Origin of the sequence: Paracoccus wurundjeri, from assembly GCF_030678915.1 — a bacterium.
Taxonomy (GTDB): domain Bacteria; phylum Pseudomonadota; class Alphaproteobacteria; order Rhodobacterales; family Rhodobacteraceae; genus Paracoccus; species Paracoccus onubensis_A.
In genome coordinates, this window is sequence record NZ_JAUUTZ010000007.1 from 1 (window position 1) to 57,671 (window position 57,671).

Consider the following 57,671-nt stretch of genomic DNA (forward strand, 5'->3'; position numbering starts at 1 on the left):
CCCCCCCCCCCCCCCCCCCCCCCCCCCCCCCCCCCCCCCCCCCCCCCCCCCCCCCCCCCCCCCCCCCCCCCCCCCCCCCCCCCCCCCCCCCCCCCCCCGTCGCGGGACGCGCAGCATTGTATTTCCAGCCAGGCAGCACGCATTCCGATATCCGACACTCGCTCAGCGTGACAGCAACGCCCCGGTCGGATCGTAATCGTAAAGCCAGTCGAACCGGGACAGCATCAGCCCCGGGGTCAGCCGGTCCGCCACGCGCAATGCCAGATGCGCGGCAAACCGTTTCGCGCCTGTCAGGTGATAATTGCGGGCATTCTGGTTCGATGCCCCGACGATGCGCGTCACCCTTGGCCTGCGCAGCTGCTCGAATCCGGCCAGTGCCGCCGCCTGATCGGGATCGGCATCAAGGCAGGCCGCAAGAATCCAGGCATCCTCGATTGCCATCGCCGCGCCCTGCGCAATGAACGGCAATGTCGGATGAGCGGCATCGCCGATCAGCACCAGCCGACCATCATGCCAGACATGGGCAACCTCGTGACGGAACAATCCCCAGATATGGGTCCGCTCAACCGCGGCAAGCCAGTCCCGGACCGGAGCGGCGAAATCCGCAAATGCGGCCCTCAGGTGATCCGGGTCGTCCTGATGGGACCAGCCTTCCTCCTGCCAATCATACCGTTCCTGTACGGCAACGATATTCCGCAACCCGCCCGGAAGCGGATAACTGACAAGATGGCGATGCGCACCCATGTAAACCTGCGCCTCGGCCAATGCGGTTTCCGGCTGGGGAATGACGGCTCGCCATGCGGTCTGATGGGTGAAAAACGGTACCTCGCGGCCATTCAGAAACGCGCGGATATTGCTGTGCAGCCCATCCGCGCCAACGACCAGATCGCCCTCGGGCGGGTGTTTGACATCTTGTCCCAACTCGATTCTGACCCCGGCCCGACCGGCGGCATCCGCCAGGTATTCGATCAGGCTGGCGCGATGAATAAGGCGGAAATCCGCATCGGGCCGATGGCCGCGCAGATCAAGCTTTGCAACGCCTCGTCCCTGATCATCATGCAGGCGGACAGCTTCGTTGCGCAAAGAGATGCGCCGCAGCCCCTCTCCCAGCCCCAAAGCGTCGATAACGCGCATCGCATTCGGTGAAAGCTGTAACCCGGCCCCCAGTTCACGAATGGCCGGGGCACGTTCAAGGACGGTGACGCGGGCGCCTCTTCCGGCCAGAGCTAAGGCAGCGGTAAGCCCTGCAACCCCTGCGCCGACGATGGTTGCGGAGCGTTTCCGTAACCCGCCGCTCATCACAGATAATTTACATGAACGCATCGGCGGATCGATGCGGAATCAACAGCGGCCATCCGTTCCCTATGTGACGGAAGCGGCGGCATCGCTCAATCGTCGCGATGCACCCGCTCGCGCCGCTCATGACGTTCCTGCGCCTCCAGGGTCATGGTGGCGATCGGACGGGCATCAAGGCGCTTAAGGCTGATCGGCTCTCCGGTGACTTCGCAGTAACCGTATTCTCCGGTCTCGATCCGCCGCAGCGCGGAATCGATCTTGCTGACCAGTTTGCGCTGTCGGTCGCGGGTGCGCAGTTCCAATGCCCGATCGGTTTCTTCGCTGGCGCGGTCGGCAAGATCGGGTACGCTTCGGGCGCTATCCTGCAATCCTTCCAGCGTCTCGGCCGATTGTTCGAGTAATTCCTGCTTCCATGCTTCCAGTTTCCGGCGGAAATATTCAAGTTGCCGGTCATTCATGAACGGCTCATCTTCGGCGGGGCGATAATCCTGTGGAAGGAAGGTCTGCGCTTTCATAGGTCCTCCGGCGATGCAAGGTGAGATCGATTAACCCACACCTTCGGCGCCCCATTAACCGATGAAGCGAAGGTTGTCACTAGCCGAGTATTCGCTAATTGCATGAATGATCAAATCCTGACAAAGATTTCCCGGCCCCAATCCGGAAATTCCCAGATCATTCTCGAGCAAGGAGAACAAGGCATGAAATTCACCGGAACTGATCGCTATGTCGCTCCGCCCGAACTGGCCATTGCCGTCAATGCCGCCGTCACGCTTGAACGTCCACTGCTGGTCAAGGGCGAACCGGGCACCGGCAAAACCGAACTTGCCCGTCAGGTTGCCGGGAGTCTGGGACTGCCGATCATCGAATGGCATGTGAAATCGACCACCAAGGCACAGCAGGGGCTGTATGAATATGACGCCGTCAGCCGGTTGCGCGACAGCCAGCTTGGCGATGAGCGCGTGCATGATGTCGCCAATTACATTCGCAAGGGCAAATTATGGCAGGCATTCGAGGCGGAACAGAAAACCGTCCTGCTGATCGACGAGATCGACAAGGCGGATATCGAGTTTCCGAACGATCTGCTGCAGGAACTCGACCGGATGGAGTTTCACGTCTACGAGACCGCGCAGACCATAGAAGCGCGTCACCGTCCCGTGGTCATCATTACCTCGAACAATGAGAAGGAGCTGCCCGACGCGTTCCTGCGGCGCTGTTTCTTTCATTATATCCGCTTTCCGGATGCCGAAACGCTTCGCGCCATCGTGGATGTGCATTATCCGGGCATCAAACCGCGCCTGCTGGAAGAGGCCCTGACACAGTTCTTTGAACTGAGGGACGCGCCGGGCCTGAAGAAGAAACCGTCGACCAGCGAATTGCTTGATTGGCTCAAACTGATTCTCGCCGAGGATCTTTCGCCCGAGGATCTCAGGCGGGATTCGGGTGAGGCACTCCCGAAGCTGCATGGCGCATTGCTCAAGAACGAGCAGGATGTGACCTTGTTCGAAAAACTCGCCTTCATGGCCCGCAGACAGCGATAACCGGAAGGCGAGGCTTCCGGATTACTCCGTATCGGCCTTCATTGCCGCCTTGGAGTATCAGATGCGGGCCCCTAAAGGCCCGCATATATTGGCTTATCGACCTGACGATCGGGCTCAGTTCGTTTCGGACGATTCAGGAGCTGTATCGTCCGGCATCGTATCGTCTGGCATTTCGTTTTCCGGGGCCTCTTCGCCGGCCTGATCCGGATCGTCTGCCAAATCCGGACCGCAATCCTTGGATCCCTTGTCACCGATCAGGGCATATTCGACCTGCACCTGCGCGGAAAGCGAAAGCTCCCCGGCCTCGATCGGTGTCGCCGCACCCCGGGCGGCTTCGGCGCGCATCATCATCGGCTCGGGCCCGCCGACAGCCGGCATATCCCGCAGCGCAATTACCGGACCAAGGCGCATCCCTGCCGCTTCGGCCATGACTTCCGCCTTGCGGCGCGCATCCTCGACAGCGGATCGGAGCGCTTCGTCGCCGGTTTCTTCCGCGTCGTCGCGCTGGAAATTAATCCCCTGGATCTGATTGGCGCCCGCGGCCACGATGGAATCCAGAACTTCGCCCAGTATGGAAACATCCGTGACCCGGATCGTCACCATGTTCGAGGCCTCGTAACCGTTGATCGTCGGAGCGCCATTCTCGGGATATTCCATCCGCGGGTTCAGCCTAAGCCCAGATGTCTGAATATTCGCAGCCTCGATTCCCGCTTCTTTCAACGCGTCGATCACAGCACCCTGCTGTTCGGAATTCTGCTGCATCGCTTCAGCGGCGCTTTCCGCCTGCGAGGTGACGCCAAGCTGAATCTCCGCCAGATCGGGCGCAACCCGTGCCTCACCCTGCCCCGACACGACCAGCCGGGACATTTTTTTCCCGTGATGCATGCAGGCATGCGGGCCGCCTTTCATGTTCTTGCCGGGGTCGTTACGCGGCGATGCAAGCGCCGGGGCGGCGATCACCAGCGCGATGCCTGTGGTCAATGCCAACAATGTCCGGCCTGAGCCGCGAAAATACTGTGTCATCCGATTTTCCTTTTCTTCTGATGCACGATATCCGGGTAACGCATCTGTCGCGACCGGGTCCAACGAAAAGCGTTCACAGATCCGCCAGTTCCGCTTCCCTCATACTACAAATTGGGGTAGATATGGGAATGTGGCACCAGATCGCGGCAAAACTGCGGCATAAAAGATAATCGAGCAACGAAAAAATACTATGAACAAACACGCCGTCCCCATGTTCGCAATGAGTTTCACCCAGGAGGCGGTCTTTCTGGAACGACGAGAGGGGCAGGATTGGCAACCGCTGGGTCAGGCCGAATTCGCCCGTGGAAATATAGCGGGTCAACTTGGCGCCTTGCGCAGCGATCTGGCGCAGGATTCTTCCGAACCCGATACGGTTCTGGTGATCCCGGACGATCAGATCTTGTACACGACAATGACCGCCTCTCCCGGTTCGGACATCCCGGCAGCCATCGCGCGCGCGCTTGAGGGGATGACCCCCTACAAAGCCGATGATCTGGCCTTCGACTGGTGTCCGGATGCGGATGGCAGAATCGACAGTCTGCGCGTGGCCGCGGTAGCGCGGAAAACGCTGCAAGAGGCCGAAGAATTCGCAAGGCTTCAGGGCTTTCGTCCATCCGGTTTCGTCGCCCGCCCGGGCGATGACCGTTTTGAAGGTGATCCCGATTTCGGCGTCTCGGATCTTGCACGGCAGGAACATGACGCAATTCCGTTCAGCAAACCCGAACTCCGGAATGCAGGAATAACCTCTGACCGGATTGCAATCGCAGAGCCGGAAGAAACTCATCCCGTCATATCGGCGATCATACCGCATTACGCTCTTCCCGTATCGGCTCCGGTTCCGGCGGCCGAGCCGATTCCCGTACCGACATCCGCTTCGCCGGACGAGGTCGAAGCCGGGGAACCATCGGTTGACCCGGAACCCGCCCAGACTGCACCGAAGAAGGATCCGCCGCGCGTGGCGGCACCGGTCGTCATCCGGCATGGCGAAGGCCATGAAAAACCGCTTGCCGCAGGACTTTCGCCGCGTGCGCAGGCATTCCACGAAAAAGCCGCCGAAGCCCGTAGCAGCAGAGCAAAGACAGAGCCCGAAACCCCCGGAAAAGCGTTTGCGTTATTCACACGCCTGCAACGCGCCGCCCCCGGCAATCTGGCGATCATGTGCGGGTTTCTGTTCGTTCTTCTTGTCGCCGCATTGCTGATTTTCGGTGGCAACAGCCCCGAGCCGGATGAAATTGCCGGAACGCCGTCACAAACGGATCCGGCACAGGCGGATCCCGCATTGGCAGGATCCGATGAACCGACGGCACAGACGGCGACGAATACCGGCGAAACCGACCCGAGCGCAGATGAACCCGGGCTGAATGGTTCTGCGCAGCAGGGCCTTGCCGGCCAGAATACCGTCGATTCAGGTGAAGATATCCCAATTCGGGAAATCACCCCTGCCGATACCGCCCTGTCCGATTCAGAAACCGCGCCGGAATCTGCGGACCCGACCGCGACCTCTGACGATCCGCTGACCGCTGCGCTTGCCGAAGCGATGCAGGGTACCCCGGCTGCGGAATCGCTTTCTTCCGGAGCCGATTCCGGGACGCCGGAAACGCCATCTTCCGATCCCTCGAACTCTCGGGTTCTTCAGGGTGAAGCGGCGCAGATTGCTGCGGGACAGGCCGTCGACCGTGCGGTCTCGCCTTCGGAAGCGCCACCGGAGTCAACGGAAACCGCCAATCAGTCGCAGCCGACCGAACAGGAAGCGGCAGCCACTCAGGCACAGCAACAGCGGCTTGAACGCTCTGTCCGCCCGCCCCGTGTCTCGCCCCAACAGACGTCCCAGCCTGCCACCAGCGATACGCGCCCATCGGTTCCCGCGGATCCGCAACCCTATGAGCAGCGATCGGAACCAGAACCCGTCCGCGTGTCCGGGCAACGCCCTCCCAACCGTCCGGTCGCCGCCGCGCCTGCTCCGGCCCAACCCGAGGCAGCACCCGCAGCCACAACAGCACCGGCCGAATCCGAAGCGGCGCCCGCTACCAATGCGCAACCGGCTGCGAATACGGCCACCGGAAACTCGTCGCGCCCACCATCCCGGCCAGCGGATCTGACATTCCTGGAAGAAGGTAGCAGGTCCGAAGAAGGGGTACCTACAAGACTGACCAGATCCGACCGTCTGTTTCTTGAACAGCTTCTCCGCGATCTCAGAACCGCGCAAGCCGGCGCGCCAGCACTGTCCGAGGCCGAGCATGGGGCGGTCATACAGTTAGCACAGGCGCGACCACAGCGCAGGCCCGTCGAGATTTCCGGTCCATCACAGGATGCGGTCCGCGCCGCAGTCGAAGAGGCGATAAGCAGTTCCGAGCGACCGGTTTCGCGTTCGGATGCCGCGGGCAGCCCGGATGTAGCGAGTGCGGGCGGGAATGCAGCCAGCGCAGCCAATGCAAGTGACAGCCCACCGTCACGGGTGGCCACGGCCAGTCTTGGCAGTTCAGGCAGGCCGATGGCCCGTCCGGAAGCGTTTAGGGCGCAGAACGGCAATGATCCGGGATCCGGCGATCCAAGCCTGGCGCGCGATGCCGTCGAAGACGCCATCGCCGCAGCCGTCCAAAACAGTACAGCTTCACCGGGCGCCGTCGCTTTGACGGCGCTCACTTCGTCTGAGATCCCGCCACGTCGGAATGACGACGCCGCGCCGGCGGAGACACCGGCCGCAGCGCCGGCCGATACAGGACAAGAGGCGGCAATTGCCGAACAACGCAGGCGCGACGAGGAATTGCAGGCTCAGGCCGAAGCGCGCGCCCGCGAAAGAGCCGCAGCCGATGCCCAGGCCGAAGCGCAGGCCCGCGCTGCCGCCGAAGCCCGTGCCCGTGCACAGGCCGAGGCAGAGGCACGGGCCGCCGCCGCGCGCAATCAGCGTTACGTTCCGCCCGAAGCCGAAAATGAGCCCGAGGTCGCTCAACCCAGATCGGGCGGCAAAACCGCCGCTTCCGTCGCGGCTGCCGCAACGACGAAAGGGGGCATCCAGATCAATCGAACCCAGATCATCGGGACGGTCGGCGCAGGCAAGGCAAGCCGCGCATTGGTGCGGCTGTCCAACGGCAAGGTCATCACGCTTCGTCTGGGCGACAAGATCAACGGAGGTCAGATCGTCGAAATCGGTGACAGCCGTATCACCTATATGGAAGGAGGACGGTCCAAGCAACTTTCGGTGCTGGGCGGGCAGTAATGGAAAACTTCCTGCTGCTGGCGACGGTCTATCTGACATTGATGATCGTCGCCGTACCGCTTGCGGTGCGGCTGGGTCTGGGATCGGTTCTGGGATATCTCACCTGCGGAATCCTTCTTGGCCCGCTTGTGAACCTGACCGGCTCGGATCTGGACGCCCTGCAACATTTCGCCGAACTCGGCGTTGCCCTGATGCTGTTTCTCATAGGGCTGGAACTGGAGCCTCGCAGCCTGTGGCAAATGCGCCGCAAGCTGGTTGGTTTTGGCGCGGCGCAGATCGTGGGGACAACCCTGCTTCTGGCAGCAATTGCCATTCTGTTCGGGCTCAGTTGGCAGGCCGCCCTGGTCGTCGGTATGATCCTGTCGCTGAGTTCGACGGCTATCGTGCTTCAAACCCTGACCGAAAAGGGCCTGATGCGGACCAATGGCGGGCGTTCGGCATTTTCCGTACTTCTGACCCAGGACATCGCGGTCATTCTGATGATCGCGCTGATGCCTCTTCTTGCGCCCTTCCCGCATAGAAACGGAGCCAGCCAGCACGGCGATGAGTATATAGGCGAAGTCTTTATGGCAAAGCTGCCCGGCTGGGCCGGAACCCTGATCACGCTTGCAGCGGTCGGGAGTGTCATCCTTCTAGGGCAATTTGCCATCAGGCCGATCTTCCGCTTTGTCATTTCCGCGCGCTTGCGCGAGATGGAAACCGCCATGGCGCTGCTGATCGTCGTAGGGATCGCCTCGCTGATGATCCTTGTCGGTCTGTCTCCGGCGCTGGGCACATTTCTTGCCGGCGTCATGCTGGCGGGTTCGGAATTCCGACATGAACTCGAATCGCAGATCGAACCGTTCAAGGGACTGCTTCTCGGCCTGTTCTTCATTACGGTCGGCGCGGGCATGGATCTGCAGCTGCTGCTTGAAAAGCCGGTTCCGATCCTGGGCATCACCGCAGCGCTTATCGGAACCAAGGCACTGGTCGTCGGGATCATCGCGCGCATGACGAAAATGGGGCGCACGGATCGCTCTCTTTTTACCCTGTCGCTCGCACAGGCCGGGGAATTCGGTTTCGTGCTGATCGCTTATGCCGTCTCGCTTGCGATTTTGCCAAAGTCGCTTGCCGAGGGCTTTCTGCTTGTCATTGCCCTCTCAATGCTTGTCACGCCACTGCTGTTCATCATTCACGGCCAGATCAGGCGCCGGCTGAATGAGAAGGCCGGCAACGACACCCCCAGCGATGATATCGATGAACAGCAGCCGATCATCATCGCCGGAGTCGGTCGCTTTGGTCAGGCCGTCAACCGGCTGGTAACGATGTCGGGGTTCCAGACGACCGTTCTTGATCACGATCTCAAGGTGATTCAGGTGATGCGGCGCTTTGGTTTCAAGGGTTATTTCGGCGATCCGACACGCCCCGAGATACTTGCAGCCGCCGGGCTGGACACGGCCGGTATTCTGGTCGCGGCGCTTGACAATCCTGCCGCCAATCTGAAGCTGATCAGCTATGCGCGGGAACGCAGACCCGATCTGCATATCATCTGCCGCGCAAGGGACCGGGTTGATGTTTACCGGCTATACGCGGCCGGTGCGAATGATATTGTCCGCGAACTGTTCGATAGCTCCCTGCGCGCCGGCCGTTATGTGCTTGAGAATGCCGGTGTGTCCGAATACGAGGCCGCCGAGTTGGAGAAAATCTTCTACCGGCTGGACCGCGCGGCGCTGCGCGATCTGGCGGAATTGTGGAAGCCGGATGTCCCGCTTGAACAGAATACAGAATATGTGAAGCGCAGTCAGGAATTGAACAAGACATTGGAATCCGCACTGATCAACCGCTTTGCCGCTCCTACGGATGAATTTCCACCCGACGGGAAGGATGAACAAAAGCAACCGGAAACACAGCCGGAAAACAAACGATCCGGTGAAGGGTGACGAAGGATTCGCCGCCACACCGGCAATTCGCGTTTTCGCAGTTTATATAGAAACGCTGGAAGATTTGTCTGAAAATTGCTAGATATGGCGGTATGAATAATCATAACCCCAATATTCGCCCCATCATTCGTCAGCTTGACGAAGCTACGGCAAATCGCATCGCTGCGGGCGAAGTGGTCGAACGGCCTGCCTCTGCAGTCAAGGAACTGATCGAAAATGCATTGGATGCGGGGGCGGCCCGGATAGATATCGCGATCGGAGAGGGCGGCAAAAGCCTGATCCGGGTCAGCGATGATGGCTGCGGAATGACGGCAGAGGATCTTCCGCTTGCCCTGTCGCGCCACGCAACCAGCAAGATCGACGGCGACGATCTTCTGGCGATCAACAGTTTTGGGTTTCGCGGCGAAGCACTGCCGTCACTTGGCGCGGTCGGACGCCTGACGATCACCTCGCGCGTGGCGGGCGGTGACGGCGCCGGGATTTCGGTTGCAGGCGGCCGGATGACGGCAGTTCGCCCAGCCGCAGGAAATCCCGGCACGATCGTCGAATTGCGCGACCTGTTCTTTGCCACCCCTGCCCGGCTGAAATTCATGCGCAGCGAACGGGCCGAAGCACAGGCCGTCGCGGATACCGTGCGCCGGCTTGCCATGGCCGAACCTTATGTCGGTTTCACCCTAAGCTCTGATGGCAGGGAAATTTTCCGGGCGGATGCCGAACAGGGCGAATTGTTCGGCGCGTTGCAGACCCGCCTTGCCCGTATCATGGGGCGCGACTTCATAGATAACGCGATCCCCCTTGACGCTCAGCGGGACGGGCTGATCCTGACCGGCTTCGCCGCTTTGCCGACCTATTCGCGCGGTGCGGCGGTTGCCCAGCATATCTACGTCAATGGCCGCCCGGTGCGGGACAAGCTTCTGACGGGAGCATTGCGGGCGGGATACATGGATGTCATGACCACGGGCCGATATCCGGCAGCCGTGCTGTACCTGACCTGCGATCCGCAGCTTGTCGATGTGAATGTGCATCCCGCCAAGGCCGAGGTCCGGTTTCGCGATCCCTCCGCCGCGCGCGGACTGGTGGTCAGTGCCTTGCGTCATTGTCTGGCGAATGCCGGCCATCGCGCCTCGTCCACGGTGGGCGATGCGACATTGGCTGCCTTTCGGACGGAACCTGCCAGCGGGCTGAACGCCCCTCCGCCACGGAACTACCAGATGGACTACCGCCCCTCGGGGGGTGCGATCCGGGCAAGCCTTGATCTTCAGGCCCCCGCCCCCACGCAGCAGGCAGGGTTTGGCGACGCCCCTTCGGCTCGGTTCGAACATGTCGCGGATACCGGGGCAACCGAAGCTCCGCTTGGGGCCGCGCGCGCCCAGATTCACGAGAATTACATCATTGCACAGACCGAAGACGGGCTGGTCATTGTTGATCAGCATGCCGCGCATGAGCGGCTGGTCTATGAACGCCTCAAGGCACAGGCCGAAACGAATGGCATCGCCTCGCAGGCGCTGCTGATCCCCGAAATCGTGGAATTATCCGAAGCTGATGCTAACCGCGTCATGTCGATTGCGGGCGAGTTGGCTGAACTCGGCCTGGTGATCGAGGAATTCGGCGGCGGCGCCATCGCCGTGCGCGAGGCTCCGGCAATGCTGTCCAAACTGAACGCGCAGGCCCTGATCCGCGACATTCTTGACGATCTTGCCGATCAGGGCGCCTCCGACCGGCTTCGGGCGCGGATCGATGCGGTTCTGTCCTCCATGGCCTGTCACGGCTCCGTCCGGTCGGGTCGCCGCATGACCGCGGATGAGATGAATGCATTGTTGCGCGAAATGGAGATCACGCCGAAATCCGGACAATGCAATCACGGCCGCCCGACATGGGTCAAACTTCGCCTGGGCGATATCGAGCGGTTATTCGGGCGCAAGGACTGAATTTCCGTCCCGGCATTTCACGTCGCAATCGCGGAAAAGCAGCCGGTCCGACGCCTGCTTATCCCGCAGTGATCAAGGCCGAGAGCTGCGGCTAGATTTCACCCGAGTATTTTGGCAAGCGTCTTGCATCGACGTGATATTGCGGTCAGTCTGCGGCCAACCAACACCACCAAGGCATCGATATGACCCCTGACATCCAGTCCCAGAAAACCCGCGCATTGTGCCAGCTTGCCCCGGTCATCCCCGTCATCGTGATCAAGGATGCGTCGAAAGCGGCGGATCTGGCCCGCGCCCTGGTCAGCGGCGGGTTGCCTGTGCTTGAGGTGACATTGCGTTCGGATGCCGCGCTGGATGCGATCCGGGAAATGTCAGCCATCGAAGGCGGTCATGTCGGCGCGGGTACCGTGCTGACCCCGGATGACGCCAAGCGGGCAAAGGATGCGGGCGCGGAATTCGCGGTTTCTCCGGGGGCGACGGGAAAGCTTATTCTTGCCTGCGCGGAACTGGAGCTGCCGCTTCTGCCCGGCGCGGTGACCGCATCCGAGGTCATGCGCGCCGCCGATGCCGGTTTCGACATGCTGAAATTCTTCCCTGCCGAGGCATCGGGCGGCGCGCCCACTCTGAAATCCCTGGCCGGACCATTGCCAAATATCAGCTTCTGCCCCACCGGCGGCGTCTCGCCCAGCAACGCAAATGATTATCTCAGCCTGCCCAATGTGATCTGCGTCGGCGGAAGTTGGATCGTCAGCGATGCGGATATGGCGGCGGGTAACTGGCAGGCCATCACGGATCGCGCTAGATTGGCCGCGGATTTACCGCGCAGTTGATGACCCAGCCCCGGGACATGAAGCGTGCCTGGCGCAATGTGACCGTTCTGGTGGCTGCGCAGGCGCTGTTGGGTGCACAGATGCCGGTGCATTTCATTTTTGGCGGCCTGGCGGGACAAAGCCTTGCGCCGAATGCCTGTCTGGCGACCCTGCCCCTGTCGATGATTATCCTTGGTTCGGCCACATCGGCGCGTCCTCTGGCCCGCTTCATGCAAAGGCACGGGCGGCGCAGCGGGTTTCAGCTGTCCGTATTCGCGGGCGCCATCGGGGCTGCCATCTCGGCTCTTGCGCTTTGGTACGGAAATTTCTGGCTGCTTATGCTGGGCGGCCTGATGACCGGCATCTACATGTCGGCTCAGGGCTTCTATCGCTTCGCCGTCACAGATACCGCACCACCTGATTTCGAGGCGCGTGCGATCAGTTGGGTCATGGCGGGCGGATTGGCCGCGGCCATTATCGGCCCCGCTATCGCAAGCTTTACGGGCAATATCGGTGCCATCCCGTTTCTGGGCGCCTATGTCGCGATCATCGTGATTAACCTGCTTGGGTTTGTCCTGTTCCGGTTTCTGGACATCCCCAAACCCCCGCCTCCGCAACAGGGAGAGGATCCGGGACGCCCCATTTCCCGAATTTTACGCGAGCCGGTCATCATTGTGGCGATGATCTGCGCAATGGTCTCTTATGCCCTGATGAATCTGGTGATGACCTCGGCGCCGCTGGCGGTTGTCGGCTGCGGTTTCGAGCCAAGGAACGCCGCCTCTATCGTCAGTGCCCATGTTCTTGCCATGTATGCGCCCAGCTTCGTCACCGGGCATCTGATTAACCGTTTCGGCGCCACCCGGATTGTCGCCCTTGGGCTGTTACTACTGGCCTGCGCCGGCGGGGTTGCCCTGACCGGCGTGGAACTGACGAATTTCTTCGCCACGCTGATCCTGCTGGGAATAGGCTGGAATTTCGGTTTCATCGGCGCCACCGCAATGCTGACCCGCGCACATAGCCCGGCCGAGCGTGGCCGCGTTCAGGGGATGAACGATCTGATCGTGTTCACGGGAGTCTTTCTGGCGTCCCTGTCCTCGGGTGGATTGATGAACTGCCTTGGCGGCTCGCCGCAGGCAGGCTGGAACGCGGTAAATCTGGCCATGCTGCCGTTTCTGGCGCTTGCCGGATTGGCATTGTTATGGCTGTTCAGACACGACAGGGCCATGGCCCGGCAATAGATCGTTTCGAACTTGACAATGCAACACTACAGTCCGACGACCTCTCTCCATCTCGGATCTTGGTTCCGATACTCTAACAAGGCATAAGCTGGGTTTTAAGCAGGTTAAGGACTGACAGATTGGATATCGATACGACCCTGCTTGCAATCTCCTTCCTTGTCATCGCCCTGATCTATGCGGCGGTTGGGCAGGCCGGGGCATCAGGTTACATCGCCGCCATGGGACTGGCAGGTTTTGCGCCCCTCGCGATGAAGACGACCGCACTTTCCCTCAACCTCCTGGTCGCAGCTATTGGCACTGCCCTGTTTCTAAGGGGCGGGCGCCTTTCTTGGCGAAATGTCTGGCCTTTCGCTATTCTGGGTTTTCCCTTCTCGATGCTTGGCGGAGCGGTTCAATTACCGGAAAGCGTCTATTTTCCGCTTGTCGGGATCGTGCTGATCCTTTCCGCGCTTCAGATGGCGCGCACAGTGTTTCGCAACAGCTCAGCAACACCTGAAATGTCAGCCACACCCCCCTTCGCAGCGGCATTGGCGACCGGGGCAATCATCGGTTTTGTATCCGGGACGACCGGCACGGGTGGCGGCGTGTTTCTCGCTCCGATCATCCTGAGCATGAACTGGGGCACCGCGCGACAGACGGCCGCTACCACAGCAGTCTACAATCTGATGAACTCGGCCGCGGCGCTGGCCGGCGCCTATGCGGCATGGGATCATATCCCGGCCGCTCTGCCGATCTGGCTTGTCGCTGTTGCCGCCGGGGGTTCGGTTGGCGCCTATATCGGCAGCCGGTTCCTGTCTGATCGTTGGCTGCGCGGAATCCTTGCGCTCCTGCTGATGGCTTCGGGCATCAAGCTCGTCTGGTAGGGACCGTTCTGCCCTGCTCCGGCACCCTGGGCGTGCCGCTAATCATGCCCCGCATCCATCATTTGCGGGATCGGAATTCCGTGATTGCCCTCAAGGCAGACTCATCGTGCAATGCTCGGGCGCGGCATGATCAGCTTTTCTCGTTCAGATTTGCCGCTCGGGCATCTGTACGACAAGCCCGTCAAATTCATCGGTAACCTTCAACTGGCAGGTCAGCCGCGAGCGTTCAGGATCGGGTTCATAGGCGAAATCGAGCATATCCTCTTCCATCGGATCGCGCGGCGGCAAGCGGTCGATCCAATCCGGATCCACATAGACATGGCAGGTCGAGCAGGCACAGGCACCGCCGCAATCCGCATCGATTCCCGGAATACCGTTATCCCGTGCACCCTCCATCACGGTCATGCCGGGGGCGACGTCAACTTCATGGCGGGTTCCGTTATGTTCGATGTAGGTGATCTTGGCCATCTGCTCATTTCCTTTATCTGTCGCGGAGATAGGGCATCGGACTCGCAATGAAAAGGGGGCGGCACATTGTGGCCGCCCCTCTGACATTTTGTTGCCCTGTGAGACCGGCAACCGGCCTCTTGATTATTCGTCCACCGGAAGCGCCACGAAACGCGGCTCTCCTTCGCGGCGAATCAGAAGCAGAACGGATTTGCGCCCCGCCTCACGCGCTTCGTCGATCCGCGCTTGCAGATCAGCCACCGAGGCAATGGGTTGCTGGCCTGCGCCGGTAATGATGTCACCGGCACTGATGCCCTTGTCGGCAGCCGCACCTTCGGGATCCAGATCCTCGACAACCAGTCCCTGCATGCCGTTCGCCACCCCCAACTGCGATGCCATCTCGGGTGTCAGAACGCCAAGGGTCATGCCAAGCACCTGATCGTTGCTTTCCTCGGGGGGCGCGTTCCCGGTTTCGTTAGCGGCAGTGCCCTCGGCAATTTCCCGTCGGCCCAGCGTCACTTCAAGCGTTACGGGGTCTCCGTCACGCTGAACCAGCACCTCGACCGGTTCACCGACCGGAGCGTCCGCGACACGCTGAACCAGCTCACGGATATCATCGACCTTCTGGCCTCCGAATTCGGTGATGACGTCACCCGCCAGCATTCCGGCCTCTAATGCCGGGCCTTCGGGCACGTCGGTGACCATTGCACCGCCGTCGCTGCTTAGTCCCATCGCCTCGGCCATGTCAGGCGTCACATCCTGTATCTTGACGCCCAGCCAGCCCCGGCGGGTTTCACCAAATTGCTGCAATTGCGCGACGACCTTCTCGACGACATTCGATGTCATCGAGAAACCGATGCCGATCGAGCCGCCATTGGGCGACAGGATTGCAGTATTCACGCCGATAACCTCGCCCTTCATGTTGAACAGCGGGCCCCCGGAGTTGCCGCGATTGATGGCAGCGTCAGTCTGAAGATAATCGTCATAGGTGCCCGAAAGCTCGCGGTTGCGGGCGGAAACGATGCCCGAACTTGCAGAGAATCCCTGCCCCAGCGGGTTTCCAAGAGCCAGCACCCAGTCACCGACACGGGCAGAATCGGAATTGCCGAATTTCACGAACGGAATTGCGTCTTCGCTCTCGACTTTCAGCAATGCGACATCGGTCTTGGGATCGGTGCCGACGACTTTCGCCGGCAGGGTTTTTTCCGAATAGAATTCAATCTCGATTTCATCGGCGCCTTCGATCACGTGATTATTGGTGACGATATAACCATCCGCCGAAATCACGAAACCCGAGCCCAATGCGTTCGAACGCTGAGGAACGTTCTGCCCCGGAGCGCCCGGAAAGCCGAAATCCCTGAACAGATCCTCGAACGGACTTCCCTCGGGGAACATCGGCCCCTGCCCCTGTGTCGGCTGCGTCACGACCGAAGTCGTGGTGATGTTGACCACGGCAGGAGAGACCTGTTCGACCAGATCGGCAAAACTTTCCGGCATGACGCCGGATTCGGATTGCGTATCCGACGGCGCACTTAGCGGTTCGTTATTATTCGCCGCTTCCTGCGCCTGTTGGCTGACTTCGGGCGATACATCCTTATCTGGTTGCTGTGCATAAGCAAAACCAAGCCCGACGCCCACAGCCAGTACCGAAGCGGTGAGAAGATGCCGAGGAGATAGCGGTTTCATGCTGAATGTCCTCATGTTGTCATTGAAAGTCGGCCGAACTATCGCAGCCGGGACAGGATTGAAATGAAACGGATTTCGTTTCTCGTTGCAAATAAATCACGCTCGCAATGAGTGAACTGATCGTGACTTTTGTTGCAAAGCGGGCGGAACCTGTTGGCCCCGCCCACTTTGATTTCAATTCTGTTCAGGCGTTTCAGCCGGTGCGGGTTCGGCGGGGGCCGGTTCCGCCGGAACTGGCTCCTCGGGCGCTTCCTGATCCGGCGCGGCCTCCGGTTGATCCATCGGCACCACTTCACCATCCGGAGCAACCTCACCATCCGGCGCGGCTTCATCATCCGCATCGGTTTCAGGTGGAACCACAGCTGAAGGCTCTTCGGGCGGCGTGACCAGATTTTCCGGCACCGGCGTCAATTCGACACCAGCCGATTCTCCCAGAGGGCGGCCTTCGCGGTCTTTCACTTCCGGAGTCACCAGACCGCCTTCCTCTCCGGCTTCGGTCTGGTCTTCGATCTGCGACGCACGGGAACCGGGTGGAACCGGTTCAGAGGCAGGCCGTGCACGGTCAGAGCCGTCGTCAGACAGATACGAGAAGAATTCTCCATCCGGCTGGATGACCATCTGCGTATTTTCGCCTTTTAATGCGCCTTCATAAGAGGTCAGCGAACGGGTGAAATCAAAGAATTCGGGATCGCGACCGAACGCATCCGCATAGACGGCATTTCGTTTCGCATCGGCCTCACCCTTGATGATGCTTGCCCTCCTTTCCGCCTCGGAGATCAGTTCGACCACAGTACGATCGGCGGCCGCCTGAACGCGTTGCGCGGCCTCGTTACCCCGTGCGACTTCATCCGCGGCCTCCCGTTCACGCTCGGCCTTCATCCGGTCATAGGTCGCTTGCAGGTTCTGCTCGGGCAGATCGGTCCGGGTCAGGCGGACATCGATAATCTCGACCCCCAACCCTTCCGAATTCTTCCGCGCCTCATCCCGGATCTGGTTCATCAACGCGGTCCGGTCATCCGACAGCACATCGGTCGACGGAACCGAACCCAGCACCTCGCGGATGGAGGCATTCACGATGGGCTCCAGCCGGCCCAGAGCCGTGTCGATACCACCTGCGCCGACTGCTTGCCGGAACCGGACCGGCTCGGTGATCCGCCAGCGTGCAAAGGCATCGACGACAAGACGACGATCGTCCAGCGGGGTCACTTCCAGCGGTGACGTCGGCAGTCCAAGGATACGGTCATCATATTTCACGACATTGTCGATGAAGGGAATCTTGACGCCCAGACCGGGCGTTTCCTGAACGCCAACCACGCGACCGAACCGCAGGATCAGGGCTTTTTCCCGTTCATCCACGACGAACAGAGAGGACATGCCCACGACAATGATCGCGATAAATGCCGGCAACACCAGGGCCGATAGGGGGAATCTGCGTGCAGCCATCAGTTCGACCCTCCGCTTGGGGTGGAGGGTTTGGCGTCGGTGCTTCCGCTGGAGCGACGCAACTGATCAAGCGGCAGATAGGGCACGACATCGGTGCCGTTCTGACCCAGTATCACCTTGTCCACCTGACTCAGGACATTCCTCATGGCATCCAGATACATCCGGCGGCGCGTCACCTCGGGTGCTTTCACATATTCCTCATAGATCGAGTTGAAACGGGCCGCTTCACCTTCCGCGGCATTGACCACCTGGGCGCGATAGCCTTCGGCTTCCTCAAGGATTTCGGCGGCTTTACCGCGCGCGGCGGCCAATTCGCGGTTGGCATAGGCATCGGCTTGCTTTTCAAGCGTGTCGCGTTGCTGCTGTGCGGCCTGCACCTTGCGGAAATCGTCGATAACCGCTTCCGGCGGATCGGCTCGATCAAGGTTTACGCGGACCACGTTGATGCCGGACTGATAAGCATCCAGAGTCCGCTGCACCGCGTCGTCAAGGTCGTTCGCGATTGCACCGCGATCCCGGTTGAGGATGGGGGCGAGTTCACTGCGCGCCACGATATCTCGCATCGCAGATTCGCCCACGGCACGCACAGTGTCCCGGGGATCGGCAAGATTGAACAGATATTTCTCGGGATCGGAGATGTTCCAGACGATCTGATATTCCATATCCACGATATTCTGGTCACGGGTCAGCATCAGCCCGCTGTCCAGCGGCCCGGCGCGTCCAGTACCGATTTCGGTCACCTGTTCGTCGGTGACGGTCAGGACTTCGGCGGTCACGATTGGCCAGGGCGCGAAATTCAGACCTTCAGTGCCGACTGCAACCGCGCGGCCGAACAGGAATTCAACGCTGTTTTCGTTCGTTTCCACACGATAAAAGCTGACAAAACCCCAGGCAACGATACCCACCAATGCGGCGATCGCCACCGTGGTCTTGTTGAATCCCAAGCCAAAACCCGGCCCCGAGGGACCACCACTGCCGCCGCCGTTCCGACCGTTGCCGCCGCCACGGCCGCCCATCAGCACGCGAAGACGCTCCTGCCCCTTTTTCATCAGCTCTTCGATTTCGGGCATCTGTTCGCCCTGCTGACCGGGACGCTTCTGTCCCCCTTCCGGAGGCCGCTGTTCACCCCAAGGCCGGTTCGACGGACGTTTATCGCGATCATTGCCGCCATCGTCTCCGCCGCCTTTGCCACCACCGCCCCAGGGGCCCTGATTTGCCATATGCTTGACCTTCCTTCCCGTCTGTTTCACCTGTCGCAAACTGGGGTCAAAACCTCGAATGTTCAACCCTATGCACCGGTTTTTACCTATTCCGCAGGGTGCCGTCTCGTCACGCTGCGCATCGTCACAAGCTCTTCCGCAGCTGTCGGATGAACTGCCATCGCCGCATCGAAATCGGCCTTGGTCGCGCCCATGGTGACGGGGATTGCGGCAAGCTGGATCATCTCTCCGGCATCAGGGCCGAAGATGTGGCAGCCCAACACCTTGTCGCTGACCGGATCAACCAGCAGTTTCATCATCATCCGCGCATCCGAGCCGGCGAACATCGAACGCATGGGACGGAACACAGCCGCGTAGACATCGACCGGGCCGCGTTCCGCCGCCTGCTCTTCCGTCAGACCGATAGTGCCTAACTCATGCGGCCGCAGATAAACGGCGCTGGCGACGAGATCATGGTTTACCCGGCGCGGATTATCTCCGAATACCGTATCCACGAATGAATGTCCTTCACGGATCGCCACCGGCGTCAGATTCACGCGGTCGGTCACGTCACCCACGGCAAAGATCGAAGGGACGGAGGTCTGCGACCATTCATCCACCTGGATCGCGCCATTCTTCTTCAGCCTGACGCCAGTATTCTCCAGCCCCAGATTCCATGTATAGGGCGCGCGCCCTGTCGCAAAGAAAACCGCGTCGAATTCATCCCGACTACCGTCATCGAAACGCGCCGTGACACGATTACCGTTCTTTTCAAGCCCGGCGGGAGACAGGCCCAACCGCAGATCGATGCCGATATCCCTTAGCTGCGCACTCGCCATATCGCGCGCTTCCCGGTCAAAGCCGCGCAGGACCGCATCACCACGATAGGCCAGCACCGTATCGACTCCGAGCCCATTCAGGATCGTCGCGAATTCGCAGGCGATGAAGCCACCGCCGATCAGCAAGGCGCGTCCGGGCAATTCATCCAGCAGGAACAGATCATCCGAGATCAGCCCCAGTTCCGCCCCGGGGATATCCGGCCTGACCGGTCGGCCCCCTGTCGCGATCAGGATATGCTTGGCGGTCTTGCGGCTACCGTCGGCCAGTTCCACGATATGGTGATCGACAAGTTTGGCCCGCTGATGAAACAGCTCTACCCCCGCCTTGACCTGCCCCGAGGTATAGGCGGACTCCAGGCGATCTAGCTCGGCATCAAGCTTGCCGCGGAAAACCTGCCAGTCAAACCTGCCGCAATCGGCCCCTTGCCAGCCATATCCCTGCATCTCGGCGGCTTTCTGCGCGGCTTCCGAGGCGAAGATCATCAGCTTCTTGGGTACGCACCCCCGAATGACACAGGTCCCGCCCATGCGGCTTTCCTCGGCCAGACCGACCTTCGCGCCATGCTGTCCCGCCGCGATACGCGCGGCGCGAACCCCACCCGAGCCACCGCCGATCACGAACAGATCAAAATCGAAACTCATCGTCATACCTCCTCGGCCCCGCCGGCGCCCAGTGTGATCGTGCTGCCATCGGCCCGCCCGATGATCGCCGTGCTGCAGATGCCCAGAAACAACCCATGCTCCACCACGCCCGGAATGGCTGCCAGGGCACGGGCTAAAGCCGGAGCATCGGGGATCGCGTCAAGCGCCAGATCAAGGATATGATTCCCCTCGTCGGTCACGGCCAGATCACCACCGCGACGGCGTGGCTGTACCGGTTTCCCGCCCAGTCCCAGATCGTCAAGCGCGCGGCGCAGCAATTCCTGCGTTGCTTCGAAACCAAAAGCCAGAACTTCGACCGGCAGATGAAAGGCGCCAAGCTGCTGAACGACCTTACCCGGATCGGCGATCACCACCATCCGGTCGCTTGCCATAGCTACGATCTTCTCGCGCAGATGCGCACCGCCGCCACCCTTGATCAGGTTCAGATCGGGGTCGACCTCGTCCGCGCCGTCGATCGTCAGGTCCAGCCAGCCGATCTCGTCAAGCGTCTCGATCCGCAGCCCAAGACTTTCCGCCAGTTCCGCCGTCGCTTTCGAGGTTGCGGCGCAGCGCAGGCTCAGGCCCTCGACCTTTACCTTCGCGGCAAGTTCCCGGACCATGATGCTGGCGGTCGAGCCACTGCCCAACCCCAGCCGCATCCCGTCGCGGACCAGTTCGATTGCGGCCTTGGAAGCGGCCAGTTTTGCGGGGTCGATATCGGGCATCCGGTCTCTCCTGTCGTCGCGTTAATGGCTGTATAGGCGATGCGCGGCGCAAGGGCGATACCCCGCGATGCCGCAGCCGTCAGCCGCGCTGCAATGTCTCGGGGAGGATCACGGTGAAACTGCTGCCTTCGCCCTTTGTGCTGGTGATCCGCAGACGGCCGCGATGCCGGTTCACGATATGCTTGACGATGGCCAGTCCCAATCCCGTGCCGCCCTGTGCCCGCGACCGATGCGTATCCACGCGATAGAACCGTTCCGTCAGGCGCGGCAGATGCATTTCATCGATACCTTCGCCGAAATCCCTGATCTCGACCGCCCAGCCGGGGCCGCGCAGAAGCGGCTCGTGGCGGACATGCTTCAACGTGACCCTGACACGCTTGCCCGACACACCATATTTGATCGCATTCTCGATCAGGTTCTGAAATACCTGAACAAGCTGGTCAGGATCTCCGGGCAGGCGCAATTCCCTGTCCAGCCCTTCCGCCTCTAGTGTGACGCCGCTGTCCTCGGCGCTGTGATGCAGGGTCGCCAGCACCCCGCGCAGCAAACCCGGCAGATCAACCTTGGCCGAGGGTCTGCGGCGTTCCTCGGCCTGCACGCGGCTGAGCGACAGCAGGTCATGAACAAGCCGGTTCATCCGGTTCGCCTCACGCTCCATGATATCCAGGAACCGGTCGCGCGCAGCGGCATCGTTGCGTGCGGGGCCGCGCAGGGTTTCGATAAAGCCGATCATCGCCGTCAGCGGCGTGCGCAATTCGTGGCTGACATTGGCGACGAAATCACGGCGGGTCTGTTCGGCCTCCTCGGCGACGGAATTATCCATCACCGCAATCAGGGCGCCTTTGCCGATACTGGCGGGTAGCGGCGAAACCGTGACCTCGGCGCCGATTTCCCGCCCGTCCGCAACGATATTCGCCCGCAGCGTCGCAATCCCCTCGGGCGGGGTCGGCAAGGCCGGATCGGTCGGAGGCGCATCGCCCAGATCGGGTTGCAGCACCCATTCCACCGCCTGAACGACCGCCGGATGGCGAACGATGGTCACAAAGGGGCGATCAGCAAGGTCTTCGCCAAACAATGCCTCGGCCTGCCGGTTGGCGGCGATCAGCCGGGTCTGGCCATCCACGGCCATCATCGGAATGGGGATACCCTCCAGAAGCGCGGCAATCCGTCTGGCCAGATCGGTATTCATTCCACCCGCTTGAGCCCCGAACGGAACCGTGCTGCGTTCACACGGTATCTTGCCGCCGTTTCGCGCAGATCCTCCTGCGCTTTCTCGTCCAGCACCCGTACCACTTTACCCGGCGCTCCCATCACCAGAGCCCCGGCGGGGATCTCTTTGCCCTCGGTAACCAGCGCACCGGCGCCGATCAAGGCCCCGGGGCCGATCCGCGCCCCGTTCAGGATGACGGCACCCATGCCGATCAACGCACCGTCGCCGATCCGGCATCCATGCAGGATTGCGCGGTGACCGATGGTGCAGTCTTTCCCGATCACTAACGGGAATCCCGGATCGGTATGGCAAACGCAGAGATCCTGCACATTGCTGCCCTGCCCGACCCTGATCTCTTCATTATCTCCGCGCAGAACCGCGCCCCACCAGACCGAGGCTCCGGCTTCCAGAACCACGCCCCCCATAAGTTGCGCATCGGGCGCGACCCAGCTTTCATCGGCCAGTTCAGGAATTCGCCCGTCAAGTTCCCAGATCATGCGCGCTTCTCCTCCATCAGGGTTTTCACGAATGTGCCCAGCCAGACCTGGCGATCCCGGCGCAGGCGTTCCGCAGTCAGGATATCCCGCAACCTTGCCTCGGTTTCTTCCAGATCTTCATTGACCAGAACATAATCATATTCGGCCCAATGGCTGATCTCGTCCCGGCTTTTTTCCATCCGTCCGGCGATCACGGTATCGCTGTCCTGACCTCGTGTGCGTAACCGCCTTTCCAGTTCCGCCAGGGATGGCGGCAGAACAAAGATCGACACGACATGGCCGCCAAGCGCGGAAGCCCGGATCTGCTGCCCGCCCTGCCAGTCGACATCGAAAAGCGTGTCCTTGCCTTCGCGCATTGCGGTTTCGACCGGACCAAGGGGGCTGCCGTAGAAATTGCCGAAAACCTCGGCATGTTCCAGCATCTGGCCCGAATCCACCATGTCGCGGAACCTGTCGGGAGACATGAAATGATAATGCTTGCCATCCACTTCCCCGGGCCGCGCAGCCCGCGTCGTCGCCGAGACGGAAAAGCTGAGCGAGGCATCCCACGCCATCAAACGGCGCGCCAGAGTCGATTTTCCCGCTCCGGAGGGAGATGACAGGATGATCAGCACCCCTGTTCGATTCATCGGCGAATATCCTTGCTGTCAGTCGATGGATGGCATGAACCAGCCTCGGCAGAGGGTCAACCCCGATTGTCCTTTAACCAGTTCTTAGGAAAGGATTCGGAAGGCAAGGCGCATTCACATATTCTGGGATCAGGTTCAGCTTTGCCAAAGAAATGCGAATTCGCCTTTACTGCTTTTTGCTGGCGGTAACGACCGGAACGGCAGACAGGGAGGCATAGCGGACAGAAAGACGAGTTTGTTATTGATGTTTTAACAAGGAAGTGTCGTGATGGATGATTTCGACGCCAAACCCGACGAGACAATCCACCGTATCACGCCGACCGGCAAGCTTCTGTATGTGGTCCCTTCATGTGAAGACAACGCTTTATCCGACACTGCTTGCCTCGTTCAGGACATGCGTCATTATTGGCAGGGTCTGCGCCGGAATGCTTCGGTTCCATTTCGCGCACAGGTCACGCGCGAAGATATGGCCGGCATGCTTGATCATGCCTTCCTTATCGAACGTCTCGCCCCCGGTATGGCGCGTTTCCGGCTTGTCGGACAGCACCTTATGGATCTGATGGGAATGGAACTGCGCGGCATGCCATTCTGCTCATTGATGAACAGGGATTCCCGCAAAACGATTTGCCATCTGACGGAAACCGTTTTCAGGGCTCCGCAGATCGCGGAGATGCGGATAACCTCACCCGCAACCCATAACTGCCCGGAAATTTCGGGGCCATTGCTTCTATTGCCCCTGAAATCCGATCTTGACGATGTGTCGCGCGCGCTTGGCTGCCTGGTAACCAAAGGCGGGATCGGTTCGGCGCCGCGACGTTTCGATCTGCAGGGAACGAAACTCGATCCGATCATTCCCGGCGCGGAAATCCTGCAGCCCTGGGCGCTTACCGACCCGGTGTCCGGTTGAAGCGTCAGCCTTTATCCCGCCAGCGATAAATCCCGGCAGATGCAGGCGTATCACGGCCAAGCGACGATATCATGATTTCGTCTTCCTGCTGAAATCCCAGATTCCGCAGAATCCGCACCGAAGCCGGATTGTCCGAAAACACCTCGGCCCGCAATTCCCGAGGGGCGAAGCGCAGGATATATTCGTCCAGAAATGCCGAGACCGCCTCTTGTCCCAATCCCTGCCCAGCAAGTTCCGGGTCAAGGAAATAGGCGATCGAGGCCGGCTCTCCGGGCAAAATCCCGACAGTACCGGCAACCCGATCCTTATACCGTATGACCAGCCGCATTGGCGGGATCAACATCTCTTCGGTGAAGATCGCCGCCACCTCGTCCCGGGTCATATCCGGCGAAAAGCGCAGCAACATTCGCGCCACTTCGGGTCTGGTTACAATCCGATGCAAAGCGGGAAGATCCTGATCGGTAAAGCCGTCAATCCGCAGCCTCGATGTCGTCAACGAAAATCCGTGATGCCTGGCAAACCCGGTTTTGGTAAGCTCCATTGAGGTCGCCGGCATCTCTCGCGCCAATGCATGAGACCACGCGGTAACCTGCCCTGCCGGACGAAATCCCAGACGGTGCAGAAGACGTTCGGATTTTTTATTTCCGTCAAGGTAAACGGCGCCCATTTTCGTCGCGCCGGTCAGAAAATAACGGCTCACACCTAAAATGGCCGCCCGAAATGCGACTCCCTTGCCGTGAAATTCAGGCATAAGCCAGATACCGAAGCTTTCAGCGGCCCGCAGCATGCCGATAAGCCTGCCATTGTTGCGGATCGCATATTCATCCGCGCCCGCCTCGGCGACGAAACGGACCGCGTCGTCGAAACCGTATGGCTGCGGAACGGATGTCAGCCAATCGCTGATCGTCCTGTCCTGCATCGCCCGGGCGATATCGTCGCAATCCTCTGGATAAGGCCGGCCAAGTTCGATGCGATCCGGCATGATGTCAGGCTGCGGGAACAATGCAGACGGCCCCGTCGCGTGCAGAGAGGGCAATTTCCCCTCGGACAAGGCGCAATGCATCCTGCCCGAACATCTCTGCCCGCCAACCCTTCAATGCGGGCAGATCGCGCTCACCAGTGGCCAGCGAATCCAGATCCGCCGCCGACGCGATCAGTTTGGACGCAACGCCCAACTCATCCGCCTTCGCCTTCAACAGAACCCGCAAAAGCTCGGACAGGGCCGGATTTCCCGGCTTGCCGGGTTCCTCGCGCTTTGGCTGCGGCAGGTCCCGCGCGCCAAGGCCGGCCTTCACCGCGGAAAGAATTCCCTGAGCAATCTCGCCCTTCCGGGCCTCCCGCGGCAAAAGGCGCGACCGGTTCAGTTCGGCTTCCGTTTCGGGTTTAGTCGAGGCAAGCTCGATCATCGCATCATCCTTGAAGACGCGCGAACGAGGAACATCCTTGCCCTGAGCGTAGGCTTCGCGAAACCGGGCAAGCTCTCGAAGAATCGCCAGGAAGCGCGGAGAATTGCTGCGTGTGCGCACCTTCAGCCAGGCCTCGTCCGGATGGGTCGTATAGGTCTCGGGGTTCTTGAGAATCGCCATTTCCTCTTTGACCCAGCTTTCCCGGCCGCTTCGCGTCAGTTCAGCAGACAGGAATTCATAAATGGCGCGCAAATGAGTCACATCAGCCAATGCGTAGGATTTCTGAGCATCCGACAAGGGCCTACGCGACCAGTCGGTAAAGCGCGAGGACTTGTCCAGATTGGCCCGCACGATCTTGCGCACAAGCGTTTCATACCCGACCTGCTCGCCAAAGCCGCAAACCATGGCGGCGACCTGTGTATCGAAAAGCGGATCGGGGAACAGTCCGGCATCATGATGGAAAATTTCCAGATCCTGCCGGGCGGCATGAAAAACCTTGACCGTCTGCTTGTGGCGGAACAACTCGTAAAGTGGCTCAAGCGACAGACCATCGGCCAGCGGATCGACCAGAACAGCCTCGCCGCCATTATCCTTTGCAGTAGAGGCGGGCGGGATGGCAAGCTGGATCAGGCAGAGCTTCGACCAATAGGTCCGCTCTCGCAGAAATTCGGTGTCGATGGTGACATAAGGAGCGGATTTCGCGGCTTCGACAAAGCGGGCAAGATCCTCGGTTCGTGTAATCGTCGTGATTTCCTGGTGCATCTGGCACTTTCTTGCTTGGGCGGTTCGTCCGCCGGTTGCGGTGGCATACGCCCAAGCCGGAAGAAAGGAAAGTGCCAGATCGGAACATCTTGATGATCGGATTACTCGGCGCCCTGAAGCAGATCGGTAATCCGCCGGACCGAAGCGCGGCGATTCTCGCGGATATCGCCGTTGCTGCGCACTTTCGGATATTGTTCACCGTAACCCTGAACGACCAGGTTTTCCGGCGGAACATCGTAATATTCGCTTAGCGCAAGCGCCACGGACTCGGCACGCCGGTCGGAAAGGGCAAGATTGGTGGCCGATGCGCCAACCGTATCTGTATGACCCTCGATCAGAAAGATCTCGTTGGGATTTTCCTGAATCGTCTCGTGAATGACATTGCCCAGACCCGCGAGCCGGTCTGCCTGTTCGGGCCGGATCGCGGCCGAGCCGGTATCGAAGGTAACGCCCTCGATATCGACCGGAGCAACCAGTGACCGAACCTCGGGAATGTTGCGGATCTGGGCAAGGCTGAAGCGGCGGTCGATATCGGCCTCACGTCGCAGCGCCTCGCGCAGTTCTTCTTCGTTCAGTTGTCCGTCTTGGTATGGCGATGGCGAAATCGGGGCCGGAAGCTCTGCGATATCCACCGGTGCGACCTCCATCGTATCGTCGATCAATGGCGTGCTCTGCCCATCAGGAGAGATCAGCGAGCGGCGCAGAACGCGCAGATCGGCATCACGGATGGTCACGATCTTGCTTCCATCCGCGCGCGTCACGATCGTCCGCGAAGAGCCATCATCGAAATTCTCGGTCGTTACGGTCGATCCCGGCTCGCGCAGCAAGGCGACCTCGTCCTTGATCACCTCCTGACTGCCATCGGGGCGGGTCACGACCACCCGGTCCGGTGTGCTAAGCGCGACTTGACGATTATTGTTCAGCATCGATCCGACAGCCAGCGCTCCCAGCCCCAATACCAGAGCCTTGGTCAGATCGTTATCATGGTCATCGTCATCCGAGCGCCGATCGCGCCAGTTATTCGAGCCGGACCAGCCGTCGCGCAGACTGGTTGCGAAATCCTCACGGGAAGAGCGGCTGTTCTCTCTGGTTACCCTCTGCTCATAAATCCTGCCTCTCCGGCCGCCATCGATCAAGGCTGCCGCATTCGGAATCCCGGCGGCCCTTGCAAATTCCCTGGCAATGGCAGTCTGGGCAGAGCCTTCCTCGGCGACGCGCCGGACGACCTTGCCATTGTCATTCACCCGGTACATCTGCCGCGCAGCCGGCGCCATGACGAAACGGCCATTCTTTTGCCGCTCCAGGACGACGCCGCCCGGCGTGATCGCGGCGCTGCCGTCATTACATGGATAGGCCGCGCCCGACAGGCAGGTCAGCCGGGACTCATCCAGCCCGGATTGAACCTCTTCCCGCAGCACCCTGTTCAGGCCACCCATATTATTCTGACGTTTTTGCGCGACCTCGGATTCAGAAAGCCGGATTCGTCCGTCTTTATTACGCGTGAACAATCTCACTTCACGCGCAGTTTCCCTGTCGCGCTGTTTCCGATCGGCCTTGTTGCTATTTTCCGCCTGTTTTGGCTTATCCCGGTGGGGCTTGTTGGAAGAAGATTTGCCATCGGCTCTCGCCCAGGGTTTATTTTTGAACTTGCCTGAACCATCCTTGTCTTTCCCGTTTTTGGCTTGCCGGGGCCGATCTTCTTTATTCCGTTTTTTTTCTTTGGCATCACCGGATTCGGCCTTTTGGCCCAGCCGCTCCTTAACGCGATCATGGTCTTTCGCGTTCTGCCGGTTTCTCTGCGATTGAGCCTGCTTTTCCTTCCGCTCCGCCTGTTTCTTCTGACGTTCTGCTTGTTTCTTCTGCTGTTTTACCGGCTTTGCCTTGGGCTCGGCCTGCTTATCGCGCCGCAGTTCCAGCTGTTTCTGATTATTCTTTTTGTTCTGGTTCTCCGCGTTCCTGCGCTTCTTTGCAGCATTCCCATTGCCGGGGCCCTTCTGCCGTTTCGCAGCACCTTCTTTAGCATTGCGCTGCTGCTGCCGGGCATTTCCTTCTGGTTTCTTCGAGGTGATCTCCGGGCGTACTTCCTCCGACGCGGCGGGGCGCTGGCGCCTGGGTTCATCCTGTTCCTGTGCCCATGCAAGATGCGGTGTCAAAAGTGAAAGGCAGGCAATGATCGCGGTGCTGTTTTTGATGATCCGGCGCATCGGCATCTCTCGAATACTCGTTTCAGGTTGCGGGCATAACATATTGCGGGTCGGGAAGTTCCGCCGGATGACCTTTTCGTGAGTATCGCCAAAGAAAAAAGGGCGCAGGCCTCGCCTGCGCCCCTGATCATTGCGATCCGACGTGGAGCGAAACTTATATTCCGTCGCCTACAAAGGCTTTTTCAACAACGAATTCCTTCGGTTCGGAATTCGCACCCTCACGCAGACCGAAACCTTCCAGTACCGCTTTTACATCCACGTTAAACGCAAGAGAGCCGCAAATCATCGCCCGGTCCGTTTCCGGAGAAACCGGCGGAAGTCCCAGATCGTCAAGCACCTTGCCCGAGGTCAGGTTATCGGTAATCCGTCCCATCGACGAAGTTTCCTCGCGCGTGGTGGTCGGATAATACAGTAGCCGAGTGGCGAAATCATCACCGTAAAGCTCGCTTAAAAGCGGATCATTCCGAAGATTTTCAACCAGTTCCCGGCCATAGTTCAACTCATCCGCGGTCCTGCAAGTATGCATCATGACAACCTGCTCGTAACGCTCATAGGTTTCAGGATCGCGCATCAGGCTTGCAAAAGGCGCAAGGCCCGTGCCGGTAGCCAGAAACCACAGGCGCTTGCCGGGCAGAAGCGCGTCAAGAACCAGCGTCCCAACGGGTTTGGGTCGCAGGATGATCTCGTCGCCTTCCTTGATATGCTGCAGTTTCGAGGTCAGCGGCCCGTCCGGCACCTTGATCGAGTAGAATTCCAGCTCGTCGTCCCAATTGGGCGAAGCAATGGAATAGGCGCGCAGGATCGGCTTGCCATTATCGCCCGGCAGCCCGATCATCACGAATTCACCCGAACGGAAACGCAGCGAGGCGGGCCGGGTCACGCGGAACGAGAACAGATGATCGTTCCAGTGCTTCACCGCAGTGACGGTTTGCGCGTCAGGCAGGGTTTTCGCGGGTTTCGTCGTTGCGGCCTCGGTCACGGGGATATCCAGCGTCATGTATGAATCCTCAGGTCTTCTAATATTTCTTCATTCCGGGCGAAAGACCCGTCATCCGGCAAGCTGGTCACGATGGTTCCATTCACGCCAATCGGCGCGGGCAATCCATTGCTCCTGCGGTTGTCGCTGGGCGATTTCTGGCGATATTTCCACCTCGTCGAAGCCGACACGCCGCGCCATCGCGTATTGATCCGCGATCAAGCGACCGGATGCCCGCAGCTGACCCTTGTAGCCTAGCGCGCGCAGACGGCGGGCCAGCGAGAAACCGCGCCCGTCACCAACTGCCGGAAAATCGATGGCAATCAGATTGTGATGCAGATGATCCACAAGTTCCTCGGGCTGTGTATCGGGGGCAAAGGTGATCTCGGGTTCGTCCGTCAGTTTATGGAACCCGTCATCACGGACGATGATATTCTCGCTCATGCCGGAACCTTTCCGCGGACCATGCGTCCGCCGATGAAATGAATGCCGCATTCGGTTTTTTGACTTCCCCGCCAACGGCCTGCGCGCGAATCTTCGCCCGGCTTGACGGGCGAGGTGCAGGGTGCGCAGCCGATCGATGCATAGCCTTTGGCAACCAGAGGATGCCGCGGCAGGTTGTTCTCGATCATATATGTCTGCACATCTTCCGGCCTCCAATGCGCCAGCGGATTGACGCGCAGGCGCAGCGGTGGCTCGGGCTCGAAAAATTCAAGCTCGGTCCGCTGTCCACCCTGAAACCGCTTGCGCCCGGTGATCCATGCATCGAAACCATCCAATGCACGTTCCAGCGGAACGGTCTTGCGCAGGTCGCAGCAGGCATCCTGATTGAATTGATGCAAGCTGCCATCAGGATCGAGGCGCGAAACCTCGGATTCGCTTGCGCGGATCACCTGCACATCGGTCAGCCCCAACCGGTCCGCAACCTCACGCTGATATTCCAGCGTTTCGGGAAACAGCATCTGGGTATCGATGAACAGCACCGGCAAACCCGGCGACACGACCGAGACCATATGCAGCAGAACAACCGACTCGGCGCCGAATGATGAGACCAGCGCGACTTTCCCCAGATCGGGATCAGAGACCGCCCGGCGCAGCACTTCGGTCGCTGCGTGGTGCCGGTATCGTTCGTTGAGCCGTCCCGCCCTTGTATCGAGCGATTGATCAAGCATCGACAGTCTCGGGGTAAAGAACAGCCTTGAACGGCGCGGGGCCAAGCCGGCGGTAAGCGTCGATGAAACGCTCGTTTTCGTCCTCGCGAATCTCCAGATAGGCGCGCAGCAAACGGTCGATGGCGGGAACGACCTCTTCAGCGGGGAACCCCGCCCCGGCACGTTGTCCGATGGCCGGAATATCATAACCGTCGCCGCCAAGGGTGATCTGGTAATTCTCTACCCCTGCCCGGTCCAGACCAAGAATGCCGATATGGCCCAGATGGTGATGCCCGCAGGCATTGATGCAGCCCGAGATGCGGATATTCAGTTTGCCGATCTCATCCTCAAGACCAACCGCACGGAAATGCTCGGCGATTTCCTGGGCGATCGGGATCGAGCGTGCCGTCGCCAGCGTGCAGTAATCCATGCCGGGGCAAGCGATGATATCGCTGGTTTTGCCTGCATTGGCAGTCGCAAGACCCGCCTCGCGCAGTGCCAGATAAAGCGCCGGCAGATCGGCTTTATGCACATGCGGCAGAACAACGTTCTGATCGTGGCTGACGCGGATATCGTCATGCCCGTATTTCTCGGCCAGCTCGGCCAACAGGCGCATCTGTTCCGCTGACGCATCGCCCGGCGTTGCCCCCGGCGCCTTGAAGGTCACAATGACACTGGCATAGCCGTCGATCTTGTGAGGATGCAGGTTGGTATCGGTCCAGCTGCGGAAAGCGGGATTGGCAGCGCGTTCGGCCTCGAAACCGTCAACCGCAGCATTGCGGAAGGCAGGTGCGGCGAAACGTTCCCGGAACTCGGCCAGGGCTTCCTGATCCACGCCGTGGAATTCCAGACGACGGAACTTGAAATCGTCCTCCACATCGGCTTTGAACACGTCAAGACCACGTTCGGACACAGTGATCTTGATCCGTGCCTTGTACTTGTTGTCGCGGCGTCCCGTCAGGTTATAGGTCGCAATGATCGCTTCGAGATACGGCAGCAGATCCTGTTCCGGCAGGAAATCGCGGATCACGCTGCCCAGCATCGGCGTCCGGCCAAGGCCGCCGCCCACCCAGACCTCGAAGCCGCGCTGACCGTCCTTCTCGACGATGCGAAGCCCGATATCATGGGCCGGCACAAGCGCGCGGTCACGTTTGCCGCCGGAAATGGCGATCTTGAACTTGCGCGGCAGAAACTGGAATTCGGCATGGTCGGTTGACCATTTCCGGATCAGCTCGGCATAGGGCCGCGGATCGGTGATCTCATCCGCCGCCGCTCCGGCAAATGCGTCGGTGGTGGTGTTGCGGATGGTATTGCCCGAGGTCTGGATCGCATGCAGGTTCACCGAAGCCAGATGGTCCAGCATATCGGGAATTTCGACCAGCTTCGGCCAGTTGAACTGCATATTGGTGCGGGTCGTCCAGTGCCCATAGCCCTTGTCATAATGCTCGGCCAGATAGGCCAGCATCCGCATCTGATCGGGGCTCAATGTGCCATAGGGAATGGCGATCCGCAGCATATAGGCGTGCAATTGCAGATAAACACCGTTCATCAGCCGCAGTGGCCGGAATTCATCTTCGGTCAGGCTGCCGTCCAGACGACGGGCAACCTGCGCGCGGAATTGGGACACGCGGTGACGAACATAATCCGTATCGGAGGGGCGGGCGTCAAACATGGGCTGCCTCGGATTTCTTGGTGGTCTGAATGCCGTGGAAATAATTGGAGGGGCCTTTCTGCCGGAAGGCCTCGCGGAAATGGGTCGGCTCGGGGCCGTTCGGGCCGCGCCTTGCCTCGACCATATACGGACCGACGACCAGATTGTCCTGTCCGATGGCCTTCAAAAGCGCAAGCTCGGCAATTGCCTCATCTTCGTACAAAGTCGCTTGTGCGGGATCGGGCGTCCAGCCATCCTCGCACATCCAGACGTTATGGCCTTCGCGCAGATCGTTCGCGGTAATGACGCCGGGTCTGGCGGCCGTCGGTATGAAGGCTTTACTCATCTCGTGGACCTTTCCGTTGATACTCTCTATATAGAATTTTATTCTGGATCTTTGCGATAGGTTCAGCAAAATAAGAACGAAACGGTCGAAGGGGCATGGGTAATGGAACGTCATTCGCAAGACAGCGCATCAACACAAACATTCGTCCGGCTGGACGAGGTGGATCGCAAAATCCTTTCCCTGCTACAGCAGGACGCCAGCCTGTCTCTGGACCAGATCGCGGATCGGGTCGGCGCGTCCAAGACCCCTGTCTGGAACCGGATCCGCAAGCTGCGCGAGGCGGGCGTGATCCGGCGGCAGGTCGCGATTCTGGACCCCGAGGCACTGGGCCTTGAAGCCTGTTTCTTCGTTCTCATCCGCACCAGCGAGCATGACAGGGAATGGGCCGCGAATTTTCTTCAGGCCCTGCGCGAACGCCCTGAAGTGATCGAGGCGCATCGTCTTGCCGGCGATATCGATTATATCCTGAAAATACAGGTCAGGAATGCCCGCGCCTATGACCGGTTTTACCAATCATTGATCGGCGAGGTGAAAATTCACAATGTCACCGCGCTGCTATCCATGGAAGAAATCAAATCGACGACGGCATTGCCTATTGGTTGACGTGGCGCGATGGCCCGGCGTGACTGAATTGGCGAATTATGGTTTTTTCACGCGCCATAACCTGATCTTCAACCCGCCATGTGCAACGATAGGTCCGGGCGGATGGAATTGCAGGCCGGTTGCGCGGGCCAATCCGGCGTCACTGGTCACGATTCCGATCTCCCATTCCCGGAAATATTCGCGGAACCGCTGCCCCATCGATGCATACAGCCCGAAAAGCGGCCCTTTGTTACCGATCCGGGAACCATAGGGCGGATTGACGATGACGATTCCCGGCGCGCAGTCCGGCGGCGGTAGCAGATCGCTGATCGGCTTGCACTCGAAGCGCACAAGATCCTTGACCCCGGCGCGTTCCGCATTTGCAATACTCATCCTCACGGCACCCGCATCCCGGTCGCTGCCATAAAAGAGCTGCGCCGGGTGTCGCGCATCCGACGCCTGCCGCATGACTTGCCATTTGCCCGGATCGAATACCGCCAGTTTCTCGAAAGCAAAATTGCGATCGCGCCCCGGAGCCAAAGCCACAGCGATCTCGGCCGCCTCGATCACGAACGTGCCCGAACCGCACATGGGATCAAGAACCGTCTGACTGCCGTCATAGCCCATCTCGCGCAGGAACATCGCCGCCATCGTCTCGCGCATGGGAGCCTTGGCGACGGCCTCCTTGTGGCCCCGCTTGTGAAGAGATTCTCCGGTCGTATCAAGGCTGATGGTTGCAAGATCATCCTCGATCCGGAGCTTGACGGTGATCGCCGCTTCCGGGCTGATCGTCGCGCCAAGTTCTTCCCGCAGCGCGCGCTCGATACGCTGTTGGGCTGCGCCGGCATGATAGATACGCGAGGCGCGACAGACCGCTTCAACCTTTACCGGGATATCGGGGCGCAAAACCTTGCCCCAGGCGAATTTGCGCGCGCGCTTGTCCAGTTGCGCCAGATGCAGGGCACGGAAACTGCCGATACGGGCCAATACCCGCGTCGCGCCGCGAAGCATCAGGTTTGCCCGCCATACATCATGCCAATTCCCGTGGATCGTCAGGCCACCAGGCAATATCCCGGGCGTCCAGCCATGTTCGCGCAGTTCAGCCGCCAGCGGCTGTTCCAATCCCGGCGTGGCAGTGATGAAAATCTCGAAGGGCTCGTCATTCATGACGCAGACCTAACCGGATCCGCGTGACTTGGCGAGTGCCTCAACGCATCCGGCGCAACATCCTCAACGCCTGCTTTACCCGCCTTGTGTCAGGCCGGGGTCCATTATTGCGCGGCTGGCCCTTTCCCGGTGTCTGTTTTCGTTTCGAAAGCGCGTCGAAGCCCCTGTTGATGCCCTTGTTCATAAGACTGCGCATGATCAGCCGGATGAACATGTTGATTAGCTGGTTCGCATTCATGGCACCCTCTCAATCGTCTTCGAACAAGTCCTCTGCGGGTTCGTCAGGATCAACATCGTCATCCTCATCCCGTTCGACAAGGGGAACGCGCATCGGCTCGTCCGGAGTACGGGCTTCCAGCAGGCCCGCCGCACGCAATTCGGACAGGCCGGGCAGATCGCGCGCCGATTCCAGTCCGAAATGATCCAGAAAGGTTTCGGTGACGACGAAAGTCGCGGGCCGTCCCGGAGTCATCCGGCGGCGCCCCATCCGCACCCATTCCATCTCTATTAGCTGATCCAGCGTACCACGGCTGACCGCCACGCCCCGGATCTCCTCGATTTCGGCGCGGGTCACCGGCTGGTGATAGGCGATAATGGCCAATGTCTCTGTTGCGGCGCGCGAAAGCCGGCGATGTTCGATGGTTTCGCTTTGCATCAGAAAGCCAAGATCGGCGGCCGTGCGGAAAGCGTAACCATCGCCAATCCGTTCCAGCGAAACACCCCGGCCCTGATAGCGTTGGCGCAGCTTGGCGACAGCCTCGGCGGGATCGCAGCCATGCGGCATCCGTGCGGCCAGATCACGCGTCGTGACAGGTACGGTCGCCGCGAACAGGATCGCTTCGACCATCCGCTCCTGCTGCTCAAGAGGCGGCGGCGGGAAATCGGGCGAATTGGCGGCCTCGCCGATTTCGGGGTCATTCTGGTCACTATCGGTCAAATCGGTCACGTTGGCCTGCGTCGAATGGTAATCGGTGAAAAGGTGTCGTCCTGCCGTATCTCCAGCCTGCCCTCTCTTGCAAGTTCAAGCGTCGCGGCGAAGGTGGCTGCGGTCGCCGAGCGACGGCGCGCGCCCTGCCCCTCCCATCCTTCGGGCAGAAATTCGGACAGGTCGGTCCACTCACCGGCATAGCCAACCATCTTGCGAATCCGTTCAAGCGCCTGTTCCATCGTGAAGACATCGTGACGATCGAAAGCATAGGGGCGAAATTCGTCGCGTGTCTTGAGCCGGGCGTAAGCTCGCATCAGATCGATCAGCCCGGCCTGCCATTCGGTGCGCCGCTTGCGGATCACCGTTTCGGGAATACCCCGCTGAAAACGACTGATCCCCAGCCGGTCACGCCCCATCAACCGCGCCGCCGCCTGCCGCATCGCGTCCAGCCGCTCAAGCTGAAAGGCAAGATGGGCTGCCATATCCTCGGCGCTTGGGCCTTCGGCCTCGGGATCGGGCGGCAGGAGCAGGCGCGATTTGAGGAATGCCAGCCATGCCGCCATGACCAGATAATCGGCGGCCAGCTCAATCCTCAGAACACGGGCCTGCTCGACAAATTTCAGATATTGCTCGGCCAGATGAAGCACCGAGATCTTCATCAGATCGACCTTCTGCGTCCGCGCAAGCGTCAGAAGCAGATCCAGCGGCCCTTCATAGCCATCGACATCGACGATCAGCGATTCTTCGGCGCGACGTTCGGCAACCGCAGAAGCGTCGAACTCGTCCTTCGGAGGCCCGTCCGGGACAGGCGTCAGATAGGGGACGTCTTTTACCGATCTGGCCATGTCAGTTTCCCTTGCATCCGGAAAGACAGGCTCTGCTGTTGCCGCCGACAAGTCAAGTCATGCGGCCGGACCGGACATTCCCGCCCGGCCTGTGCGATCAGAATCCGGCCTTGATCTTCTCGAACTCGGCCAGTTGTTTTTCACGCTGCGCCGGATCGTTCGGTGTCTGGGCAAGAATGGGAACATCCACCGGACTCAGCCCTTCCTTAACCGCTGCTTCATCCTTGATCGTCTCCATCGCCTCGGTCGATGTATGACCGTAGCCGATCTCGTCCAGCAGCGCCTTGCCGGTGCCGGCATCAAGCCATGCATTGATGAAATCGTAAAGCTTTTCCTCGTTACCCGGGCCGTTCTTGATATTCACGAAGCCGCAGAAAAAGGTCGAGGATCCCTCTTCGGCCTCTCGCTGAAATGCCACGGGATAATCATCGGCCCGCAGATAGGTCACGCCATCATTCCACGACCATGCGATATCCACGGCTCCCGAAGCCATCAGTTGCGCCTGTTCGCTCGGGTCCGCCCAATAGGCCGCGACATTCTGATGAGCCTCGCGCAGCCAGTCGGCGGCTGCCTGAAACTGCTCGTCGCTGACATCGGTCCAGTCCGCCGTACCGGTTGCAAGATAGGCCAGCGCCCAGACATCATCCGATGAATCCGGCAAAGAGGTCCGCCCCTGATATTTCGGGTCAATGAAGACTTGCAAACTCACTACATCCTCGGCCGGGACGGTATCCGGATTATAGGCAACGGCGGTCGCGCCCCAATCGGTCGGGATGTACCAGACGCCCTCGTCATCCTTGTAGACCTCGGAATCAAGGAATTTCGGATCGATCTTGTCGAAATTCGGAATTTTGGACGTGTCCCAGGGCTCGATCAGCCCGGCATCGCGATATTTACTGACCATCTGACTGCAGGGATGGACGGTATCGGCCTTGAAACCCGAAGCGATCTTCTGAAATGCCTCGTCATCGTCGCCGTAAAGCGCGAAGGTCGGACTATCGCCATTCTTGTCGACATATCCCTGAAACAAGGCCGGCACCTCGAATCCGGCCCAGTCGAATACGGTCAATTCCGGATCGGCGGCAAATACCGGCCCCGCGATGGCAGAGGCCAGAATGGTCGTCGTTAAAAAGCGCATATGAAAGGCTCCTGTCAGCAGCGGTCTGATCCGACGCTAGCCGGGGCAATCTTCCCGCGCAAGCGAATCGTTCAACGCATGCGCAGCGCCCCGTCGAGTCGCATTACCTCGCCGTTCAGATAGCCACTTTCGACGATGAATGCCGCCATACGGGCATATTCCGCAGGATCGCCAAGCCGTTTGGGAAAGGTCACTTCGGCCGCGAGACTGTCCTGAACCTCTTGCGGCAATCCGCGCAGCATCGGGGTGCTGAAAATACCCGGAGCGATGGTGCAGACGCGGATCCCCTGCCCGGCAAGGTCACGGGCCAGCGGAAGCGTCATTCCTGCGATCCCGGCCTTCGATGCGGCATAGGCCGCCTGCCCCTTCTGGCCATCGAAGGCCGCGATTGATGCGGTGTTGATGATTACGCCGTTTTCCTCGCGTTGATTGCGGCTCATTTGGGCGGCGGCAAGGCGCAGCACATTGAAACTGCCGATCAGGTTGATCTCGATCGTGCGGCGGAAACTGTCCAGCCGGTGCGGACCCTCCCGGCCCAGCGTCCTTTCACCAATGGCAATGCCTGCGCAATTCACGCAGATATCCACGCCACCCATGGTTTCGACCGCTTCCGAGATCGCCGAAGCCACGCTTTCTTCATCCGTCACATCGCAGCGCAGATATCCCGCACCCGTTTCGGCCGCGGTTTCTGCGCCCTTCTCATCCAGATCCAATATCAGAACCTGTGCACCGCAATCGCGGAAATGCCGGACCGTCGCCGCCCCCAGACCCGACGCACCACCGGTTACGATTGCGCGTGCATGAGACAATTCCATCTTATCCTCCCCCTCTGGACGGCTTGCGGAATCCCTGAAATTCCGTGACATCCCTGATTTGTTCCGGCAGATCCCTGCCCCGATTATCCCGCCGGTATACGGGCGCCGCAGCTTACCGATCAAGCATCTCGGGACCGCCCGCGATCTTCGGATCGATCTTGCCGATCGCTTCCTCATCCTTGCCCGCGTAGTCCACCGCATTCAGCACCGTTTGAATCGCCGCGATACGCGCCCGGCGCTTGTCGTCCGAGCGGATCACGGTCCAGGGCGCGACAGGAGAATGCGACAGGCTGAGCGTTTCGGTGATGGCCTTGGTATATTCATCCCATTTACCAAGGCCATCCACATCGATATTCGAGAGTTTCCATTGCTTCAACGGATCGCTTTCCCGGTCGAGAAAGCGTTGCAACTGCTCGGCCCGACCGACATTCAGCCAAAGCTTGACCAGTACGACGCCGTCATCGACCAATGTCTGCTCGAAACCCGGAAGCTGGCGGAAAAACGCATTCCACTGATCGTCCGTGCAGAAGTCGAAGACCCTTTCGACCACACCGCGATTGTACCAGCTTCGGTCAAACAACGCGATTTCGCCCGCGGCAGGCAGCCAATCCACATAACGCTGAAAATACCACTGCCCGGCTTCGCGTCCGGTCGGCTTCGGCAGGGCGACGATATAGGCAGAGCGCGGGTTCAGGTTTTCGCGTATCCGCTCAATCGTGCCGCCCTTCCCGGCGGCGTCACGCCCCTCGAACAGGACCACCACCCGTTTGCCGGTGGCTTGCACGTCATGCATCATCCGGACAAGCTGAAGCTGCAATTGCTTCATCTGGTCCTTGTAATCGCCTTTCTCCATCTCGGCGCGATAAGGATAGGCAGGATCGAGAACCTTGTCCTTGCCGGCCCCCTTGATGGATTTGCGGATTTCCTTTGGCGCCTTTCTGGCAAGATATCTGCTGATCTGACCGACCAGCGGCAGTTCGGGCATCTCGGACATGGTCAGTCCCTTCCGATCAGGTTCATGTCGTAATGGGTCGTCTGGTAGATTTCGTTGATCCAGTTCCCGTAAAGCAGATGCGCATGGCTGCGCCAGCGATTTGCAGGCATGCGCGACGGATCGTCATCGGGATAGTAATTGCAGGGCACATTGATCGATTTGCCCGTCTTGACGTCGCGGTCATATTCTTCCTTCAGCGTGATGCTGTCATATTCCAGATGGTTGAAGATATAGAGTGCCCGATGCGCCCGGTCTTCAAGCAAACAGGGACCGACCTCTTCGCTGGCAAGCAAGGTCGCCAATTCGGAAATCGCGTTGACCTCGGATTGCCGCACTTCGGTCCAGCGGCTGACGGGGACCAGAACATCGTCGGAAAAGCCGCGCAGATAGGGTGAGGCCGGAGCAAGGTTCTGATGCCGGAAACACCCGAAGGCCTTACCGTCCAGCATATGTTTCTGAAGACCGTGGAAATGCCAGGCCATGGCCATTCCACCCCAGCAGACGCCAAAGGTGGAGTGGACATGGGTTTGCGTCCAGTCGAAGACCCGGCGCAACTCGTCCCAATAGGTGACATCCCCGAAATCCAGATGCTCGATCGGAGCACCGGTAATGATCAGCCCGTCAAACTTCTCGCCGGTCTGCTCGACCTCCCGGAAGGTGCGATAGAAGCTTTTCATGTGATCGGCGGCGGTATTGCGGCTTTCATGGTCCGACATGCGGATAAGCTGAAAGTCGATCTGCAGGGGCGTCGCGCCGATCAGCCGGGCGAACTGGTTCTCGGTCTGGATCTTCTTGGGCATCAGGTTCAGCAGGCCAATGCGCAGGGGCCGGATATCCTGCATTGCCGCCCGCCCCGGCGACATCACCATCACGCCTTCTTCCGACAGGATGCGATATGCGGGAAGATCTTCGTTCAGGGTGATGGGCATTCTTCTTTTTCCTTATTCCTTGCGATCAATGGCACGGGCGATCAACATGTCGAAATCGTCCGCGTTCCGTATCTCTTTGACCTCATCGGCAAAGACCGTCACACCGCGCCGGGCCATCGCGGCGTAGCGCGGCTGGCGATGGGCCAGCGCACGGGCATAGGTCCAGCGGATGAAATCATCGGGATTGATCGGAGGCTGATGCGTGCTGCAATATTCCTTCCATGCCGCAACAAGAAACTCCGGCTGGTAATACATCGGCTTCGGCGCCCGGTCGAAACGGCGGATCAGTTCGGATGTATGTGCCTCCGATCCTTGAATCCAGACCAGCAGCATCTGGTTTTCGATGACCGACAGCACCGGCTCCGCGGGATCATCCGGGTCCACCACCTCGCAGACCGAACCGCTGGTGTCGCAAATGAAATGATCGTATCCGTAGATTTCCTGCGCCCGCTGAATGAAATGGCCGCTATCCAGCATTGCGGCAATCTCGGCCTGGCGATGCTGCTCCTGGCGCTTCATGTATTCATCGAAATCCAGCCCGCCCTGCGCCGGATCGCCGGGTTTGCCAAGATAGGTAGAAAGCGGCGCCAGATTATCGAAGGTGATATTGCTGGCGATATAGACACCATCACTCATCAGCAATTCACGCAGCAGGGGAACCTGCATGGCGTGGCGCTTGAATTCGTCGGTGATCTTCTCGCCCATGTAGCGGGTGCCGATGCGGTAATCGACGGAATAATGAAACCAATCGCCGGTATCGCGCAGCATGGATGAAAGAAATGTCTTGCCCAGCCCGGACATACCGAACAACGCAACGCGCTTGCTGGCAGATGCAAGCCAGTCTTTTCCGGTCTTGTAGATCATGTCCCGCCTTTCCTTGACCAGCGCATAGGTAATGCGGGGACCGCCCAGAGGAAAGGGGGGAGTGCATGGCGCACCATATCTCACCGTTTGGCTATTGGCGAAATATTTACCTCTCCAGGCTATGCCGGAAAAACATCGTCCCGCCGGAGAATTCACATGCCGATCCTGTCATTTACAACACAACGGAAACCGCGCTTGCCGGGATGGATGGCGGAAGCGGCACTTGCCAATGCCATCGACGCCGTCGTCATCATCGATCGCCGGAACGACGTCATCTTTTTCAACCGCGCGGCAGAACTGCTGTGGGGTTATTCGGCCAGGGAAGTTCTTGGAAAGAATGTCCGTATGCTGGTTCCCAAACATTTCCAGGCCGGACATGACGAGTATGTCGACTCCAACCGGCGGACGGGAAACGACAAGATCGTGGGTTCCAGCCGCGACCTGAAACTGGTCCGGCGGGATGGCAGCGAAGTGACGGTATCTCTTGCGCTCTCCAAGATGCCGGTTGGCGGCAGCTGGGCCTATGCGGCGTTCATCCGCAACATTTCGCAGGAATACGATGCCCTCGACCGGCTTCTCGGCCGGGCCAGCGGAAGCGCAAAAGAGTTGATGGCAGGCTGCAGTGAAATGAGCAAGGCGATCGCCCATGTCAGCGAGAGCGCGGCGCAACAGGCTTCGGCGGCGCGACAGGCAAGCACCTCAACTGAAGAAATGGCGACGAATATCCGTCAATGTGCCGACAATGCCGCGCAGACCGAAGCCATCGCCGCCCGTTCCCTGAAGCAGGCCATATCCGCCACGCGGGTCGTGGAAGAGGCCGTATCCGCGATGAGCGCCATCACCGAGAAGATCGGGATCGTGCAGGACATCGCCCGGCAGACCGACCTCCTTGCGCTGAATGCCGGGGTCGAGGCGGCGCGCGCGGGGATACATGGCCGCGGTTTCGCAATCGTCGCAACCGAAGTACGACGCCTGGCAGAGCGTAGCCAGGAAGCCGCAAATGAGATCGTTGCGCTTTCGCGGATTACGGTAGAGGCATCGGGCAAGGCAAGATCGGAACTAAGCGTATTGATCCCGGAATTTCAGCGAACAAGCGATCTGGTTCAGGAAATTTCCTCGGCCACCAAAGAACAAAGGGCGGGATCAGAACAGATCAACGCCGCGATCGGCCAACTTGATCAGATCATCCAGGCCAATGCAGTGGCGGCAAGGAAGGCGGAATCAACGACAGGCATGCTGGCCGGCAATACTCAGGACCTGATCTCGCTGATCGGCGATTTCCGCGACGCGGAAGGCAATATCAGACGCACAGATAATGAGCCTGCCAGACGACTGGTCCGAACCCCGATCCAACCGCCAGAAGGCAGCCTGCCTGACGCAGACATGCAATGCGCTTAACCAACGCGACGCTAGCTAGCCCATCCGATAGTTGGGGCTTTCCCGCGTGATCTGCACGTCATGGACATGGCTTTCCTTCAGGCCGGCCCCGGTAATCCGCACGAATTGGCAATTGCCGCGCATCTCTTCGATGGTTGCGCAACCGGTATAGCCCATCGCGGCGCGCAATCCGCCCACAAGCTGATGCAGAACCGCCCCCGCGCCGCCTTTATAGGGCACTTGCCCCTCGATCCCCTCTGGAACCAGCTTGTCGGTCGCGGCATCCTTCTGGAAATAGCGGTCCGCCGATCCCCGCGCCATGGCGCCCAGACTTCCCATTCCGCGATAGCTCTTGAAGCTGCGGCCCTGATACAAAATGACCTCGCCGGGGCTTTCATCGGTTCCCGCGATGGCGCTGCCGACCATGGCACAGCTTGCGCCCGCCGCGATCGCCTTGGCGAAATCGCCCGAGAATTTGATGCCGCCATCGGCAATCACCGGAACATCCCCGGCAGCCTGCGCCGCATCCATGATAGCCGTCAGCTGCGGCACGCCGACGCCCGCAACGATACGGGTGGTGCAGATCGAACCCGGCCCGATGCCGACTTTCACTGCATCGGCCCCGGCGTCTACAAGCGCCCGAACCGCCTCGGCGGTCGCCACATTGCCGGCCACCACCTGCACCTCGTTGGAGAAGCTCTTGATTTGCTCGACCGCGCGCGCAACCCCGGCCGAGTGACCGTGCGCGGTGTCGATCACCACCATATCCACCCCGGCATCGATCAGTGCCTGAGAACGCTCGAACCCTTCCTCGCCGACGGTCGATGCCGCGGCGACGCGCAGGCGTCCCAATTCATCCTTGCAGGCCAGAGGGTTCAGTACCGCTTTCTCGGTATCCTTCAGCGTCAGAAGTCCGGTCAACTTGCCCTGCCCGTCCGTAACAAGCAGTTTCTCGATCCGGCGCTCTTTCATCAGGTCGATAGCCTGCTGGCGGTCGGCAGGCTCGGTCAGCATCGCAAGCCGCTCAGACGTCATCATCATGCGCACCGGCGTGTTATCGTCGCTGGCGAAGCGCATGTCGCGATTGGTGACGATCCCGACAACCCGGCCCTGTTCATCGACAACCGGAAAACCGGTGACATTATAGCGATCCTGCAGCGCCTTGGCATCCGCCAGCGTCTGGTCCGAACGCAGGGTAATCGGCTTGTACACGATGCCCGACTCGAAGCGCTTGACCCGGCGCACCTCATCGGCCTGCTGTTCAGTAGTCAGGTTGCGGTGAATGACCCCCATCCCACCCGCCTGCGCCAGCGCAATCGCCATCCGGCTTTCGGTAACCGTGTCCATCGCCGAGGACAGAAGCGGGATGTTCATACGGATCCGGCGCGTCACATATGTGGTCACGTCCGCCGTGGACGGCAACACGTTCGAAGCGGCCGGAACCAGAAGGACATCATCAAAGGTAAGAGCCTCACGAATCTGCATGGCAGTGATCCTTGCGATAACTTCGTTTGGCAGTTTCCACTTTCATGCAGCGGACGATTTGTCCAGAGCAGATATGCGAAACATTGTCCTTCGTTCGATCGCGGCAGCGGCGAAAGAGTTGCAGCAACGCCACGGTGACGCGACGGTACCGCAAAGCAACGTAACGTCATTTCTGTGTTACAATTGATTTGAACCGGGTTGAGCGTAGGCTGTTCGTAAGGTTCGCGCGGGACAAAGGAGGCCCGGACCTGCAATGGGAGGTATCTATGAAATATGTGTATTCCGGCGCGGCCGCGCTTCTGATCAGCACCGCCCCCGCCCTGGCCGGCGGGATCGATCGTAGCGGCCAGTTTCTTGGCCCGCTATGGGAGCCGGGCGATTACGCCGAATTCAGCTGGACCTTGGCAAAGCCGACGCTCAGCACAAACACCCTGAATCTCGGGGCCGGTCCATCCAATACCGGAGATGTCGCGGGAACCTACAATTCCGTTGGTCTCGCCTATAAGAAACAGTTCAATGAGAACTTTTCTGGCGCGGTAATGTTTGGCCAGCCATTTGGTTCTGACATCAGCTATCCGGGTGCGGCTGATGGCGGGTCGCTTTATCTGCAGGGAACCGGCGCGGAAATCGATACTCAGGAAGTCGTCGGCGTCGTTCGCTATGTATTCCCGCAAAGCGGATTTGGCGTCCATGGCGGTATCCGCGCGCTCAGCACTTCGGCCAAAGCGGATCTGGGCGGTGCGATCTGGGATGCCAGGGGGATTGACGGCTATCATCTGGACATCGATCGGGAAACCGACTTTGGCTGGCTTGCAGGCGTCTCTTGGGAAAAGCCAGAGATTGCGGCAAGGATTGCACTGACCTTCAATTCCTCGATCACGCATGATTTCGACACGACCCAAAGCATTATGGGTATGCAGATTGCGCCCGAGGACATTACCGAAGTGAAAATGCCGAAATCCGTCAATCTGGAATTCCAGACCGGGATTTCGCCCACCATGCTGGTGCTTGGCTCGATTCGCTGGGTTGACTGGTCCGAATTCAAGGTCCGCCCAAGTGCGCTTGGCGGAACCAGCCTGACCCATTTCGAGGATTCGACCACATATACGCTTGGTGTGGCCAAGAAATTCACCGATCAATGGTCCGGCGCGGTATCCTTCCAGTATGAGGGTGGCGGCGATGGGGTCGGGACGCCCCTGTCACCCTATGAGGGTCGGAAAGGTATCACTCTTGCGGCAATCTACACGCAGGATAACCTGAAAATCACCACCGGCATCAGCTATGTCAGACTCAGCCAGTCGGATGTGGGTATTGGCGATCCCGGGGAAAGGCTGGTCGTTGGGGAAACCGATGACCGCAAAGGTTGGGGTGTCGGCGTGAAGGTGGGTTACAGTTTCTGAGTTCCCGCCCCTTTCCGGAACAGGAAAGCCCCGGACATGATCCGGGGCTTTTTATTCAAGGCCGGATATTCTGATCCGGGGCTCATAACTGCAATCAGGACGCAGCCTCCTTTACCGGAGATCAAAGCTCCAGAACAGCGTTTCGCCGGAGCTGTCATCGGTCCCGTCATTATCCGTCGCGACATAAGCAGTCCCCTCCGAGGTGATGGCCAGCCCTTCCACCTTATCCACGACATATCCGCCGGTCGCTTGCAGGTCCGGAATCAGATCACGCAGAACCTCCTTCGAGACAACCGGCAGGTCACCACCCAGAGGCGCAGGCTCCAGACCTGCCAGATCGACACGCGTGATCTGTTTCAGAGCCGCCGCTTCACCGATCAGGTTGTCCCGCTCGATCACGTAAAGCGCGCCGTCGTGATAGGCCAGATCGGACAGCCCGACCCAGCCCTCGCCCTGCTCGATCGGGTAATGGGCCGCGGACCATTCTTCATTCGCCGGATCAAGTTGAAGCAGTTTGACACGCTCTGCGGGATCGTCACCCCATTCGCGCTGCATGGCCAGCCAAAGCTTGCCTTCCACCAGTGAGATCCCCTCGAAGCCAAAACGCGTCTCGTGCAGCGCCAGGGTTTCCGGCAGGCTGATTTCCTGCGTGATCGCTCCATCCGCCGCCACGTGCAGCACGGCATGGGGAACCTCCTTCTCGGAATCTCCTTCCGATGCCAGCCAGAAACCACCTTCGCCGTCCGTTGTGATCCCTTCAAGATCCAGCTTTTCGGCGGTCTGACCGTCACGGGTCACAAGAATACGGGAAATGATCCTTGCCGGGCTTTGCGAGGCATCGATGGTATAGATCGACGGAGCGTCGGACAGGACGCTGTCGCTGACCGCATAAAGCTTTGTGGTGTCTCCCGGATCCGCAGCCAGACCGGACAGCGCCGCCCATGGGATCAAATCCTCAACCCCTTCAGAGGTGATCATCGGATAGCTGGCTCCGGCGTCTTGCCGTTCATAGACCATAACATGGGCCCGCGCCGCACCATCCTCACCCAGATCGGTTTCGTTGGCTGTGGCGAACAATCCTCGCTGTGGGATGGCGACCAGCCCTTCGGGACCAATACCCGAAGGAAGCGCCTGAATCAGTTCGGGGGCCGCAGGATCGCTTGCATCGAAGACAAAGACGATACTGCCGCGTTCCGATGCAACGAAGATCATCGGCACATCGTCATAGGTCGCGGTAATCACGGCCTCGGGCTCGCCGCCCTTGTTGTCCGAGCGGCCATCCGGATAATGCCCCAGTTCGATCAGCTTGCGGTCCAGCAGGTTTCCACTGTCGTAAACGACGCTGCCGTCTTTCTTCCAGACCGTGAAGCCCCGGCTGCCGCCATTCCAATCGCCTTCATTCGCGGTCACCAGATGCTGATCGTCCAGCCATGCCACGGCATCCGGTTCGCGAGGGACCGCGGCAAGACTGGCGCCCGGATCGATCTTGCCGTCATCCTCGGTGTCGATTCCGTCCAGATCGACGCTGCCCGCACTGAAATGACCGGCAATGGCCCCGTCCGCCCCAATGATAACGATGTGATTGTTCTCTTGCAGGGTCACGGCAAGTTCACCCGTGTCATTATAGGCGACATATTCCGGTTCGGGATCGTCACCCGCGATATCGGCCAGACCGGTCAGATCGATCTTCGTCAGGGCCTCGCAATCCGCCGCACCATCGGAAACGGGGATTGTGACGACATAACCGGCCGGCATCTGAGGGATCGCACCGTCATTCACATCTTCGTCGCGCTCATTCTCGATGGCGATCGCGATCTGGTTGCCATCCTTGTTAAGCGCGACCGAATCCGGCTGACCGCCGATATCGCAGCTTGCGGTGATTTTCTGGGTTGCGATATCCACGCTGCGCAATGCGCCCGATGGGTCGGTATAGCTTTCCGAGGTGTTCACCCCCACGAAAGCCGTGCCGCCAAGAACCACGGTCGTTGTCGGCTCGCCCTCCATTGCGATATGGCCAAGCGGCTTAGGCTGCTTCGGATCGGTGATATCGATCAGCCCCAGGGCTTCCAACGGGCTGTCAGAGTAGATCAGCGTATTGCCGTCCTCTGTTACGGCCATGATTTCTGCACTGGTTTCCTGCGAACGATCCTCGCCCTCGGCGAAATTATCGGTCGTTGGAAAGCTGGCAATACGGTTAAGAACCGGCTCGGCCAAAGCGGGAGCGGCCACAGTGAGCGCGATCAGCGACGTCAGAGTCAGACGCATGGCAGGTAAACCTCTGGGAAATGAACTCCAGCGGGTTGTGACCTGCAATCGTGACGATTTCGTAAGGGATGAATGACGCTTTTGCGACAATGACCAAAGATGCGCCGGCGCAGAAGTGCGCGTGGGCATATCCCTGAATTCACTGGAACAAAGAAACGCCTGATGATCGGCTATGTCATCCTTGCGATCTCTTCGCCTCAGTCCTTTCGGATACGGCCCCAGCCTGTGAATAATCCACGTTTCGACAGAGATTCGAAAATCTCGTCAGGGCCATCGGGATCAAGGATTTCATTCTCGGCCAACCATTCCTCGATCCCCGAAAGTTCGGGGACTTCATAAGGCACCAGCGACCGTCCCTCGCCGCGCAGTTCCTCGATGACCGCAATCAGCGAGCCGGTCCGGTCCAAACCTTCCGCGATCCGATCCATCCCGACCCCCAGATGCTCGGCAAGCAGGTCGTTCCGCAATACGGTAATCTCGTCCTTCAAATGCCCGCATCCGGGTTCATCTACCGAAAGGATCACGTCGCATTCGGTATCCAGACGCATGGAACGATTGTTGAAATTCGACGATCCGACCCGCAGGAACCTGTCATCCACCACCGTTACCTTGGCATGGACGTAGATTTCGTTGCCGCCTTCGGTAACCGGATGATAGATGCGAAACCTTCCATGTTTGTCGATCCGCTTCAGCGACTCGACCAGACGTGCCCGCGCCGTGTCCATCGCGACCGGCTCAAGCCAGCCATTCGCCGTATGGGGATTGATGATGACGATTTCCGGGCCGTCTTCTTCTTCAAGCCGTTTGGCCATCGCATGGGCGATCCGGCGCGAGGCGAAATACTGGCTTTCAGCATAGATGATTCTCTCGGCGCGCGCGATCAGATCAAGATACATCGTCTCGATCTCATGCGTTGGCACATTATCGTCCATCTCGGGAATGGTGCGGGCGATGCCAAGGCGCAGGTCACGCAAATTCGGCTCCAACCCATCCGGCCAGCAATCCCGAATCTCGGAAACGGGCGCAAGCTCTTGCTTAGTAGCGATTTTCCATCGCAGCCGGGCCAGATCCGCGATGGCGCGAGCCGCCTCGCCGTCGAAAGCGCTTGTTGCGTCATGCCACGGGTCATTGGGTGTTCCGTCCGGCCCCACGCGTCCGGGATCGTCATCCAGATGTTCTCGTGTGTCCCAGCGTTCATCCGTCATATCGATACCGCCGCAAAAGGCGAGACTGTCATCGATAGAGACGACTTTCTGGTGATGTGAACCGGCCAGAGGGTGCGCACCATCCAGACGCAGTTCGATCTGCGGATGTGCCTTCCAGCGGATGAATGTGTAGAACAGGTTTCGCTTGAAAAGTTCTTTAATCGCACCGGTATCCCATTGAAGTAACCGGATTTTTAGTTCAGGTGTGCGATCAACGAGCCAGATGATGAAATCGCCCAGACATTCGGGCCCGCCATCATCGGGAATGCCGAACGGAATGCGAGGATCGAAATCCCAACCCACCAGCAGGATACTGTGCTGCGCGGCAATCATCGCTTTACGAAGGGCGATGAAATAATCCCGGGCGTCAACGATGAATGCGAATCTGTCGGCATGTTCGACACGCCAACAATTTCTGCCTGCCTGCAACAACGCCGTCTGATCCATCTTATCCTGCCCCTTGATCGATACCAATCACCGATCGGACCTTATGGCACAAATCATCCGGCTGACAATTCACGTCATCCGGCGGCGGCGGAACACGCGGATATGCGGACGATCACGACGTCGAGTAAAGCCCCTCATAGATCGGCAGCAGCGTATCCGTTTCGAACAGGGAGCTGACCGAGGTGCCGTTCCATATATTCAGGATTGCCTGCGTGAACATCGGCGCCGTCGGCACGATACGAATATTCGGGGCCGCCTTCACCGAGTCGGATGGCTGGATCGAATCGGTGATGACGAGCGATTTCATCACCGATTTCGAGACCCGCTCGACCGCTGGTCCCGACAGGACGCCATGAGTGATATAAGCATGCACCTCGGTCGCGCCCTCATCCTTCAGCACCTGTGCCGCCTTTACCAGCGTTCCCGCGGTGTCGCAGATGTCGTCGACGATGACACAGGCCCTGCCCTTCACATCGCCGATCACCGTCATTTCGGCCACCTCACCCGGCTTTTCGCGGCGCTTGTCCACGATCGACAATGGCGCGCCGATCCTTTGCGCCAGTTCCCGCGCCCGCGCCACCCCGCCGACATCGGGCGAGACCACCATCAGGTCGTTCATCCGGCCCTTGAAATGGTGCTGCACATCAAGCGCGAAAATCGGCGCGGCATACAGGTTATCCACCGGAATATCGAAAAAGCCCTGAATCTGCGTCGCATGAAGATCCATCGTCAGGATTCTGTCTACCCCGGCCTCGGTCAGCAGATTCGCCACCAGCTTGGCCGAAATCGGTGTCCGGGCCTTGGCGCGGCGATCCTGCCTCGCATAACCGAAATAGGGAATGACAGCGGTGATCCGGGCCGCCGAAGAACGACGCAGCGCATCGACCATGATCAGCAATTCCATCAGGTTGTCATTCGCCGGGTTCGAGGTCGGCTGAATGATATACATATCCTCGCCGCGGACGTTCTCGAATACCTCGATGAAAATTTCCTGATCGTTGAAGCGCTCGATCCGGGCATCGCAAAGCCCGACATTCATGCCGCGATGCATCGACATGCGACGCGCGATCGACGCGGCAAGAGGTTTGTTGGCATTGCCGGAGATAAGTTTGGGCTCGGTCATGACGGGCATGTGAAGCAGGGCCTCTGTCGTGTTTCGTGAGATTGCACCGCCATTAACACCGGGTTAACAATTGAGCAAACCCCAAAGGAGCTTTCGATGGCGCATATCGACTATTACTTCGCGACGATCAGCCCGTTCACCTATCTTGCGGGGGATCGTCTGGAAAAGATCGCCGCCGCCCGCGGGGCAGAAATCACCTATAAACCGCTGGACATCATGCAATTGTTCGAGCGGACGGGCGGCTTGCCTCCGGCCAAGCGGCATCCAAGCCGCATTGAATACAGGATGCAGGAACTTCCCCGCTGGGCAGAGCATCTGAAAATGCCGCTCAATCCCAAACCGGCGCACTTCCCGGTGAACATGGCCCCATCATCTTACGCAGTCATCGCCGCTCAGAATGCCGGAGGGGGGAATGTCGGCGCGCTCGTTCAGGGGTTCCTGCAGGCCGTCTGGGCGGAAGAGCGGGATATCAGCGACGACGCCGTCATCCGCGATATCTTGCAGGCGCATGGTTTCGATCCCGATCTGTGCGACAAGGGTCTGCTGACCGGCGCCGAAACCTATGGGCGCAATCTGGAAGAGGCGGTCGCCGCCGGGGTCTTCGGCGCACCTTTCTATGTCGTCCGCGAAACCGATCAGCGGTTCTGGGGGCAGGACAGGCTGGATTTCCTTGACCGGCATCTCGAATCATTGTGACCGAGATTTTCCGGCGCCACTGGCCCGGCGATACCGATCGCCCGGCACTGGCATTGCACTGCATGATGGCCTCGGGCGGGTATTGGGGTCCGATTGCCGGACGCCTTGAAGGGCGGATCGATCTGTATGGTTTCGACATGCCCGGTCATGGCCGCAGCGGACCTTGGGAACCGGAAGCGAACGGTCCCGATTACCATACTGCCGTCACCCGGATCGCCGCCAGCTTCATCAACCACCCGTTGGATCTGATCGGCCACAGCATGGGCGCCACGGTCGCCCTGCGCATCGCCCTCGCCGCGCCCGAGGCCGTCCGCAGCCTGACCCTGATCGAACCGGTTCTTTTTGCCGCCGCGCCGAGTGAAATGGTTGCGGTTCAGCCCGATGGCGATCTTGAACGGCTTGTTTCCGAAGGCCGGGATGAAGAAGCAACCCGGCAATTCCTCGCGGCATGGGGAACGCAATCCTATGATGCGTTGCCAAACGATATGCAGGACAGGATGCGGGCATGCGTCAGACTGGTTGCGGCCTGCACGCCCGATCTCATGCATGACCGGGCAAACCTGCTGCGCGAAGGCGGGCTAGAGGCGATCACAGCACCGGTTTTGCTGATTTCGGGCAAGCAATCGCCGCCATCCATCCATGCAATCGCCGAGACGCTTGCGTCCCGTCTGCCGGATGTCGGCAGGGCCGTTATACCGGATGCCGGCCATATGGCACCGATCACGCATCCCGATCAGGTCGCCGGACTGATTGACGTCAATCTTGACCGGGCCTGACCGGCAGGGACAATTCGGGGCTTGTCACCGTGTCGCCGCGATCCATTCACGACAGCGCGCCTCCGGGTCGGTTGCCTGCTGAATATCCGTCACCACCGCCGCGCAATCCGCACCGGCCGCAAAGACGCCCGGCAGCCGTTCCGGCGTCAATCCACCGATGGCAACCAAAGGAACCTTTCCCGCGAACCGCTTCCATTCGCGCACACGCTCCAACCCCTGTGGACCCCATTTCATCTTTTTCAGCAGCGTCGGATAAACCGGCCCAAGGGCAACATATTCGGGATCATGAGACAGGGCGCGATCCAGTTCCGTTTCGTCATGGGTGGAAAGCCCGAAACGCACATTCGCGCGGCGCAATGCCGCGAAATCCGCGAGGTCCATATCCTCTTGCCCCAGATGCACGAAATCAATATCCATATCGATCGCAAGCTGCCAGTAATCGTTCAGCACCAGTTGCGCCCCATGTGCCGCACAGCAAGCCTTCGCACGCTGGGCCTGATTGCGCAGTTCCTCCTTAGGCACATCCTTGAGCCGCAATTGCACCAGTTTGACGCCCAGCGGAACGAGCCGCTCCAGAAGCGTGGTCGTGCCGGTGATGAGATAAAAGCGATCCAGCGTCATGTCAGTGCCGCCATTCCAAATATCGGAGTCGAGGCCACAGCCATATCCCGCCGCCCCATCAGTCCGGCCTCATGGGCAAGCTTTCCGGATTCGACAGCGCCGGCAAACGCCCGCGCCATTGCGACCGGATCGCCCGCCTTCGCAACGGCGGTATTCAACAGCACGGCATCGAAGCCCATCTCCATCGCCCGGGCAGCCTGCGACGGCGCGCCGATCCCCGCGTCGATCACCAGCGGAATATCGGGAAAATGCGCCCGCATGGAACATAGCGCATCCTCATGCCTCAGGCCCTGTCCCGATCCGATCGGAGAACCCCAGGGCATCAATACCTGGCAACCCGCTTCGACCAGCTTTTCACCGACGATCAGATCTTCGGTCGTATAGGGGAAAACCTCGAACCCGTCGGCACAGAGTTCACGCGCCGCCTCGACCAGCGCGAAAGGGTCGGGTTGCAGCGTATCGGCATGACCGATGACTTCCAGCTTGACCCAGTTGGTGCCGAAAACCTCGCGCGCCATCCGTGCCGTGGTAATCGCCTCGCGGGCGCTGTGGCATCCCGCAGTATTAGGCAGGATACGGCAGCCGCTGGCCTGAAGCAGATCGCGGAAATGCGCGCCCCCTGCCCCCTCGCGGCGCAGGCTGACCGTGATGATCTCGCTGCCCGAGGCGGAAATCGCATCGGCCAGCACCGCAGGAGAAGGGTATTGCGCAGTTCCCAGAAACAAGCGGGAAACCGGTGTCACGCCATAGAACATGACTTAGCCCCCTTGCATGGGCGACAGGATCTCGATCCGCATGCCGTCGGACAAGGCCGTTCCGTCGCGCAAGGTTCTGGGGACGAAATCGCCATTCACGGCGGTCGCCACCGAGGCCGCGGGTAAATTACGCTCTTCGATCAGTCCCGACAGGGTTGTGGCCTGCGTCCGGATCGCTTCGCCATTCAATTCAACTCGCATGTCTTTTCCTTTCGTATCATCAGATGATCCGCCAATTTCTCGGCCAGTGCGGGCGCCATCAGGAAGCCGTGGCGATACATGCCATTGACATGAATCCGCCCGCCCTCCTCGCGAATGCGTGGGATATTGTCGGGAAAGGCGGGGCGAAGGCCCGCGCCGGTCTCGATCAGCCGCGCCTCGGCGAAACCGGGATGCAGGGTATAGGCGGCGGAAAGTAGTTCCATCACCGCCCGCGCCGTAACCGGGCCGGGATCGTCGGTTTCGACCGTTGTCGCGCCGATCATGTAGCGCCCAGCCCCGCGCGGCACGACATAGCAGGGAAAGCGTGGATGCAGCAGACGGATTGTGCGGGTCAGCGTCACATCCGGAGCATCGACGATCAGCATCTCGCCTCTGACTCCGCGCAGATCGGGCAGCAGGTCACGGGCGGCCAGCCCCCGGCAATCGATGATCTTCCCGCGTGGCTGGCCCTGACGGATGGAAATGCCCATGGCAGTCAGCCGGTCCCGCAGCGCAGCCATCGCCTTGCGGGGGTCAAGATGGGCTTCATCCGCGAAGAACAGCCCGCGCGCGAAGCGCCCCGCCAGATCGGGCTCCAGCGTGGCGGGATCGGCGGGGGCATGGCCGGTCGTCATCCGGGCAAAGCGATCCAGTTCCGCGCCATCACGAGGTGGAGCCACGACCAGCGTTCCCCGCCGGACAACGCCGGGCACATGGGATGACCACCATTCGACGGCTTTTACACCTGCAATGATGACCTCGGGCGGGGCGGATTCTCCTTCGCAGCCAGGCGCGAGCATTCCACCCGCCCAATGGGAAGCCGGGATGGAGTCGTCAGATAACAGTTCGACAGGCAGGCCGCGTTCGGCCAAAACGGTGGTCACGCAAAGCCCGGCAACCCCCGCCCCGACAACCGAAAACATCAGCCAACCCTCCATGCGAAAGCAAGGGACGAAGGCGCGCGCCACATGCACCCGGCCGCCCCCAGGGACCGGCGCTTTGGAGCGTGCCGTACTGAATCGGAAACGCAAGTTGCTTGCATCCCGCGATGGCCGGGGGCCAGCCCGTCGCCGGCTGGTTCTTGAACCAGTGGCGCACCTGCCGGCGACCCCCAAGGTATTTGGACAAAGAAGAAGCAGAGGGAGGGGAAGCGAAACCGGACAGGTGCGACAGACCCTGGTACCGTCGGAACCTCTGGAGCAGATGCGCCCAAAGCTGCGCAACAAACTGCATTGCACAACGCCCGGATCGCCTGCCCATGATCGGACGCTTGTGCGCCTCTGTCCGGATGTGTCGTCATCCCTCCACCTTCTCCACCTCATCGACGGGCATATACAGGTCCCCGCCCTCGCGGTATTTTTCAGCCATTTTCTCCATGCCCGACGCCCGGGCCTCGGCGCGGATATCATGGCTGATCTTCATCGAACAGAATTTCGGCCCGCACATCGAACAGAAATGCGCCACCTTATGCGCCTCTTTCGGCAAGGTCTGGTCGTGGAATTCGCGTGCCGTATCGGGGTCCAGCGAGAGATTGAACTGATCCTCCCAACGGAACTCGAACCGGGCGCGGGACAGCGCGTCGTCACGCAGTTTCGCCGCCGGGTGTCCCTTGGCCAGATCGGCGGCATGGGCAGCGATCTTATAGGTGATGACGCCGGTTTTCACGTCGTCGCGATCGGGCAGGCCCAGATGCTCCTTGGGCGTGACATAGCACAGCATCGCGGTGCCGAACCAGCCGATCATCGCGGCGCCGATCCCACTGGTGATATGATCGTAGCCCGGAGCGATATCTGTGGTCAGAGGCCCAAGCGTATAGAACGGCGCTTCCCCGCAAACCTCCAACTGCTTGTCCATATTCTCCTTGATCTTGTGCATCGGCACATGGCCGGGACCTTCGATCATGACCTGACAATCCTTAGCCCATGCAATCTGCGTCAGTTCCCCCAATGTCTCCAGCTCGGCAAACTGCGCGGCGTCATTGGCATCTGCGATAGAGCCGGGCCGCAGCCCGTCGCCAAGGCTGAAACTGACGTCATAGGCACGCATGATGTCACAAATCTCGTCGAAATGTTCATACAGGAACGACTCGCGGTGATGATGCAGGCACCATTTCGCCATGATAGAACCACCGCGGCTGACGATCCCGGTCACCCGTTCCGCAGTCAGGTGGATGAAGGGCAGGCGCACGCCGGCATGGATGGTGAAATAGTCCACCCCCTGCTCGGCCTGCTCGATCAGCGTGTCGCGGAACACCTCCCATGACAAATCCTCGGCAACGCCGCCCACCTTTTCGAGCGCCTGATAGATCGGCACCGTCCCGATGGGCACCGGGCTGTTGCGGATGATCCAGTCGCGGATATTGTGGATATTGCGGCCTGTCGAAAGATCCATCACCGTATCCGCGCCCCAGCGGATCGCCCAGACCATCTTTTCGACCTCTTCCTCCATCGAGGAGGTCACGGCGGAATTGCCGATATTGGCGTTGATCTTCACAAGGAAATTCCGCCCGATCGCCATAGGCTCGATCTCGGGGTGGTTGATATTCGCCGGAATGATGGCACGACCCGAGGCGATTTCCTGCCGCACGAATTCCGGCGTCACGTGATCCGGGATCGACGCCCCCCAATCCTGTCCATCGCGGATCAGCTTTTCCTTCGCGGCCCGCCGCCCCAGATTTTCGCGGATCGCCACGAACTCCATCTCGGGCGTGATGATCCCGGCCCGCGCATAGGCCATCTGCGTCACCGCGCCCGATTTCGCCCGGAACGGCTCATGCCGCACGGGAAAGCCCGGAACCAGCCGTTCACCTGTTGCAAACCCGTTATCCTCGGGCTTCACCACCCGGCCGTCGTAACGCTCGACATCACCACGTCCCGCAATCCAGCCTTCACGCAGACGCGGCAACCCCGCCGCGATATCGATCACTGCCTGCGGATCGGTATAGGGGCCGGAGGAATCGTAAACTATCACCGGTGGTTCCATGGCCGAAGGGTGCAGTTCGATCTCGCGCATCGGCACGCGCAAATCGCCATGCCAGACCTTTTTCGAGGCGGGCAGCGGGCCGGTAGTGATCTTTGGTGCTGGCGTGGGATCGTCGGAAAGATTGCTGTGCTTATTCATGATGTCTCCTCAAGCTCACTCGAAAAGACCCAGAAGCTTCAGAGGCAGAAAGCGGGCGTCCGGCCCGGTGGGGGCCAGAACGGCCCAAAGAGCGGATGCCCTTCGGTCTTCCTACGCCAGTCTCAACTGGGTCAGGTTCAAAGGGTCGCCGCACCGTGGCAGCTCATTTGCATGATGCTGCCACCAATCAGCCTCTCAGTCCCTTGGGCGGGACTCCCCTGACTACGCGCAAGGTCACAAACCGGGACGCGCTTGTCAAGCGCCTTGCATTGCGTCGGGTGAGACGCGGCTATGCGCGAGGCGGTATTGAAAGCTGCGGAAAGGGCAAACAAGTCACATCTGGAAGACATTGGTCACGATGAAAGGACATTCGATGACAACTCTTTTCGATCCGCTGCAGATCGGCCCCCTCGGCCTGAAAAACCGGGTCATCATGGCGCCTTTGACACGATCCCGCGCGGGGACCGAACGTGTGCCCAATGCGCTTATGGCCGAATATTACCGCCAGCGCGCCGGGGCCGGTCTGATCCTGAGCGAAGCGACCAGTGTCACCCCGATGGGTGTGGGCTATGCCGACACGCCGGGGATCTGGAACGATGCGCAGGTCGAAGGCTGGAAAGCCGTCACTCAGGCCGTGCATGAGGCCGGCGGCCTGATCATGTTGCAGCTTTGGCATGTCGGGCGCATCTCGCATCCTATATTCCTGAATGGCGAGTTGCCTGTTGCCCCAAGCGCGATCCAGCCTGCTGGCCATGTCAGCCTGGTACGGCCAAAATCCGAATATGTCACGCCCCGGGCCCTTGAAACAGCAGAAATCCCGGATGTTGTCGAAGCCTATCGTCAGGGTGCGGAAAATGCCAAACGAGCAGGTTTCGACGGGGTCGAGATTCATGCCGCCAATGGCTATCTGATCGACCAGTTTCTGCAGGACAGCACCAATCAGCGAACTGACGGTTATGGCGGCACTATCGAAAACCGGACGCGCCTGCTGAACGAGATCGCCGATGCGGTGATCGGTGTCTGGGGCGCAGATCGGGTCGGCCTGCACCTTGCCCCGCGCGGAGACAGTCATGACATGGGTGACAGCGATCCGCGCGCCCTGTTCACTCAGGTCGCCCGGGACATGGCGGCGCGCGGCGTGGCCTTCCTTGCCTTGCGGGAACATGTCGGAGATGACAGTCTTCTGCCCGAAATCAAGCAGGCCTTCGGCGGAGCGGTCATCGCGAATGAGGGGCTGACATTCGACACCGCCTCGCGATTGCTGCGCGACGGCGTGGCCGATGCGGCCGCTTTCGGCCGCGATTTCATCGCCACGCCCGATCTGCCCGCACGGTTCCGCAACGGTCTGGAGCTGAACGAGCTTGATGCCTCGAGCCTCTATGTCGGTGGC

Annotated in this window: 52 protein-coding genes (1 of these 52 running past the window's edge); 15 read left to right on the forward strand and 37 right to left on the reverse strand. The window is 60.0% G+C overall.

The genetic code is table 11. The features are described from left to right. Positions 1-162 precede the first annotated feature (162 nt). The gene (locus Q0601_RS08565) at positions 163-1,299 is read right to left on the reverse strand and encodes an FAD-dependent oxidoreductase (protein WP_305289141.1); all 1,137 of its coding nucleotides are present in this window, start codon (positions 1,297-1,299) and stop codon (positions 163-165) included. 89 nt (positions 1,300-1,388) lie between these two features. Then, positions 1,389-1,811, reverse strand: a complete 423-nt coding sequence (gene dksA, locus Q0601_RS08570) for an RNA polymerase-binding protein DksA (RefSeq protein ID WP_119750365.1) — start codon at positions 1,809-1,811, stop codon at positions 1,389-1,391. A gap of 183 nt (positions 1,812-1,994) precedes the next feature. Here dksA and Q0601_RS08575 point away from each other — a divergent pair, with 183 nt between their 5' ends. After that, entirely contained in the window at positions 1,995-2,834 is an 840-nt protein-coding gene (locus Q0601_RS08575; RefSeq protein ID WP_305289147.1) for an AAA family ATPase, read from the forward strand. A gap of 114 nt (positions 2,835-2,948) precedes the next feature. Here the strand turns inward: Q0601_RS08575 and Q0601_RS08580 are convergent, their stop codons facing one another. Beyond that, positions 2,949-3,857 (reverse strand): SIMPL domain-containing protein, encoded by a 909-nt coding sequence (locus Q0601_RS08580; protein WP_305289149.1) that lies wholly within the window; start codon positions 3,855-3,857, stop codon positions 2,949-2,951. A 190-nt stretch (positions 3,858-4,047) separates the two neighbouring features. Between Q0601_RS08580 and Q0601_RS08585 the strand changes: the two genes are divergently transcribed. From Q0601_RS08585 to Q0601_RS08610, 6 genes are all read left to right on the forward strand, one after another. Beyond that, on the forward strand, positions 4,048-7,074 hold the full coding sequence (locus tag Q0601_RS08585; RefSeq protein ID WP_305289151.1) for a hypothetical protein: 3,027 nt from the start codon (positions 4,048-4,050) through the stop codon (positions 7,072-7,074). After that, entirely contained in the window at positions 7,074-8,993 is a 1,920-nt protein-coding gene (locus Q0601_RS08590) for a cation:proton antiporter domain-containing protein (protein WP_305289153.1), read from the forward strand. Before Q0601_RS08585 ends, Q0601_RS08590 begins: the two co-directional genes overlap by 1 nt. Before the next feature lie 92 nt (positions 8,994-9,085). After that, positions 9,086-10,921 carry a DNA mismatch repair endonuclease MutL gene (gene mutL, locus Q0601_RS08595; RefSeq protein WP_305289155.1) on the forward strand — a complete coding sequence of 612 codons (1,836 nt, stop codon included), beginning with the start codon at positions 9,086-9,088 and terminating at the stop codon, positions 10,919-10,921. A gap of 182 nt (positions 10,922-11,103) precedes the next feature. Further along, positions 11,104-11,748: a bifunctional 4-hydroxy-2-oxoglutarate aldolase/2-dehydro-3-deoxy-phosphogluconate aldolase gene (gene eda, locus Q0601_RS08600; protein ID WP_305289157.1), complete on the forward strand. Its 645-nt coding sequence runs from the start codon at positions 11,104-11,106 to the stop codon at positions 11,746-11,748. Continuing rightward, positions 11,748-12,965 carry an MFS transporter gene (locus Q0601_RS08605; RefSeq protein ID WP_305289160.1) on the forward strand — a complete coding sequence of 406 codons (1,218 nt, stop codon included), beginning with the start codon at positions 11,748-11,750 and terminating at the stop codon, positions 12,963-12,965. The genes eda and Q0601_RS08605 overlap by 1 nt, the downstream gene beginning before the upstream one ends. Positions 12,966-13,084: 119 nt before the next feature. After that, positions 13,085-13,828 (forward strand): sulfite exporter TauE/SafE family protein, encoded by a 744-nt coding sequence (locus Q0601_RS08610; RefSeq protein ID WP_305289162.1) that lies wholly within the window; start codon positions 13,085-13,087, stop codon positions 13,826-13,828. Between the two features lie 144 nt (positions 13,829-13,972). Here Q0601_RS08610 and Q0601_RS08615 read toward each other — a convergent pair whose 3' ends face one another. The 9 genes from Q0601_RS08615 to gmk form a co-directional block, all read right to left on the reverse strand. Further along, positions 13,973-14,296: a 2Fe-2S iron-sulfur cluster-binding protein gene (locus Q0601_RS08615; protein WP_119750347.1), complete on the reverse strand. Its 324-nt coding sequence runs from the start codon at positions 14,294-14,296 to the stop codon at positions 13,973-13,975. Between the two features lie 123 nt (positions 14,297-14,419). Continuing rightward, complete coding sequence (locus Q0601_RS08620; RefSeq protein WP_305289164.1) at positions 14,420-15,961, reverse strand: DegQ family serine endoprotease; 1,542 nt, start codon at positions 15,959-15,961, stop codon at positions 14,420-14,422. 174 nt (positions 15,962-16,135) lie between these two features. After that, positions 16,136-17,404: a protease modulator HflC gene (gene hflC / locus Q0601_RS08625; protein WP_305289165.1), complete on the reverse strand. Its 1,269-nt coding sequence runs from the start codon at positions 17,402-17,404 to the stop codon at positions 16,136-16,138. Next, on the reverse strand, positions 17,404-18,624 hold the full coding sequence (hflK, locus tag Q0601_RS08630; protein ID WP_305289167.1) for an FtsH protease activity modulator HflK: 1,221 nt from the start codon (positions 18,622-18,624) through the stop codon (positions 17,404-17,406). The genes hflC and hflK overlap by 1 nt, the downstream gene beginning before the upstream one ends. 86 nt (positions 18,625-18,710) lie before the next feature. Further along, complete coding sequence (gene gorA, locus Q0601_RS08635) at positions 18,711-20,084, reverse strand: glutathione-disulfide reductase (protein ID WP_305289169.1); 1,374 nt, start codon at positions 20,082-20,084, stop codon at positions 18,711-18,713. Between the two features lie 2 nt (positions 20,085-20,086). After that, on the reverse strand, positions 20,087-20,809 hold the full coding sequence (gene rpiA / locus Q0601_RS08640; protein WP_305289172.1) for a ribose-5-phosphate isomerase RpiA: 723 nt from the start codon (positions 20,807-20,809) through the stop codon (positions 20,087-20,089). A 79-nt stretch (positions 20,810-20,888) separates the two neighbouring features. Next, positions 20,889-21,998: a sensor histidine kinase gene (locus tag Q0601_RS08645; protein WP_305289174.1), complete on the reverse strand. Its 1,110-nt coding sequence runs from the start codon at positions 21,996-21,998 to the stop codon at positions 20,889-20,891. Continuing rightward, a complete protein-coding gene (locus Q0601_RS08650; RefSeq protein ID WP_305289176.1) occupies positions 21,995-22,516 on the reverse strand; it encodes a gamma carbonic anhydrase family protein in 522 nt (173 codons plus the stop codon). The genes Q0601_RS08645 and Q0601_RS08650 overlap by 4 nt, the downstream gene beginning before the upstream one ends. Further along, entirely contained in the window at positions 22,513-23,145 is a 633-nt protein-coding gene (gmk, locus tag Q0601_RS08655; protein WP_305289178.1) for a guanylate kinase, read from the reverse strand. The genes Q0601_RS08650 and gmk overlap by 4 nt, the downstream gene beginning before the upstream one ends. A gap of 268 nt (positions 23,146-23,413) precedes the next feature. Between gmk and Q0601_RS08660 the strand changes: the two genes are divergently transcribed. Then, a complete protein-coding gene (locus Q0601_RS08660; protein WP_305289180.1) occupies positions 23,414-24,052 on the forward strand; it encodes a PAS domain-containing protein in 639 nt (212 codons plus the stop codon). A 4-nt stretch (positions 24,053-24,056) separates the two neighbouring features. Here the strand turns inward: Q0601_RS08660 and Q0601_RS08665 are convergent, their stop codons facing one another. The 3 genes from Q0601_RS08665 to Q0601_RS08675 all read right to left on the reverse strand — a co-directional run bounded on the left by Q0601_RS08665 (position 24,057) and on the right by Q0601_RS08675 (position 27,728). Further along, the gene (locus tag Q0601_RS08665; protein WP_305289182.1) at positions 24,057-25,034 is read right to left on the reverse strand and encodes a GNAT family N-acetyltransferase; all 978 of its coding nucleotides are present in this window, start codon (positions 25,032-25,034) and stop codon (positions 24,057-24,059) included. Between the two features lie 4 nt (positions 25,035-25,038). After that, entirely contained in the window at positions 25,039-26,208 is a 1,170-nt protein-coding gene (gene rnd, locus Q0601_RS08670; RefSeq protein WP_305289487.1) for a ribonuclease D, read from the reverse strand. A 113-nt stretch (positions 26,209-26,321) separates the two neighbouring features. Continuing rightward, positions 26,322-27,728 (reverse strand): OmpA family protein, encoded by a 1,407-nt coding sequence (locus Q0601_RS08675; RefSeq protein ID WP_305289184.1) that lies wholly within the window; start codon positions 27,726-27,728, stop codon positions 26,322-26,324. Positions 27,729-27,902: 174 nt separating this feature from the next. Here Q0601_RS08675 and Q0601_RS08680 point away from each other — a divergent pair, with 174 nt between their 5' ends. Continuing rightward, the gene (locus Q0601_RS08680; RefSeq protein ID WP_305289186.1) at positions 27,903-28,379 is read left to right on the forward strand and encodes a hypothetical protein; all 477 of its coding nucleotides are present in this window, start codon (positions 27,903-27,905) and stop codon (positions 28,377-28,379) included. Between the two features lie 199 nt (positions 28,380-28,578). Here Q0601_RS08680 and Q0601_RS08685 read toward each other — a convergent pair whose 3' ends face one another. Genes Q0601_RS08685 through Q0601_RS08705 form a run of 5 tightly spaced genes read right to left on the reverse strand, consistent with a single transcriptional unit; the run spans position 28,579 to position 32,548 of the window. After that, positions 28,579-29,421: a ferredoxin--NADP reductase gene (locus tag Q0601_RS08685; protein ID WP_305289188.1), complete on the reverse strand. Its 843-nt coding sequence runs from the start codon at positions 29,419-29,421 to the stop codon at positions 28,579-28,581. Between the two features lie 51 nt (positions 29,422-29,472). Further along, a complete protein-coding gene (locus tag Q0601_RS08690) occupies positions 29,473-29,844 on the reverse strand; it encodes a DUF934 domain-containing protein (protein WP_305289189.1) in 372 nt (123 codons plus the stop codon). Beyond that, positions 29,841-30,572, reverse strand: coding sequence for a phosphoadenylyl-sulfate reductase (locus Q0601_RS08695; protein WP_305289191.1), 732 nt, complete (start codon positions 30,570-30,572; stop codon positions 29,841-29,843). Before Q0601_RS08695 ends, Q0601_RS08690 begins: the two co-directional genes overlap by 4 nt. Then, complete coding sequence (locus Q0601_RS08700) at positions 30,565-32,223, reverse strand: nitrite/sulfite reductase (protein ID WP_305289194.1); 1,659 nt, start codon at positions 32,221-32,223, stop codon at positions 30,565-30,567. The genes Q0601_RS08695 and Q0601_RS08700 overlap by 8 nt, the downstream gene beginning before the upstream one ends. After that, the gene (locus tag Q0601_RS08705; protein WP_119750321.1) at positions 32,216-32,548 is read right to left on the reverse strand and encodes a DUF2849 domain-containing protein; all 333 of its coding nucleotides are present in this window, start codon (positions 32,546-32,548) and stop codon (positions 32,216-32,218) included. Before Q0601_RS08705 ends, Q0601_RS08700 begins: the two co-directional genes overlap by 8 nt. 102 nt (positions 32,549-32,650) lie before the next feature. Between Q0601_RS08705 and Q0601_RS08710 the strand changes: the two genes are divergently transcribed. Continuing rightward, positions 32,651-33,151 (forward strand): Lrp/AsnC family transcriptional regulator, encoded by a 501-nt coding sequence (locus Q0601_RS08710; RefSeq protein ID WP_119750319.1) that lies wholly within the window; start codon positions 32,651-32,653, stop codon positions 33,149-33,151. A 36-nt stretch (positions 33,152-33,187) separates the two neighbouring features. On the opposite strand, the gene Q0601_RS08715 is transcribed toward Q0601_RS08710, so the two are convergent. The 8 genes from Q0601_RS08715 to Q0601_RS08750 all read right to left on the reverse strand — a co-directional run bounded on the left by Q0601_RS08715 (position 33,188) and on the right by Q0601_RS08750 (position 40,810). After that, complete coding sequence (locus Q0601_RS08715) at positions 33,188-34,297, reverse strand: THUMP domain-containing class I SAM-dependent RNA methyltransferase (RefSeq protein ID WP_305289198.1); 1,110 nt, start codon at positions 34,295-34,297, stop codon at positions 33,188-33,190. A gap of 247 nt (positions 34,298-34,544) precedes the next feature. Next, the gene (scpB, locus tag Q0601_RS08720; RefSeq protein WP_370656111.1) at positions 34,545-35,234 is read right to left on the reverse strand and encodes an SMC-Scp complex subunit ScpB; all 690 of its coding nucleotides are present in this window, start codon (positions 35,232-35,234) and stop codon (positions 34,545-34,547) included. Positions 35,235-35,239: 5 nt separating this feature from the next. Next, a complete protein-coding gene (locus Q0601_RS08725) occupies positions 35,240-36,070 on the reverse strand; it encodes a segregation and condensation protein A (protein ID WP_305289200.1) in 831 nt (276 codons plus the stop codon). Positions 36,071-36,167: 97 nt separating this feature from the next. Beyond that, positions 36,168-37,208 carry an ABC transporter substrate-binding protein gene (locus Q0601_RS08730; RefSeq protein ID WP_305289202.1) on the reverse strand — a complete coding sequence of 347 codons (1,041 nt, stop codon included), beginning with the start codon at positions 37,206-37,208 and terminating at the stop codon, positions 36,168-36,170. A gap of 71 nt (positions 37,209-37,279) precedes the next feature. Continuing rightward, positions 37,280-38,023: an SDR family oxidoreductase gene (locus Q0601_RS08735; RefSeq protein WP_305289204.1), complete on the reverse strand. Its 744-nt coding sequence runs from the start codon at positions 38,021-38,023 to the stop codon at positions 37,280-37,282. 112 nt (positions 38,024-38,135) lie between these two features. Beyond that, a complete protein-coding gene (gene ppk2, locus Q0601_RS08740) occupies positions 38,136-39,017 on the reverse strand; it encodes a polyphosphate kinase 2 (RefSeq protein ID WP_305289206.1) in 882 nt (293 codons plus the stop codon). Between the two features lie 2 nt (positions 39,018-39,019). Continuing rightward, a complete protein-coding gene (locus Q0601_RS08745) occupies positions 39,020-39,946 on the reverse strand; it encodes a homoserine O-succinyltransferase (RefSeq protein ID WP_305289208.1) in 927 nt (308 codons plus the stop codon). Positions 39,947-39,958: 12 nt separating this feature from the next. Next, complete coding sequence (locus Q0601_RS08750; RefSeq protein WP_305289210.1) at positions 39,959-40,810, reverse strand: ATPase; 852 nt, start codon at positions 40,808-40,810, stop codon at positions 39,959-39,961. A 156-nt stretch (positions 40,811-40,966) separates the two neighbouring features. Here Q0601_RS08750 and Q0601_RS08755 point away from each other — a divergent pair, with 156 nt between their 5' ends. Further along, complete coding sequence (locus tag Q0601_RS08755; protein ID WP_305289212.1) at positions 40,967-42,208, forward strand: methyl-accepting chemotaxis protein; 1,242 nt, start codon at positions 40,967-40,969, stop codon at positions 42,206-42,208. A gap of 15 nt (positions 42,209-42,223) precedes the next feature. Here Q0601_RS08755 and guaB read toward each other — a convergent pair whose 3' ends face one another. Continuing rightward, a complete protein-coding gene (guaB, locus tag Q0601_RS08760; RefSeq protein ID WP_305289214.1) occupies positions 42,224-43,672 on the reverse strand; it encodes an IMP dehydrogenase in 1,449 nt (482 codons plus the stop codon). A gap of 266 nt (positions 43,673-43,938) precedes the next feature. On the opposite strand from guaB, the gene Q0601_RS08765 reads away from it, so the two are divergent. After that, a complete protein-coding gene (locus Q0601_RS08765) occupies positions 43,939-45,072 on the forward strand; it encodes an outer membrane protein transport protein (protein WP_305289216.1) in 1,134 nt (377 codons plus the stop codon). 111 nt (positions 45,073-45,183) lie between these two features. Here Q0601_RS08765 and Q0601_RS08770 read toward each other — a convergent pair whose 3' ends face one another. The 3 genes from Q0601_RS08770 to Q0601_RS08780 all read right to left on the reverse strand — a co-directional run bounded on the left by Q0601_RS08770 (position 45,184) and on the right by Q0601_RS08780 (position 50,121). Next, positions 45,184-47,337, reverse strand: coding sequence for an esterase-like activity of phytase family protein (locus tag Q0601_RS08770; RefSeq protein WP_305289218.1), 2,154 nt, complete (start codon positions 47,335-47,337; stop codon positions 45,184-45,186). 197 nt (positions 47,338-47,534) lie between these two features. Then, complete coding sequence (locus Q0601_RS08775; protein WP_305289220.1) at positions 47,535-48,989, reverse strand: phospholipase D-like domain-containing protein; 1,455 nt, start codon at positions 48,987-48,989, stop codon at positions 47,535-47,537. A gap of 112 nt (positions 48,990-49,101) precedes the next feature. Then, entirely contained in the window at positions 49,102-50,121 is a 1,020-nt protein-coding gene (locus Q0601_RS08780; protein ID WP_305289222.1) for a ribose-phosphate pyrophosphokinase, read from the reverse strand. An 87-nt stretch (positions 50,122-50,208) separates the two neighbouring features. On the opposite strand from Q0601_RS08780, the gene Q0601_RS08785 reads away from it, so the two are divergent. Together Q0601_RS08785 and Q0601_RS08790 are read left to right on the forward strand one after the other, a co-directional pair. Beyond that, complete coding sequence (locus tag Q0601_RS08785) at positions 50,209-50,808, forward strand: 2-hydroxychromene-2-carboxylate isomerase (RefSeq protein ID WP_305289224.1); 600 nt, start codon at positions 50,209-50,211, stop codon at positions 50,806-50,808. Further along, positions 50,805-51,584: an alpha/beta fold hydrolase gene (locus Q0601_RS08790; RefSeq protein ID WP_305289226.1), complete on the forward strand. Its 780-nt coding sequence runs from the start codon at positions 50,805-50,807 to the stop codon at positions 51,582-51,584. Before Q0601_RS08785 ends, Q0601_RS08790 begins: the two co-directional genes overlap by 4 nt. A 24-nt stretch (positions 51,585-51,608) precedes the next feature. On the opposite strand, the gene Q0601_RS08795 is transcribed toward Q0601_RS08790, so the two are convergent. The 5 genes from Q0601_RS08795 to thiC form a co-directional block, all read right to left on the reverse strand. Next, positions 51,609-52,199, reverse strand: a complete 591-nt coding sequence (locus tag Q0601_RS08795) for a thiamine phosphate synthase (protein WP_305289492.1) — start codon at positions 52,197-52,199, stop codon at positions 51,609-51,611. 2 nt (positions 52,200-52,201) lie between these two features. Then, positions 52,202-52,960 carry a thiazole synthase gene (locus Q0601_RS08800; protein ID WP_305289228.1) on the reverse strand — a complete coding sequence of 253 codons (759 nt, stop codon included), beginning with the start codon at positions 52,958-52,960 and terminating at the stop codon, positions 52,202-52,204. 3 nt (positions 52,961-52,963) lie between these two features. Next, a complete protein-coding gene (gene thiS, locus Q0601_RS08805) occupies positions 52,964-53,161 on the reverse strand; it encodes a sulfur carrier protein ThiS (RefSeq protein ID WP_305289230.1) in 198 nt (65 codons plus the stop codon). Beyond that, complete coding sequence (locus tag Q0601_RS08810; RefSeq protein ID WP_305289232.1) at positions 53,146-54,084, reverse strand: FAD-dependent oxidoreductase; 939 nt, start codon at positions 54,082-54,084, stop codon at positions 53,146-53,148. Before Q0601_RS08810 ends, thiS begins: the two co-directional genes overlap by 16 nt. A 373-nt stretch (positions 54,085-54,457) precedes the next feature. Then, on the reverse strand, positions 54,458-56,281 hold the full coding sequence (gene thiC / locus Q0601_RS08815) for a phosphomethylpyrimidine synthase ThiC (RefSeq protein WP_305289235.1): 1,824 nt from the start codon (positions 56,279-56,281) through the stop codon (positions 54,458-54,460). 373 nt (positions 56,282-56,654) lie between these two features. On the opposite strand from thiC, the gene Q0601_RS08820 reads away from it, so the two are divergent. Continuing rightward, positions 56,655-57,671 carry the 5' portion of an alkene reductase gene (locus Q0601_RS08820; RefSeq protein WP_305289237.1) on the forward strand. The gene runs 51 nt beyond the window's last position, so only the first 1,017 of its 1,068 coding nucleotides appear in the window; it begins with the start codon at positions 56,655-56,657; the stop codon falls past the right edge of the window.

What these genes read in the sequence shown, in the direction of transcription:
- Q0601_RS08565 (WP_305289141.1), bottom strand. Translation starts at nt 1,299, where the DNA reads ATGAGCGGCGGGTTACGGAAACGCTCCGCAACCATCGTCGGCGCAGGG.
- dksA (WP_119750365.1), bottom strand. Translation starts at nt 1,811, where the DNA reads ATGAAAGCGCAGACCTTCCTTCCACAGGATTATCGCCCCGCCGAAGAT.
- Q0601_RS08575 (WP_305289147.1), top strand. Translation starts at nt 1,995, where the DNA reads ATGAAATTCACCGGAACTGATCGCTATGTCGCTCCGCCCGAACTGGCC.
- Q0601_RS08580 (WP_305289149.1), bottom strand. Translation starts at nt 3,857, where the DNA reads ATGACACAGTATTTTCGCGGCTCAGGCCGGACATTGTTGGCATTGACC.
- Q0601_RS08585 (WP_305289151.1), top strand. Translation starts at nt 4,048, where the DNA reads ATGAACAAACACGCCGTCCCCATGTTCGCAATGAGTTTCACCCAGGAG.
- Q0601_RS08590 (WP_305289153.1), top strand. Translation starts at nt 7,074, where the DNA reads ATGGAAAACTTCCTGCTGCTGGCGACGGTCTATCTGACATTGATGATC.
- mutL (WP_305289155.1), top strand. Translation starts at nt 9,086, where the DNA reads ATGAATAATCATAACCCCAATATTCGCCCCATCATTCGTCAGCTTGAC.
- eda (WP_305289157.1), top strand. Translation starts at nt 11,104, where the DNA reads ATGACCCCTGACATCCAGTCCCAGAAAACCCGCGCATTGTGCCAGCTT.
- Q0601_RS08605 (WP_305289160.1), top strand. Translation starts at nt 11,748, where the DNA reads ATGACCCAGCCCCGGGACATGAAGCGTGCCTGGCGCAATGTGACCGTT.
- Q0601_RS08615 (WP_119750347.1), bottom strand. Translation starts at nt 14,296, where the DNA reads ATGGCCAAGATCACCTACATCGAACATAACGGAACCCGCCATGAAGTT.
- Q0601_RS08620 (WP_305289164.1), bottom strand. Translation starts at nt 15,961, where the DNA reads ATGAAACCGCTATCTCCTCGGCATCTTCTCACCGCTTCGGTACTGGCT.
- hflC (WP_305289165.1), bottom strand. Translation starts at nt 17,404, where the DNA reads ATGGCTGCACGCAGATTCCCCCTATCGGCCCTGGTGTTGCCGGCATTT.
- hflK (WP_305289167.1), bottom strand. Translation starts at nt 18,624, where the DNA reads ATGGCAAATCAGGGCCCCTGGGGCGGTGGTGGCAAAGGCGGCGGAGAC.
- gorA (WP_305289169.1), bottom strand. Translation starts at nt 20,084, where the DNA reads ATGAGTTTCGATTTTGATCTGTTCGTGATCGGCGGTGGCTCGGGTGGG.
- rpiA (WP_305289172.1), bottom strand. Translation starts at nt 20,809, where the DNA reads ATGCCCGATATCGACCCCGCAAAACTGGCCGCTTCCAAGGCCGCAATC.
- Q0601_RS08645 (WP_305289174.1), bottom strand. Translation starts at nt 21,998, where the DNA reads ATGAATACCGATCTGGCCAGACGGATTGCCGCGCTTCTGGAGGGTATC.
- Q0601_RS08650 (WP_305289176.1), bottom strand. Translation starts at nt 22,516, where the DNA reads ATGATCTGGGAACTTGACGGGCGAATTCCTGAACTGGCCGATGAAAGC.
- gmk (WP_305289178.1), bottom strand. Translation starts at nt 23,145, where the DNA reads ATGAATCGAACAGGGGTGCTGATCATCCTGTCATCTCCCTCCGGAGCG.
- Q0601_RS08660 (WP_305289180.1), top strand. Translation starts at nt 23,414, where the DNA reads ATGGATGATTTCGACGCCAAACCCGACGAGACAATCCACCGTATCACG.
- Q0601_RS08665 (WP_305289182.1), bottom strand. Translation starts at nt 25,034, where the DNA reads ATGCCGGATCGCATCGAACTTGGCCGGCCTTATCCAGAGGATTGCGAC.
- Q0601_RS08685 (WP_305289188.1), bottom strand. Translation starts at nt 29,421, where the DNA reads ATGACGCTGGATATCCCCGTGACCGAGGCCGCAACGACGAAACCCGCG.
- Q0601_RS08690 (WP_305289189.1), bottom strand. Translation starts at nt 29,844, where the DNA reads ATGAGCGAGAATATCATCGTCCGTGATGACGGGTTCCATAAACTGACG.
- Q0601_RS08695 (WP_305289191.1), bottom strand. Translation starts at nt 30,572, where the DNA reads ATGCTTGATCAATCGCTCGATACAAGGGCGGGACGGCTCAACGAACGA.
- Q0601_RS08700 (WP_305289194.1), bottom strand. Translation starts at nt 32,223, where the DNA reads ATGTTTGACGCCCGCCCCTCCGATACGGATTATGTTCGTCACCGCGTG.
- Q0601_RS08705 (WP_119750321.1), bottom strand. Translation starts at nt 32,548, where the DNA reads ATGAGTAAAGCCTTCATACCGACGGCCGCCAGACCCGGCGTCATTACC.
- Q0601_RS08710 (WP_119750319.1), top strand. Translation starts at nt 32,651, where the DNA reads ATGGAACGTCATTCGCAAGACAGCGCATCAACACAAACATTCGTCCGG.
- Q0601_RS08715 (WP_305289198.1), bottom strand. Translation starts at nt 34,297, where the DNA reads ATGAATGACGAGCCCTTCGAGATTTTCATCACTGCCACGCCGGGATTG.
- Q0601_RS08725 (WP_305289200.1), bottom strand. Translation starts at nt 36,070, where the DNA reads ATGGCCAGATCGGTAAAAGACGTCCCCTATCTGACGCCTGTCCCGGAC.
- Q0601_RS08730 (WP_305289202.1), bottom strand. Translation starts at nt 37,208, where the DNA reads ATGCGCTTTTTAACGACGACCATTCTGGCCTCTGCCATCGCGGGGCCG.
- Q0601_RS08735 (WP_305289204.1), bottom strand. Translation starts at nt 38,023, where the DNA reads ATGGAATTGTCTCATGCACGCGCAATCGTAACCGGTGGTGCGTCGGGT.
- ppk2 (WP_305289206.1), bottom strand. Translation starts at nt 39,017, where the DNA reads ATGTCCGAGATGCCCGAACTGCCGCTGGTCGGTCAGATCAGCAGATAT.
- Q0601_RS08745 (WP_305289208.1), bottom strand. Translation starts at nt 39,946, where the DNA reads ATGCCCATCACCCTGAACGAAGATCTTCCCGCATATCGCATCCTGTCG.
- Q0601_RS08750 (WP_305289210.1), bottom strand. Translation starts at nt 40,810, where the DNA reads ATGATCTACAAGACCGGAAAAGACTGGCTTGCATCTGCCAGCAAGCGC.
- Q0601_RS08755 (WP_305289212.1), top strand. Translation starts at nt 40,967, where the DNA reads ATGCCGATCCTGTCATTTACAACACAACGGAAACCGCGCTTGCCGGGA.
- guaB (WP_305289214.1), bottom strand. Translation starts at nt 43,672, where the DNA reads ATGCAGATTCGTGAGGCTCTTACCTTTGATGATGTCCTTCTGGTTCCG.
- Q0601_RS08765 (WP_305289216.1), top strand. Translation starts at nt 43,939, where the DNA reads ATGAAATATGTGTATTCCGGCGCGGCCGCGCTTCTGATCAGCACCGCC.
- Q0601_RS08770 (WP_305289218.1), bottom strand. Translation starts at nt 47,337, where the DNA reads ATGCGTCTGACTCTGACGTCGCTGATCGCGCTCACTGTGGCCGCTCCC.
- Q0601_RS08775 (WP_305289220.1), bottom strand. Translation starts at nt 48,989, where the DNA reads ATGGATCAGACGGCGTTGTTGCAGGCAGGCAGAAATTGTTGGCGTGTC.
- Q0601_RS08780 (WP_305289222.1), bottom strand. Translation starts at nt 50,121, where the DNA reads ATGCCCGTCATGACCGAGCCCAAACTTATCTCCGGCAATGCCAACAAA.
- Q0601_RS08785 (WP_305289224.1), top strand. Translation starts at nt 50,209, where the DNA reads ATGGCGCATATCGACTATTACTTCGCGACGATCAGCCCGTTCACCTAT.
- Q0601_RS08800 (WP_305289228.1), bottom strand. Translation starts at nt 52,960, where the DNA reads ATGTTCTATGGCGTGACACCGGTTTCCCGCTTGTTTCTGGGAACTGCG.
- thiS (WP_305289230.1), bottom strand. Translation starts at nt 53,161, where the DNA reads ATGCGAGTTGAATTGAATGGCGAAGCGATCCGGACGCAGGCCACAACC.
- Q0601_RS08810 (WP_305289232.1), bottom strand. Translation starts at nt 54,084, where the DNA reads ATGTTTTCGGTTGTCGGGGCGGGGGTTGCCGGGCTTTGCGTGACCACC.
- thiC (WP_305289235.1), bottom strand. Translation starts at nt 56,281, where the DNA reads ATGAATAAGCACAGCAATCTTTCCGACGATCCCACGCCAGCACCAAAG.